The organism is Blautia sp. BIOML-A1 (genome assembly GCF_009883055.1).
Lineage (GTDB): Bacteria > Bacillota > Clostridia > Lachnospirales > Lachnospiraceae > Blautia_A.
The window spans coordinates 1-57671 of the sequence record NZ_WWVR01000006.1; the positions used below are offsets into that span (position 1 = coordinate 1).

At 40.9% G+C, this 57671-nt stretch carries 60 protein-coding genes and 1 pseudogene (1 of these 61 running past the window's edge); 48 read left to right on the top strand and 13 right to left on the bottom strand.

What is annotated here, in order from left to right; translation table 11 throughout:
- A partial coding sequence (locus GT674_RS04325) for a zinc ribbon domain-containing protein (protein ID WP_161284601.1) occupies nucleotides 1-273 on the top strand: 273 nt, incomplete at its 5' end.
- A gap of 106 nt (nucleotides 274-379) precedes the next feature.
- Here the strand turns inward: GT674_RS04325 and GT674_RS04330 are convergent.
- Nucleotides 380-1408 (bottom strand): hypothetical protein, encoded by a 1029-nt coding sequence (locus GT674_RS04330; RefSeq protein WP_161284602.1) that lies wholly within the window; start codon nucleotides 1406-1408, stop codon nucleotides 380-382.
- 240 nt (nucleotides 1409-1648) lie between these two features.
- Here GT674_RS04330 and GT674_RS04335 point away from each other — a divergent pair, with 240 nt between their 5' ends.
- The 4 genes from GT674_RS04335 to GT674_RS04350 all read left to right on the top strand — a co-directional run bounded on the left by GT674_RS04335 (nucleotide 1649) and on the right by GT674_RS04350 (nucleotide 5479).
- Complete coding sequence (locus tag GT674_RS04335; RefSeq protein WP_161284603.1) at nucleotides 1649-2215, top strand: hypothetical protein; 567 nt, start codon at nucleotides 1649-1651, stop codon at nucleotides 2213-2215.
- Between the two features lie 242 nt (nucleotides 2216-2457).
- A complete protein-coding gene (locus GT674_RS04340) occupies nucleotides 2458-2763 on the top strand; it encodes a hypothetical protein (RefSeq protein WP_161284604.1) in 306 nt (101 codons plus the stop codon).
- 157 nt (nucleotides 2764-2920) lie between these two features.
- On the top strand, nucleotides 2921-4000 hold the full coding sequence (locus GT674_RS04345) for a DnaJ C-terminal domain-containing protein (RefSeq protein WP_161284605.1): 1080 nt from the start codon (nucleotides 2921-2923) through the stop codon (nucleotides 3998-4000).
- 288 nt (nucleotides 4001-4288) lie between these two features.
- On the top strand, nucleotides 4289-5479 hold the full coding sequence (locus GT674_RS04350) for a CDP-alcohol phosphatidyltransferase family protein (protein WP_161284606.1): 1191 nt from the start codon (nucleotides 4289-4291) through the stop codon (nucleotides 5477-5479).
- Between the two features lie 62 nt (nucleotides 5480-5541).
- Here the strand turns inward: GT674_RS04350 and GT674_RS04355 are convergent, their stop codons facing one another.
- The 3 genes from GT674_RS04355 to GT674_RS04365 all read right to left on the bottom strand — a co-directional run bounded on the left by GT674_RS04355 (nucleotide 5542) and on the right by GT674_RS04365 (nucleotide 8699).
- Nucleotides 5542-7047, bottom strand: coding sequence for an ATP-binding protein (locus tag GT674_RS04355; RefSeq protein ID WP_161284607.1), 1506 nt, complete (start codon nucleotides 7045-7047; stop codon nucleotides 5542-5544).
- A gap of 23 nt (nucleotides 7048-7070) precedes the next feature.
- Nucleotides 7071-8297 (bottom strand): vWA domain-containing protein, encoded by a 1227-nt coding sequence (locus GT674_RS04360; RefSeq protein WP_161284608.1) that lies wholly within the window; start codon nucleotides 8295-8297, stop codon nucleotides 7071-7073.
- 66 nt (nucleotides 8298-8363) lie between these two features.
- Entirely contained in the window at nucleotides 8364-8699 is a 336-nt protein-coding gene (locus GT674_RS04365; RefSeq protein ID WP_161284609.1) for a hypothetical protein, read from the bottom strand.
- 185 nt (nucleotides 8700-8884) lie between these two features.
- On the opposite strand from GT674_RS04365, the gene upp reads away from it, so the two are divergent.
- The 23 genes from upp (at nucleotide 8885) to GT674_RS04480 (ending at nucleotide 29776) form a co-directional block, all read left to right on the top strand.
- Nucleotides 8885-9514 (top strand): uracil phosphoribosyltransferase, encoded by a 630-nt coding sequence (gene upp, locus GT674_RS04370; RefSeq protein WP_161284610.1) that lies wholly within the window; start codon nucleotides 8885-8887, stop codon nucleotides 9512-9514.
- 15 nt (nucleotides 9515-9529) lie between these two features.
- Nucleotides 9530-10162: an endonuclease III domain-containing protein gene (locus GT674_RS04375; RefSeq protein WP_161284611.1), complete on the top strand. Its 633-nt coding sequence runs from the start codon at nucleotides 9530-9532 to the stop codon at nucleotides 10160-10162.
- Between the two features lie 105 nt (nucleotides 10163-10267).
- Nucleotides 10268-11185 (top strand): ketopantoate reductase family protein, encoded by a 918-nt coding sequence (locus tag GT674_RS04380; protein ID WP_161284612.1) that lies wholly within the window; start codon nucleotides 10268-10270, stop codon nucleotides 11183-11185.
- 21 nt (nucleotides 11186-11206) lie between these two features.
- Nucleotides 11207-11680, top strand: a complete 474-nt coding sequence (locus GT674_RS04385; RefSeq protein ID WP_161284613.1) for an acyl-CoA thioesterase — start codon at nucleotides 11207-11209, stop codon at nucleotides 11678-11680.
- A 63-nt stretch (nucleotides 11681-11743) separates the two neighbouring features.
- Nucleotides 11744-12202 (top strand): metallophosphoesterase family protein, encoded by a 459-nt coding sequence (locus tag GT674_RS04390; protein WP_161284614.1) that lies wholly within the window; start codon nucleotides 11744-11746, stop codon nucleotides 12200-12202.
- 149 nt (nucleotides 12203-12351) lie between these two features.
- Entirely contained in the window at nucleotides 12352-12594 is a 243-nt protein-coding gene (locus GT674_RS04395) for a hypothetical protein (protein ID WP_161284615.1), read from the top strand.
- 28 nt (nucleotides 12595-12622) lie between these two features.
- A complete protein-coding gene (locus GT674_RS04400) occupies nucleotides 12623-13633 on the top strand; it encodes a helix-turn-helix transcriptional regulator (protein ID WP_161284616.1) in 1011 nt (336 codons plus the stop codon).
- Nucleotides 13617-14585: a biotin--[acetyl-CoA-carboxylase] ligase gene (locus GT674_RS04405; protein WP_161284617.1), complete on the top strand. Its 969-nt coding sequence runs from the start codon at nucleotides 13617-13619 to the stop codon at nucleotides 14583-14585. Before GT674_RS04400 ends, GT674_RS04405 begins: the two co-directional genes overlap by 17 nt.
- Nucleotides 14586-14775: 190 nt before the next feature.
- Entirely contained in the window at nucleotides 14776-15441 is a 666-nt protein-coding gene (locus GT674_RS04410) for a F0F1 ATP synthase subunit A (RefSeq protein ID WP_022213956.1), read from the top strand.
- Between the two features lie 40 nt (nucleotides 15442-15481).
- On the top strand, nucleotides 15482-15706 hold the full coding sequence (gene atpE / locus GT674_RS04415; RefSeq protein ID WP_015540752.1) for an ATP synthase F0 subunit C: 225 nt from the start codon (nucleotides 15482-15484) through the stop codon (nucleotides 15704-15706).
- Nucleotides 15707-15746: 40 nt separating this feature from the next.
- Complete coding sequence (atpF, locus tag GT674_RS04420) at nucleotides 15747-16247, top strand: F0F1 ATP synthase subunit B (RefSeq protein WP_022213957.1); 501 nt, start codon at nucleotides 15747-15749, stop codon at nucleotides 16245-16247.
- Nucleotides 16228-16731 carry an ATP synthase F1 subunit delta gene (atpH, locus tag GT674_RS04425; RefSeq protein WP_161284618.1) on the top strand — a complete coding sequence of 168 codons (504 nt, stop codon included), beginning with the start codon at nucleotides 16228-16230 and terminating at the stop codon, nucleotides 16729-16731. The genes atpF and atpH overlap by 20 nt, the downstream gene beginning before the upstream one ends.
- A 5-nt stretch (nucleotides 16732-16736) precedes the next feature.
- The gene (atpA, locus tag GT674_RS04430) at nucleotides 16737-18251 is read left to right on the top strand and encodes a F0F1 ATP synthase subunit alpha (protein WP_173902431.1); all 1515 of its coding nucleotides are present in this window, start codon (nucleotides 16737-16739) and stop codon (nucleotides 18249-18251) included.
- A gap of 27 nt (nucleotides 18252-18278) precedes the next feature.
- The gene (gene atpG / locus GT674_RS04435) at nucleotides 18279-19175 is read left to right on the top strand and encodes an ATP synthase F1 subunit gamma (protein ID WP_161284620.1); all 897 of its coding nucleotides are present in this window, start codon (nucleotides 18279-18281) and stop codon (nucleotides 19173-19175) included.
- Complete coding sequence (atpD, locus tag GT674_RS04440; protein WP_161284621.1) at nucleotides 19175-20569, top strand: F0F1 ATP synthase subunit beta; 1395 nt, start codon at nucleotides 19175-19177, stop codon at nucleotides 20567-20569. The genes atpG and atpD overlap by 1 nt, the downstream gene beginning before the upstream one ends.
- 12 nt (nucleotides 20570-20581) lie before the next feature.
- Nucleotides 20582-20989 (top strand): ATP synthase F1 subunit epsilon, encoded by a 408-nt coding sequence (atpC, locus tag GT674_RS04445; protein ID WP_022213962.1) that lies wholly within the window; start codon nucleotides 20582-20584, stop codon nucleotides 20987-20989.
- A 422-nt stretch (nucleotides 20990-21411) separates the two neighbouring features.
- Nucleotides 21412-22413, top strand: a complete 1002-nt coding sequence (locus GT674_RS04450) for a LacI family DNA-binding transcriptional regulator (protein WP_161284622.1) — start codon at nucleotides 21412-21414, stop codon at nucleotides 22411-22413.
- Between the two features lie 410 nt (nucleotides 22414-22823).
- Complete coding sequence (locus GT674_RS04455) at nucleotides 22824-24137, top strand: ABC transporter substrate-binding protein (RefSeq protein WP_227239553.1); 1314 nt, start codon at nucleotides 22824-22826, stop codon at nucleotides 24135-24137.
- Nucleotides 24138-24223: 86 nt separating this feature from the next.
- A complete protein-coding gene (locus tag GT674_RS04460) occupies nucleotides 24224-25129 on the top strand; it encodes a carbohydrate ABC transporter permease (RefSeq protein WP_118252160.1) in 906 nt (301 codons plus the stop codon).
- A gap of 17 nt (nucleotides 25130-25146) precedes the next feature.
- A complete protein-coding gene (locus GT674_RS04465) occupies nucleotides 25147-25995 on the top strand; it encodes a carbohydrate ABC transporter permease (RefSeq protein WP_192925980.1) in 849 nt (282 codons plus the stop codon).
- A 122-nt stretch (nucleotides 25996-26117) separates the two neighbouring features.
- Entirely contained in the window at nucleotides 26118-27605 is a 1488-nt protein-coding gene (locus tag GT674_RS04470; RefSeq protein ID WP_161284623.1) for a glycoside hydrolase family 32 protein, read from the top strand.
- Between the two features lie 137 nt (nucleotides 27606-27742).
- Nucleotides 27743-28894, top strand: coding sequence for an alanyl-tRNA editing protein (locus GT674_RS04475; protein WP_161284624.1), 1152 nt, complete (start codon nucleotides 27743-27745; stop codon nucleotides 28892-28894).
- A gap of 12 nt (nucleotides 28895-28906) precedes the next feature.
- Complete coding sequence (locus tag GT674_RS04480) at nucleotides 28907-29776, top strand: amidohydrolase family protein (protein ID WP_161284625.1); 870 nt, start codon at nucleotides 28907-28909, stop codon at nucleotides 29774-29776.
- A 72-nt stretch (nucleotides 29777-29848) separates the two neighbouring features.
- Here GT674_RS04480 and GT674_RS04485 read toward each other — a convergent pair whose 3' ends face one another.
- Both GT674_RS04485 and GT674_RS04490 read right to left on the bottom strand, forming a co-directional pair.
- The gene (locus GT674_RS04485; RefSeq protein WP_161284626.1) at nucleotides 29849-30988 is read right to left on the bottom strand and encodes a hypothetical protein; all 1140 of its coding nucleotides are present in this window, start codon (nucleotides 30986-30988) and stop codon (nucleotides 29849-29851) included.
- The gene (locus GT674_RS04490) at nucleotides 30985-31746 is read right to left on the bottom strand and encodes a GNAT family N-acetyltransferase (protein WP_161284627.1); all 762 of its coding nucleotides are present in this window, start codon (nucleotides 31744-31746) and stop codon (nucleotides 30985-30987) included. The genes GT674_RS04485 and GT674_RS04490 overlap by 4 nt, the downstream gene beginning before the upstream one ends.
- Before the next feature lie 354 nt (nucleotides 31747-32100).
- On the opposite strand from GT674_RS04490, the gene GT674_RS04495 reads away from it, so the two are divergent.
- From GT674_RS04495 to GT674_RS04505, 3 genes are read left to right on the top strand one after another with little or no spacing between them, the layout of a single operon-like run.
- A complete protein-coding gene (locus GT674_RS04495) occupies nucleotides 32101-32595 on the top strand; it encodes a prepilin peptidase (RefSeq protein ID WP_227239558.1) in 495 nt (164 codons plus the stop codon).
- Nucleotides 32592-33611: a hypothetical protein gene (locus tag GT674_RS04500; RefSeq protein WP_243149054.1), complete on the top strand. Its 1020-nt coding sequence runs from the start codon at nucleotides 32592-32594 to the stop codon at nucleotides 33609-33611. The genes GT674_RS04495 and GT674_RS04500 overlap by 4 nt, the downstream gene beginning before the upstream one ends.
- A complete protein-coding gene (locus GT674_RS04505; protein ID WP_330585467.1) occupies nucleotides 33601-34476 on the top strand; it encodes an ATPase, T2SS/T4P/T4SS family in 876 nt (291 codons plus the stop codon). Before GT674_RS04500 ends, GT674_RS04505 begins: the two co-directional genes overlap by 11 nt.
- 460 nt (nucleotides 34477-34936) lie before the next feature.
- Here the strand turns inward: GT674_RS04505 and GT674_RS04510 are convergent, their stop codons facing one another.
- The 6 genes from GT674_RS04510 to GT674_RS04535 all read right to left on the bottom strand — a co-directional run bounded on the left by GT674_RS04510 (nucleotide 34937) and on the right by GT674_RS04535 (nucleotide 40294).
- Nucleotides 34937-35851 (bottom strand): DUF6551 family protein, encoded by a 915-nt coding sequence (locus GT674_RS04510; protein WP_055155695.1) that lies wholly within the window; start codon nucleotides 35849-35851, stop codon nucleotides 34937-34939.
- Between the two features lie 2 nt (nucleotides 35852-35853).
- On the bottom strand, nucleotides 35854-36774 hold the full coding sequence (locus GT674_RS04515; protein WP_055196442.1) for a hypothetical protein: 921 nt from the start codon (nucleotides 36772-36774) through the stop codon (nucleotides 35854-35856).
- Complete coding sequence (locus GT674_RS04520) at nucleotides 36761-37177, bottom strand: hypothetical protein (RefSeq protein ID WP_044999283.1); 417 nt, start codon at nucleotides 37175-37177, stop codon at nucleotides 36761-36763. Before GT674_RS04520 ends, GT674_RS04515 begins: the two co-directional genes overlap by 14 nt.
- Entirely contained in the window at nucleotides 37137-37925 is a 789-nt protein-coding gene (locus GT674_RS04525) for a hypothetical protein (RefSeq protein WP_055177523.1), read from the bottom strand. The genes GT674_RS04520 and GT674_RS04525 overlap by 41 nt, the downstream gene beginning before the upstream one ends.
- Nucleotides 37922-39775, bottom strand: coding sequence for a recombinase family protein (locus GT674_RS04530; protein ID WP_161284629.1), 1854 nt, complete (start codon nucleotides 39773-39775; stop codon nucleotides 37922-37924). The genes GT674_RS04525 and GT674_RS04530 overlap by 4 nt, the downstream gene beginning before the upstream one ends.
- A gap of 129 nt (nucleotides 39776-39904) precedes the next feature.
- Nucleotides 39905-40294, bottom strand: coding sequence for a helix-turn-helix domain-containing protein (locus GT674_RS04535; protein WP_015513588.1), 390 nt, complete (start codon nucleotides 40292-40294; stop codon nucleotides 39905-39907).
- A 225-nt stretch (nucleotides 40295-40519) separates the two neighbouring features.
- Here GT674_RS04535 and GT674_RS04540 point away from each other — a divergent pair, with 225 nt between their 5' ends.
- The 5 genes from GT674_RS04540 (at nucleotide 40520) to GT674_RS04560 (ending at nucleotide 45315) form a co-directional block, all read left to right on the top strand.
- Nucleotides 40520-40735: a hypothetical protein gene (locus GT674_RS04540; RefSeq protein WP_055057201.1), complete on the top strand. Its 216-nt coding sequence runs from the start codon at nucleotides 40520-40522 to the stop codon at nucleotides 40733-40735.
- 124 nt (nucleotides 40736-40859) lie between these two features.
- Entirely contained in the window at nucleotides 40860-41180 is a 321-nt protein-coding gene (locus GT674_RS04545) for a helix-turn-helix domain-containing protein (RefSeq protein WP_013976760.1), read from the top strand.
- 57 nt (nucleotides 41181-41237) lie between these two features.
- Nucleotides 41238-41726, top strand: coding sequence for a hypothetical protein (locus GT674_RS04550; RefSeq protein WP_055297401.1), 489 nt, complete (start codon nucleotides 41238-41240; stop codon nucleotides 41724-41726).
- Between the two features lie 109 nt (nucleotides 41727-41835).
- The gene (locus GT674_RS04555) at nucleotides 41836-44661 is read left to right on the top strand and encodes a DNA methyltransferase (protein ID WP_161143471.1); all 2826 of its coding nucleotides are present in this window, start codon (nucleotides 41836-41838) and stop codon (nucleotides 44659-44661) included.
- Nucleotides 44662-44754: 93 nt separating this feature from the next.
- Nucleotides 44755-45315, top strand: a complete 561-nt coding sequence (locus GT674_RS04560) for an HNH endonuclease family protein (protein ID WP_055057189.1) — start codon at nucleotides 44755-44757, stop codon at nucleotides 45313-45315.
- A 1062-nt stretch (nucleotides 45316-46377) separates the two neighbouring features.
- Here the strand turns inward: GT674_RS04560 and GT674_RS04565 are convergent.
- On the bottom strand, nucleotides 46378-47175 hold the full coding sequence (locus GT674_RS04565) for a helix-turn-helix domain-containing protein (RefSeq protein ID WP_015513596.1): 798 nt from the start codon (nucleotides 47173-47175) through the stop codon (nucleotides 46378-46380).
- A 207-nt stretch (nucleotides 47176-47382) separates the two neighbouring features.
- Between GT674_RS04565 and GT674_RS04570 the strand changes: the two genes are divergently transcribed.
- From GT674_RS04570 to GT674_RS04625, 12 genes and pseudogenes are all read left to right on the top strand, one after another.
- Nucleotides 47383-48519, top strand: coding sequence for a tyrosine-type recombinase/integrase (locus GT674_RS04570; RefSeq protein WP_243149055.1), 1137 nt, complete (start codon nucleotides 47383-47385; stop codon nucleotides 48517-48519).
- A gap of 18 nt (nucleotides 48520-48537) precedes the next feature.
- Nucleotides 48538-50268, top strand: a complete 1731-nt coding sequence (locus tag GT674_RS04575) for a tyrosine-type recombinase/integrase (RefSeq protein WP_161284630.1) — start codon at nucleotides 48538-48540, stop codon at nucleotides 50266-50268.
- Complete coding sequence (locus GT674_RS04580; protein ID WP_237985075.1) at nucleotides 50255-51763, top strand: tyrosine-type recombinase/integrase; 1509 nt, start codon at nucleotides 50255-50257, stop codon at nucleotides 51761-51763. Before GT674_RS04575 ends, GT674_RS04580 begins: the two co-directional genes overlap by 14 nt.
- Nucleotides 51747-52154, top strand: a complete 408-nt coding sequence (locus GT674_RS04585) for a DUF6262 family protein (RefSeq protein ID WP_008374214.1) — start codon at nucleotides 51747-51749, stop codon at nucleotides 52152-52154. The genes GT674_RS04580 and GT674_RS04585 overlap by 17 nt, the downstream gene beginning before the upstream one ends.
- 20 nt (nucleotides 52155-52174) lie before the next feature.
- A complete protein-coding gene (locus GT674_RS04590) occupies nucleotides 52175-52555 on the top strand; it encodes a TnpV protein (protein ID WP_055151993.1) in 381 nt (126 codons plus the stop codon).
- Nucleotides 52556-52686: 131 nt separating this feature from the next.
- Entirely contained in the window at nucleotides 52687-52983 is a 297-nt protein-coding gene (locus tag GT674_RS04595) for a hypothetical protein (protein ID WP_055151996.1), read from the top strand.
- Between the two features lie 139 nt (nucleotides 52984-53122).
- Nucleotides 53123-53464 (top strand): annotated as a pseudogene (locus tag GT674_RS04600) (ATPase, T2SS/T4P/T4SS family); the annotation flags it as partial.
- Nucleotides 53461-54204 (top strand): type II secretion system F family protein, encoded by a 744-nt coding sequence (locus tag GT674_RS04605; protein WP_161284631.1) that lies wholly within the window; start codon nucleotides 53461-53463, stop codon nucleotides 54202-54204. The pseudogene GT674_RS04600 and the gene GT674_RS04605, both read left to right, overlap by 4 nt.
- 1 nt (nucleotide 54205) lies before the next feature.
- Entirely contained in the window at nucleotides 54206-55240 is a 1035-nt protein-coding gene (locus tag GT674_RS04610; protein ID WP_161284632.1) for a type II secretion system F family protein, read from the top strand.
- 87 nt (nucleotides 55241-55327) lie between these two features.
- The gene (locus GT674_RS04615; RefSeq protein ID WP_173902420.1) at nucleotides 55328-55507 is read left to right on the top strand and encodes a Flp1 family type IVb pilin; all 180 of its coding nucleotides are present in this window, start codon (nucleotides 55328-55330) and stop codon (nucleotides 55505-55507) included.
- 15 nt (nucleotides 55508-55522) lie between these two features.
- Complete coding sequence (locus tag GT674_RS04620; protein WP_161284633.1) at nucleotides 55523-57031, top strand: DUF5702 domain-containing protein; 1509 nt, start codon at nucleotides 55523-55525, stop codon at nucleotides 57029-57031.
- A 54-nt stretch (nucleotides 57032-57085) separates the two neighbouring features.
- Nucleotides 57086-57671, top strand: the 5' portion of a protein-coding gene (locus tag GT674_RS04625) for a TadE/TadG family type IV pilus assembly protein (protein ID WP_161284634.1). Its footprint extends 212 nt past the window's final position; only the first 586 of its 798 coding nucleotides appear in the window; its start codon is at nucleotides 57086-57088; its stop codon lies off the right edge, out of view.

Sequence of the window (57671 nt, forward strand, 5' to 3'; positions counted from 1 at the left end):
CTTCATTTTGGAAAAGGCGTACATGATAATGGATATGGCCTGTTCCTGTCTATGCTGGAATATAAACTGGAGGAACGCGGAAAATATCTGATCAAAGTAAATCGTTATTTCGCATCCAGTAAGATATGCAGTGTATGCGGAAAGAAAAAAGCAGGATTGTCTTTATCTGAAAGGATGTATTACTGTGAATGTGGAAACAGAATGGATCGTGATGTAAATGCAGCAGTGAACCTCATGAATGAGGGAAAAAGAATCTTTGCAGAATGTGCATGACAGCACAATAAAAAGTCCGTATCTGGACTTATAAAAATCGCGGGGTACGCGAGGATAGCTTGTAGATACTTGGCTCAATAGAGCCATTGAGCAAGAAGCCCCCACTTCAAAATCTATGATTTAAGTGGTAGGAGCATATCACGATTCGATAGGAACCGTTATGACAGCACTGTGCGATTTCACGAAGAATTCGGATGCACTGCTCGATATTTAACGGATGATAGAATGTTGGTGGAATCTCTTCAAACAAACCTTCTTGCAGAAAACGGGTCATTCCATATTCTGTAAAATAGATAATAAATTTTCCATCATTGACTAGCTGTATATTATTGCTGAACAAAGCGTCTGCCATAGCTATAACAGAATCTGCCCCAGGAATGTCATAATTAAAAATATCTTTCAGCAAATCCAGACGTAAAAACGGGAGAATGCATGCTTCAGGCTGAGTAGAAATAATCAGATCGGCAGAAGCTCTTGTATTAGCAACAAATTGAAAAAGGGATGGCAGATCATCTGCAATAATCGGAAAAGTTTGAAAGGCAGGCTGACAAAGATCCCGATGCGAATGAAAAAGATTCCACAATGCCTGCAGAATATCCGGATCCTGGTATAGAATTCCCGTCTGGTAATCAGAAGAACATGTGATGGCAAATTCCGAGGTCAAAATCATATATGGCAGAGCAGAGAGATTCTGCAAATGTGAAATTTCATTTGTATAAAAACAATGAATATGATAATCCAGCTTATTCATATAAATCGGAAACAGATTTCGCAGGTAATAAAGTTCATAAAGCTCATGTGCGTCTGTAAACTGTGCGGTACGGTTCAGACTGAAAATATGATCGCTCTGTAATGAACCGGCAGGCTGGATCGTAGACAGCAGATGCAGCAGAAACGGATAGTCAGGTTGAAGGAAAAGAGCAATCTGTCCATTTGGTTTGGCTGCCTCTGATAATAAAATCTGGTGAACAGAAGAATCTATTGCCTGTCTGGAATTCAGCAGAAGACAGTTCTGGCTAGGAGAAAAATCCTCCTTTAAATCAGGCGCAGAAGTCGCCAGATTATAGGATGGCTGAGAGGATCTGTTTGGAAAATCAGACAAAAACTGGTAAAAAGTAACAGAAAATTCGTCCACAAATTGTGCCCCATCTTGTGATATGGTTGGAATTTTCTTGAAATTATTTATTATATTAATAATTTTGTGATTTTACATAAACGAGATATAAAAAAGAACAAAGAGAGGGAAAAAATATTTATGAAGGAGATGGAACGGAGTATGAAGATCAAAAACAAATTTAAAAACAGCTTTAAAAAACAAATTTGCAATATGCTATGATAAACTAAAAGTACCATAAAATAAGGAGGAGCAATGAGGATGAAAACCACAAAACAGACAGTGCTGAAAAAGAAAGCAAAACAGTTGTGCTGTATTTTGCTGGCGGCTATTTTGTGCATTGGAATGACAGTACCGGTCATGGCTGCGTCATCAAAGTATAATGCAGCAGTATCAAGCTACAAGAAGTACATGAGAGGCAAACGCGGCAGTTATAAGATTGTAGATGTCGATGGAAATGGAATCCCGGAACTGCTCATGCATAACAGTTCAGCAGGAATCAATGAAGTCCGAACCTACAATCCCAAAACAAGAAAAAATGTACGGGTAGGTTCTATCGGATATGGAAAGGGATACAACCTGCCGATCAAGTATTCCAGAAGCTGCCATACTGTAATGGTCTGCAATGCGAATACAGGTGGAAGTGAGTATTACATCTACAAGATTAAAGGCACCAAAGCTACGAGAGTAGTAAGGGCCGAACGTTTTAATGGTAAATTTAAGAGTGGATATGCGATCAATGGAAGGAAAGTAGGCTATTCTACTTATAATAGGACCATTAACAGATACATGAAGAATGCGAAGACAGTTCGTTCAAGCGGATATTGATGCGGCGCGATTATGAAAAAGGAAAAAGAAGAAGTATTTTAAAAGAAAAATATTATAAAGCAGGAAGATAAAATGTATTTTTTTAAGATGACGATATTGAAAATCTCTTTCAAAAATAAAAAACTATCCATAAAAAAACTGTCCACTAATTATGCCACATCTTGTAACACGGACAGGAATTTTCTAAAATAGATAAGATAGTACAAAATATTAGAGATTTTGTAAAAAAGGAGTAGTCATCTATGAATATATTTATAATATTACTGATTGCCGTAGTTATTATTATGGTAATATTTTATTTAATAAAGAGAGGCTGTGGTCGAAGAAAATTAATTACAAAGCGCATAAAGATAAAAAGAAAAGTAGTAAAGAGTAAAAATGTTGAATGGTATATTGCCGAATGCCAAAACGGAGAAAGATTGAAACTTAAGAATCCACGGGCATCAACATTGCTGATTTCAATAGGCGATATAGGCATTGTTTCATATAGAGGAAAAGTAATTCAATCATTTATGCGACAGTCGATATATGGCAAAGTGTCTGGATAAAGAGATTCTTATGTTTTTAAAATTGTTTGGCGGAGGCGCTTGACATACTGCAAAACAAGTGTTATATTACAAATAGAACAAAAAGATAAGGGCAGGGGATGCGGGAGTTTACGACCGCATCTTCTTTTCTATACAAATATAACCGGAGGTGGCAGTTATGGCTAAGAGAGATTATTATGAAGTTCTTGGAATCGGTAAGAATGCCGATGCGAAGGAAATCAAAAAAGCATACAGAAAACTTGCAAAGAAATATCATCCGGATATGAACCCGGGGGATAAGAATGCGGAACAGAAGTTTAAAGAGATCACAGAGGCATATAATATCTTAAGTGATGATGAGAAGAAGAAACTGTACGATCAGTATGGCTTCGCAGCCTTTGAGGAAGGTGCAGGTGCCGGCGGTGCTTATGGCGGAGGTCAGGGCTTTCATGGCCAGGGCGGTTTTGATGGCAGTGGTTTTGGTGGTTTTAACTTTCATCAGGATGGTAATGGCGGCTATCGTGAATACCATTTCGAAAATGGAAACATGGACGATATGGGAGATATTTTCGGAGACATTTTTGGAAATATGTTCCACGGTAAGGGCAGCAGTCAGAGCAGTGGCTTCGGAGGTCAGAGTTTCCACAGACAGAGCGGTTTTGGAGGTGGCTTCGGCGGGAGAAGTGCTCAGGCGAAAGGCAGTGATCTGCGGTCTGAAGTAAGTGTCAGCTTCGAGGAGGCAGCATTTGGCTGTGACAGAATGCTGAGACTGTCTGATCCATCCGGAAATGGTGCGGTTCAGACACTTAAGGTACATGTCCCGGCGGGCATCGAGGATGGCAAGAGCATCCGGCTGAAAGGAAAAGGAAATCCGGGATTCAATGGCGGTCCGGCAGGGGATCTTCTTCTGAAGGTCAATGTAACATCGAAACCTGGCTTTGAGCGTAAAGGAATGGATATTTACACAACAGCAAATATTCCATTTACAACAGCCGTATTTGGCGGTGAGGCGAAGGTGTCTACTCTGTACGGTGATGTAATCTGTAAGATTCCGGAGGGAACACAGTCCGGACGCAAGATCCGTTTGAGAGGTAAAGGTATTGTGTCTATGAAAGATTCCGCCATACATGGAGATCAGTACGTGACCGTACAGATTCAGGTACCGCAGAATTTAAGTCCTGAGGCAAAGGAGAAGCTGAGAGAATTCCAGCAGGTCTTGTGTAAGGATACACAGAGGAAGAGAGGAAGTGCAGCATAAAAGCACTTCCTCTTTTGCGTCCGAAGAAAACAAAAGAATTTCTTATTTTTATCTTATCTTTATGCAAAGAGATGGTGAATTTTTTGTAAAATCATTTATTTTGGGTATTTTGTGGATTGATTAAATCTTGTGAATGGGTATATTATTACCTACAGATAAATGAAACGAGAACTAAGTGACTGAAAATTATCTCCTGGCACAGGCCAGCGTTTTTGGAAAGGTGATATTTTGGATTATCTGAAGAAATCAAAACATTTATGGATGATTCCGTTGTATGGAGTTTTTTATATGTTGTCCTTTACGCTTGTAGAGAAAAGTGAAGCGAGGATACATATCATCCATTCCCTGGCAGATGACAGGATTCCATTCTGCCCGTATTTTATTATTCCATATGTGCTGTGGTATTTTTTCCTGATTGGCACAATCGCTTATTTTGCACTGTTCTGTTCGAGCAAGAAGGAATATTATCAGTATATTGGCACTCTGGCAGTGGGAATGACTCTTTTTATCCTTGTCTCCTACGTGTATCCGAACGGACAGAATCTTCGTCCGGATCTGAGCGGGGAGAGCGGAGTTTTTGTTTCGGCAGTGCGATATCTGTACAAAATAGATACACCGACGAATATTTTTCCAAGCATCCATGTATTTAACTCTGTGGCAAGCTGCATAGCACTTTTTCAGAATGAGCGATGCAGGAAAAACAGGCTGTTTACTGCAGCTCAGACGGTCCTGACAGTTTCGATTGTTCTGGCAACGATGTTTTTGAAACAGCACTGTGTCTCAGATGTAATGACTGCACTGATCCTGAATATTCTGTGTTATCAGCTTTTCTATCGTGTGATTCCGGCTCGACAAGAGAAACTGGCGGAGATTTTTACGCGTAAGGAAATCCTTACAGTACCGAATCTTCTGAGTTTTATCAGACTTGGGCTTGCAGTACTTTTCCTTGGTATCTGTGAGAGACATGGAATGAGAGGAAACAGGCCGGTTCTGACTATGATCATTATGGTAGCTGCAGCGACCGATTTTCTGGATGGAAGAATCGCGAGAGCCTTTCATCAGGTCAGCAAGATCGGCAGGATCCTTGATCCGCTGGCAGACAAGGCGATGCAGGCAGTGATGCTGGCGTGTCTGATGTCGCGTTATCCGCTGGTAAAGCTGGTTCTGATCCTGTTTGCGGTGAAGGAAACCTATATGCTTGTGATGGGCTGGAAGGTCATGATGGAGACAGAAGCGACAGGAGAAGCACAGTGGCATGGAAAGCTGAATACTGCGGTTTCTTATGTGGTTGTCATGGTTCTGACGGCGGGAGTGAGACTTCCGTACTCGACGGCAAACGTACTGATCGGAGCATGTGCGGTATGTATGGCAATGTCCTTTGCGATGTATGCATCTGAATTTCGTCAGATACTGGAGCGCAAAAATGGTCTGATGGGACCGAAGATTCGCAGAAATTCTGATGGCAGAGACTGGATATGATTTATAAATGATAAACGGGCAAATCCCTGGATATAACAAGGGGATCTGCCCGTTTTTTGGCTTTAAGAATGGTTTTCGATTTCGCGAAGCAGAGACTTTCGTTTTTCCTGGAACATCAGCTGCTCACTGTAATGAAAATAGGGTTCGCATCCGAAGATGCTGATAAACTGTACTGCTTTTGGATTATGACCGAGATCAGAAGTAAGGAAAAGCAGTTCCGGTCCATCCTCGAAGGCTTCGCTTGCAAAACGATAGCCATGCTCCAGCGCAAGCGAAGTGCGGGCGGCAGCGGTTTTGCGGCTGTCAACGGCGTCGCTTAAGGCATCCCGGAGAATATCAAGAACAGCGTCAGTGGATGCAGCCCGTTCTCTGCGTGTCTCGATCAGGCAGTTTTCCAGGATTTCTGTGATCTGATCGGCCTGATCGTATTCTTCAGATGAGATAAGATGATTTTCCGCTCTGACTTTCAGTGCCTGTTTTCGCTGTAAAATGATCTCATCCAGAGTCTCTCCTCGAAGCAGGGAAGTGCGGATCTGTTTCAGTGTTTCATGAAGTGTAGTTGTGAACTGGTCTTCTTTCTGGAATTTCTGGAAAAAACTGTTCCATCCATCAAGAAGGAGACCTGCGACAGAGATTTTTTCATCGGTGGAGGCCTGCTGCACGAGATTGCAGCGATTTTGGAATTCCTCTTCGGACAGGCGACCGGAGAGGAGCTGTGGAATCTGGTAATCCTGACGGTATTTTGCATAGAGTGCATAATAGCCGGCAAAGTCTCTGGCAGCTTCCGGTTCCTGGAGATACTGCAGGATCAGAGAGGCATCCGGCGAAAACCCAAGATCTTCATAGCCATATAGGATAGAAGACAGATCTTCCCAGCCTCGTGCTGTGACAAAATGTACGCCGGAAGCAGTATTTTCTACATGGTAGAATCTGTCGTTATGTAAACTTAAATAAGACAGAATTGCCGGATGGATCCCTTTTGCCCAGGCATATTCCTTCCATACGGCAAGATCCGGTTCCACATCGATCCGCTTTACACGGTCGAGAGTGACAATATCAAACTCTCTGGCTGATTTGTTGTATTCTATTGGATTTCCGGCGGCAACGATGATCCATCCCGCAGGAACAGGATGCGTACCGAAGGTTTTATTCTGAAGAAACTGGAGCATGGTAGGAACCAGGGTTTCTGAAACGCAGTTGATCTCATCGATAAACAGGATGCCTTCTTTACAGCTGGTTTTTTCTATGGTTTCATAGACGGAGGCAATGATTTCACTCATAGTGTATTCCGTGATGGAATATTCATGTCCCTGATAATTTCTTTTGACAATGACGGGAAGTCCTACGGCACTCTGGCGGGTGTGATGCGTGATGGTATAGGCGGTGAGGCCGATGCCGCATTCACGGGCAATCTGCTCCATGATGGCAGTTTTTCCGATTCCGGGAGGACCAATCAGAAGGACGGGACGCTGGCGGACGGAGGGCATGAGATACTGTCCGTGGGCATCCTTTCGGGTGTAGATCTGTATGGTATGCAGAATTTCTTCTTTGGCTTCTTTGATATTCATAACATGACCCTTTCAGCGGAGATTCAGGATTTTTCGGTATCAAGGTATAATCTTACAGCCCATGCGGGAACCTTCTGGTGCAGGGCTTTTTCTTTGTAAAAAACAAAAGCAGTCTCATAATCGGTGGGCTTTTCCGGGTAGATTCCGTCGCCGTCTGTGAAGTAGAGAAGACCTTTGAGGTTTTTCAGTTTCCTCTCGCTGCGAAGCTTTTCTATATAGTCAAAAACAGGTCGGAAATCGGTTCCGCTGCGTCCGTGGATTCTGAGATTTTTGAGATAATCCTTCCAGTCTTTTTCGCAGATAATGTGTGCCACGTCCTGTACAAAGCAGTCACATTGTATGATATAGAGGTTCATTTTGCAGAAAAAATTCTCCTGGTCACTGAGGATTCCATAGGTTTCTTCCATGAAACGTCGAACCGTGTCAGATGAGCAGGAACCGGAGGTATCGATCGCGATGACAAGTTCTTCCAGACGGGTCACCTCCTGATATTCCAGATATTCGATCAGGGGGATGTTTCCATAGTGTTCCAGTCCGTATATATAGGGAATATAGTCGAAACTCTGGGTGTCTGTATGGATTTCTTCCCGGTGGACGGCAAAGCGTCTGAGAAAACGATGAAAATCGTATTTACCTTTTTCTTCGACAGAAAGCTCCTCGGTTCGATTTCCGGGCGAACTGCCCCGGCCGCCATTTCCGTACAGACCCAGACTGGAGGCGCCTGACATGCCGGCGAGAGTCTTGTGGATTTTTTCCAGAAACTGATCCCGGTGGACATATTTCCAGAAAGCATGGTCATCCAGTGGGATGACTGGGTCTGATTCGGGAGCGGAGGCGGAAGAATCTGTCTGTTCGGAGATTTCTGACGCAGAAAATTCCTGATAGATTTTCATTGGATCCCATTCCTTTTTTTCATTATGTAAAATTCTTTGGACCGCAGTATCGCAGGCGAGGTTCCAGAGTACAGGATCTGCCGGTACATCCATGACAGGATGAAGGAACAGACAGTGATACAGCATATGCAGAAAAAACTCCTCCAGTTCCGTGGCGGAGTTCTGAAAGCTTCGTATCACAAAATCAGGATTAAAATAGATAATGCTGCCGTCTGTTCCGGCGGTCCGGGTATCCTCAGATTCCTGAAAGGAAAAATCCCACAGGAGTTTCCGGAAAAATGGATATTTTACAGAGAGCTGTTCGCGTGTCAGCTCCCAGATTTTCTGATAGAGAGAATGTTTATCAAAGGACTCCATATGATATCACCGGGCATGGGAGTCAATCCTGGATGACTGATTCCTGTGCTGTCTCCTTATTATTTTTTATAGAGAAAACTCCCTGTCATGAAAGCCGAAGGAGTCTTTTTTTAACCGGAGCAGAAAGGTAAGGATTTCTGTCTGACCGGAGACGGAAGCCTCCTGAATAAACTGTTCCAGTGTGGGGGCAGTCAGTGAAGCGAAGCTGCATAATCTCCGGATCCGTTCGAGGTCACCGCTGTGGATCAGTTCTGTCATGGCAGGACGAAATCTTGTCCGCAGATAACTCTGGTAACGGTTCTGCCAGTCAGGTTCGCTGACTTCTGCAAAACGTTTCAGGGCAATGGCAAGCTTCTGTTTCTCCTGCCCGGAAGATAGAAAAACCTGTTCATAATCCGTCATAAAATTCTCCTTGTCTGCGATAAATATAAGTTAAGTGTAACACTTTTGAGATGGTTGTCAATGATTGAGAAATAGAGTATAATCACGATAGAAAACAAGTTGCTGTGAACGGAGTGAACAGTAACAACTTAAGCCATTGCCTCGGTAAGTAAGTGGCGAACAAAAAAACGTATTTGGAGGTAACTATGGAGAATGTATTTATTATGGATCATCCTCTGATCCAGCACAAAATATCCATGCTTCGAAACAAAAACACAGGGACAAATGAATTTCGTAAGCTGATTGAGGAAATCGCGGTGCTAATGGGATATGAGGCACTGAGAGATCTTCCGCTGGAGGATGTAGAGGTTGAGACACCGATCGAAACCTGTATGTCACCTATGATCGCAGGTGAGAAGCTGGCGATCGTACCGGTACTTCGTGCAGGTCTTGGTATGGTGAATGGCATTACCACACTGGTTCCTTTTGCAAAGATCGGTCATATCGGGCTTTATAGAGATCCGGAGACCCATGAACCGCATGAATATTTCTGTAAGCTGCCGGATCGGATCGAACAGAGACAGATCATTGTGACGGATCCGATGCTCGCAACTGGAGGATCTGCGGTAGATGCTGTCAGAATGATCAAGCAGCATGGCGGCAAAAAAATCAAATGTATGTTTGTTATTGCAGCACCGGAAGGATTGGAGCGTCTTCACAGAGAACATCCGGATGTACAGATCTATGTGGGACATCTGGACCGTGAGCTGAATGATCACGCATATATCTGTCCGGGTCTTGGAGATGCCGGCGACCGTATTTTCGGTACTTTTTAGGCTGAGGTGTGAGAAATGACAAAGGAAGAACTGGCACTGGAAGTGATCGACAGACTTAAGAAAGAATATCCGGATGCAGGATGTACGCTGGACTATGACCAGGCATGGAAACTGCTTGTGAGTGTGAGACTGGCTGCCCAGTGTACGGATGCAAGAGTGAATGTGGTTGTGGAGGATCTTTATGCAAAGTATCCGGATGTGGCATCTCTGGCAAAGGCAGAACCGGAGGAGATTGAGGCGATCGTCCGTCCGTGTGGCCTTGGCAGGAGCAAAGCAAGGGACATCAGTGCATGCATGAGGATTCTTCACGAGAACTACAATGACAATATCCCGACAACCTTTGAGGAGCTTCTGAAGCTTCCGGGGGTGGGACGCAAAAGTGCGAATCTGATCATGGGGGATGTTTTTGGCAAGCCGGCAATTGTGACGGATACACATTGCATTCGTCTGTGTAACAGAATCGGTCTGGTTGACGGAATCAAGGATCCGAAGAAGGTGGAAATGGCGTTATGGAAGATTATTCCTCCGGAAGAGGGAAGTGACTTTTGCCATCGCCTTGTCTATCATGGGCGTGAAGTCTGTACGGCACGGACGAAGCCATATTGTGACAAATGTTGTCTGGAGGATATCTGCCAGAAAAATATTTGATATTAGAAGAAGCGCGGAAGTGCTTCATGAATACTTCAGGCTCCTCATATGACGAGGGGCCTGTTTTGAAAGTAAATACGACAGAATTTAAAGGAGGAATCTGGTGTGAAATACGCAATCATCGGGGCAGGAGGAACCGGAGGGACTCTTGGATTTTATCTTACAGAAGCAGGAAAGGATGTAACTCTGATCGCGAGAGGCTACCATCTTGAGGCGATGCAGAAACAGGGGCTTACCATGAGACAGCTCTGGGATGGAAAAGAAGAGACCATTCCTGTCAAAGCATGCCGGATGGAAGAATACACAGAGCAGCCGGACGTGATCCTGGTGTGTGTCAAGGGCTATTCCCTGACGGATCTGATCCCGGATATCCGCAGGATTGCCGGTCCGGAGACAGTAGTTCTTCCAATCCTGAATATTTATGGAACCGGCGGCAGATTACAGAAAGAATTTCCAGATCTCACCGTACCGGATGGATGCATCTATGTATCAGCGGCAATCGAGGAGCCGGGAGTGATCCTTCGCCATGGCAGGATCCTTCGGGTTGTTTTTGGTGCGCGGACTCCTTCTGAAGAAACCGAAAGCATGAGAGCGATTGCACGGGATATGTTATCCGAAAATCTGGAAGTGATTCTCTCACCGGATATCCGCAGAGATGCGATGGTGAAGTTTTCCTATGTATCACCGATCGGAACAGCAGGTTTATATTACAATGCCACGGCAGTTGATTTTCAGCAGGAAGGCGAGAAACGTGAGATGATCTGCGAACTGATGCGTGAAATCGTTAATTTGTCCCATGCAATGGGAATTGAATTTGAAGAAGACCTTGTGGAACGAAACCTCAAGATTCTTTCAAATCTCGCACCGGAATCCACAACATCCATGCAGAGAGATGTTATGGCCGGAAAGCAGTCTGAGATTGATGGACTTGTATATGAAGTCGTGCGCATGGGCAGAGAATATGGCGTGCCGATGTCGGAATATGAAAAAGCAGCTGTACAGTTTCAGAAACAGGGATTATAGTTATAAGAAAAGAGAAAAATTATGAGAAAGATGAAGCACATGGAGGATTCCCGCACGGAGAATACCTATCTCATCATGAATAAGCATATCAACGGTTACGGCAGACTTTTTGGCGGCGTTCTGATGCAGTGGATCGATGAGATGGCGGGGATCGTAGCGTACAGACATGCAGGGACGATCGTGACGACTGCCTGCGTGGATAATCTGAATTTTAAGGCAGGAGCCTATCTGGGAGATACCGTGGTTCTGATCGGGAAGCTGACTTATGTCGGCCGAACCTCCATGGAAGTACGGATCGATACCTATGTAGAAAGCCCTGACGGAACGCGTAAGGTCATCAACCGTGCCTATGAGGTTATGGTTGCATTGGATCAAAATGACAATAAGGTAGAAGTTCCCGGTCTGATCGTCGAGACAGAATCTGAAAAAGCCGAGTGGCTCGGAGCTCAGAAGCGCAATGCACTCCGAAAGGAAAGACGCATAGAAGGTTACTGATAGATCGTTACTTTGAACAGTTACATAAGATCATCAGCTCTGACAGAAAGGGAGAGGCATCCTATGGCAAAAAAAATCGGGATTATTTCAGACACGCATGGACTGTTAAGGCCGGAGATTCTGGAAATCCTCAAAACATGTGACTGCATTCTTCATGCGGGTGATGTGACCAGGCCGGAACTTCTTGATGAACTTCGCTGTCTTGCTTCTATTTATGTTGTACGGGGCAATAATGACGGAGAATGGGCGGCCGGGATCGCAAAGACCCTTCGTTTCAGGATTGAAGGAGTGGAGTTCTTTATGACACATAACAAAAAAGATGTGGCATGGGAGCTTGGCAGCACGCAGGTCGTGATTTTTGGTCATACCCATAGTTATTTTGAAAAAACGATCGATGGCAGACTATGGCTGAATCCGGGAAGCTGCGGAAGAAGCCGTTTCGGGCAGGACATCTCAATGGCAGTTATGACAGTCGAAAATGGCACATATCAGGTAGATAAAATTGTGTTCGCAGATAAATAGCAAACATATATTCGGAAATTTAAGTTCATCCCGTTTTATTGGACATTTAATATGAGATACTCTTTATATCGAAAAGATGTTCGGAAAATATGTTCAGAACAAATATTCGGAACTCTCGGACCATAATACGATATAAAGGGGATTTTACTATGATGAACACAGCAGAAACAGCAAAGAGACACTATGAGACAGAGAACAGAGAGAATCATACGGAGAGGAAGAAATTTTCCAATGCTATGGCGATGATACTCGGAATACTGGTAACGGTGGAGATCATGATCCTGGGTGCCATGGTCATGAAGATTGATGTGCATTCTGCTGACTGGATTGCGATGGCACTGGCTTTTGTGGTAGTATATTCCGGTGTAGTGGCAGCACTGACCGATAAATAAAAGCAGAATTAAAAGGATATTATATTACATGCCGAAATCATTTAACCAGAAACTCAAAATATTATACCTGATGGATGTATTGCTGGAGCGGACAGATGAGGAGCATCCCATAACTGCGAAGGACATGGCACAGTATCTCAGAGGGTACGGGATCAGTGTGGAGCGCAAGACGATCTACGATGATATCGAGGCACTGAGAATCTACGGACTTGATATCCGCAACCGCCGTGGGAAGGTTGGTGGATTTTATATAGCAAACCGTAAATTTCAGCTTCCGGAAGTGAAGTTTCTTATGGATGCAGTGCAGTCTTCGAGATTTGTAACACAGAAGAAATCCAGAGAACTGCTGCGCAAACTGGAGAGTCTTGTTGTCCCGGAAGCGGCCAAGAAGCTTCGGGAGCAGCTTTTTATCGAGCCAGGCAATAAGACAGTCAACGAGGAGATTTACAGCAATATCCAGACCATCTATGAGGGGATATCGAATAATCGGCAGATTCGGTTCCACTACTATGAATGGACTCTGTCCAGGGAGCTGAAGCCCAGGAAGAACGGTGAATGGTATCAGGTAAGCCCGTGGAAGATGATCTGGAAGAATGAGAATTATTATCTTCTCTGTCTGGATGAGAACAGTGGAGTGTTGAAGCATTACCGGGTGGATAAGATGATGCATGTGGAGGTCATTGAGAAACAGAAGAGAAACGGCGGTAATATTTTCAGAGATTTTGATCTTGGGAAATTTTCTTCCGGTACCTTTGGAATGTTCGGAGGCATGGAGAGAAGTGTGCGGATGGAGTTTGAGAATCAGTTTGTAGGGACTGTGCTGGATCATTTCGGACGGGATGTTATGCTGATCCCCAAGGATGAGAAGCATTTTTCCATGCAGGCACAGATCAAGGTTGGTACACAGTTTTTTGGCTGGCTTGCAGGACTTGGCAGCGGAGCTGTGATCGTATCACCGGATAATATCCGCAGGGAATATGTCGCATTTCTTAAAAAAACTCTTAGAAATTATGGAGAAAAATATGACGGTAAAATCTAAACTTTTAGGAATATTAGAACAGCAGAAAGGAGAAACTCTCTCTGGCGAGAAACTTGCTGAGGAACTTCACTGTACCAGAGCGGCCATCTGGAAGGCAGTGAAGGCTCTCAGGGAAGAAGGATATACAATAGAAGCAGGACAGAATAAGGGCTATATGCTGGTGAAGGACAGTCATCGTCTTTCCGTTGAGGCAATACGGCCTTTTTTAGTTTCACCAGAAGTTTATTTGAAGGTATATCGGGAAACAGATTCTACGAATCGTGCGGCGAAAGAAGCGGCAGTGACAGGAACTGCCGGTCATGGAGGCTGTGTGGTAGCAGGAAAGCAGACTGCAGGGCGGGGAAGGAGAGGCAGAAGCTTTTATTCTCCGGAGGAGGCAGGGCTGTATCTGAGTGTGATCCTTAAACCACAGGGAAGTTTAAGGGAGAGCCTTCTTCTCACCGCAGAGGCAGCTGTGGCGGTCTACAAGGCGGTTCTCAGGGTAACGGGAATCTCTCTTGATATTAAATGGGTCAACGATCTTTATTATCATGATAGGAAGGTCTGTGGCATTCTGACAGAGGCTGTCACAGATTTTGAGAGTGGGGAGATTGATTTTGCAGTGGTGGGGATCGGTCTGAACCTGTATGAAGCAGCTGAGGGATATCCATCTGAACTAAAGGGGATTGCAGGAGCACTTTATAAGGACAGGGAGGCAGCAGCAGAACTGGACCGCAACCGGCTGGCAGCAGAGATCATCAATTCTCTGCTTGAAGAGACCAGGGAACTACGGCTTCCGCCTGAATATATACAGCAAAATCTTGTCCCCGGAAGAGAGGTCCGGATCGTGGACGGGCAGGAAATACGTGAGGCGAAGGCCCTGGAAATCTGTCCGGATGGAAGGCTCAGAGTACAGGAAGCAGACGGCTCATTTTCGGTCTTATCTTATGGAGAAATATCACTTATAATATGAAGTTATATTTAATATAATTATGCAAAATGTATAAAATACGAAAAACTTCTTGTACAAAACAGTTAGAATGGATATTGACTTTTTTTTGACAAAGCGTAAAATAAAGGCATCAAATGACAGACCGGTATGACCAATATGTTGGTTCGGTCGGAGAAAAGGAGGGAGAAAGACGGGGAATTTATCAGCCACATTGGCAGAAGAGCTTGAGAGCAAGACATTGTTTACGATACCAGTGTTCGGCGGAATACCGATTGCAGAGAGCGTCGCGGTTACCTGGGTCATTATGGCCGTTCTGGTAATACTTTCTCTGATACTGGTTCGAAACCTTAAAGTCGAGAATCCAGGCAAAAAACAGCTTCTTCTGGAATCAGGAGTAAGTTTCCTCCAGGATTTCTTTGTGGGAATTCTGGGAGAAGAGGGAAAACGGTATGTCCCTTATCTGATGTCAACCGTAATTTTCATTGGAATAGCCAATATAGCAGGTGTGTTTGGGTTTACACCACCGACGAAGGACATGAATGTTACCATAGCATTGTCGCTTATGAGCATTATTCTGATTGAATATGCAGGATTTCATAAGAGAGGACTTAAGGGATTCCTTAAGAGCTTTGCAGAGCCTGTGCCAATCATGCTTCCAATCAATATTCTGGAGCTTGCGATCAGACCAACATCTCTGTGTATGCGATTATTTGGTAATGTCCTGGGAAGCTTTGTTGTAATGAAATTGCTTGAATTTATATGTCCGGCAATTCTTCCCATACCGTTCAGTCTGTATTTTGATTTCTTTGACGGATTCATACAGGCTTATGTATTTGTATTTTTAACATCCTTGTTCATCAAGGAAGCAATCGAGTAAGGCAAAAGAAAATTTGATATCTATTCAGGAGGAAAAAAGTATGTCAACATTAGTAGCAATCGGAGCAGCTATCGCAGTTCTTACAGGTATTGGAGCAGGTATTGGTATTGGTATCGCAACTTCCAAGGCAGTTGAAGCTATCGCAAGACAGCCGGAAGCAGAGAGCAAGATCAGTAAGAACCTGCTGTTAGGTTGTGCCCTTGCCGAGGCAACAGCTATTTACGGTTTCGTAATCGGACTTCTGATCATCATCATGCTGGGCTAATGATAAAGAACCGAAAAATACAGAGAGGCAGGTGGACCAGGTGATAAAAATTGACATCAACCTTGTCTTTACGATCATCAACCTGTTAGTTCTTTATTTATTGATGAAGAAGTTTTTATTCGGACCGATCATCAAAGTGATGGACGTAAGAAAGGCTATGATCGATCAGCAGTTTGCAGGAGCAAAGGAGCAGGAGGATCAGGCGAAGGCACTTAAGGAACAGTATGAGGGTGCGTTGAAATCCGCCAGAGAAGAATCCTTCCAGATTATGGAGCAGGCCAGAAAAGAAGCCAAAGCACAGGCAGACAAAACTGTGGAAGATACACAGGCAAAGGTATCTGCAATGCTTGCCAAAGCGCAGGAGGACATCAACACAGAGCGCGAGAATGCTATGCGTCAGATGAAAGATGATGTTGCCTCTCTTGCTATGGAAGCTGCCGGTAAAATTATTGGTAAAAACAGTGGAGCAGACCAGGATTTATCCTTGTATGACCAATTTATAGAAAAAGCAGGTGATCCAGATGACAGTGACCGCCGTTAATTATGCAAAAACTCTGTATGACCTTTCTGTTTCCAGAAAGGTCATACAGAATACAAAAGAAATATTCCGGGAGGTTCCTGAACTCGCACAGAGTCTGAAGAACCCATTGGTACCATTTGAGATCAAGGAAAAAGTGATCGACAGAGTGATCCCTGAGGAAATGAAGAGTTTCATCAAGGTCGTCTGCAAGCATCACAGAATTGATCTGATCGAGGAAATTTTTGAAGATTACGAAGAACTGTGCCGACAGCATGAGAAGACCATACACGCAGTCATGCGTTATGTAACAGCACCGAAGGATGCACAGCTTGATGGTATCAGAGCATTTTTATGCCGGGAATTTGGGGCGCAGAAAGCCGAAATAGAAATGATAGAAGATAAAAGCCTGATCGGAGGATTTGTCCTTCTGGCGGGCGGAAGCGAATATGACTGGAGCCTGCGGGGACGTTACCGCAAGCTGGAACAGAAATTGACCCGGAGGTGAACACGTTGAGTGCAATCAATCCAGATGAGATTATTTCCATTCTGAAAGAAGAAATAGAGAATTATGATGAAATCAGCCAGAACCAGGAAGTAGGAACGGTCATTTCCGTAGGAGATGGAATTGCAACTGTTTATGGAATTGATCACGCTATGTATGGCGAGGTTGTAGTATTTGAAAATGGACTCAAGGGAATGGTTCAGGATATCCGTACAAACAGCATGGGATGTATTCTGTTTGGTAAGGATACCGGAATCAAGGAGGGAACCAAAGTAACCAGAACTGGTAAACAGGCAGGTATACCTGTAGGTGATGGTTTCGTTGGACGAATCGTTAATGCTCTTGGAGCCCCGATTGACGGAAAAGGTGATATCAAAGAACAGGATTATCGCCCGGTAGAGAATCCGGCACCTGGAATTATTGACCGTAAATCCGTAAATGTACCGCTGGAAACAGGAATCCTTTCACTTGATTCCATGTTCCCAATCGGACGAGGACAGCGAGAACTTATCATTGGTGACAGACAGACCGGTAAGACTTCCCTTGCAATCGATACCATCCTGAACCAGAAGGGTAAGGATGTGATCTGTATTTATGTGGCAATCGGTCAGAAGGCATCTACGGTAGCCAAAGTTGTATCCAACCTTGAGAAATATGGAGCTATGGAATATACAACCGTATTTTCTTCAACTGCAAGTGACTGTGCACCGCTTCAGTATATCGCTCCTTATGCGGGAACCGCTCTTGCTGAGTACTTTATGTACAAAGGAAAAGATGTCCTTATTGTTTATGATGATTTAAGTAAGCATGCAGTTGCATATCGTGCACTGTCACTGCTTCTGGAGCGTTCTCCGGGACGTGAGGCATATCCTGGTGACGTATTCTATCTTCATTCAAGACTTCTGGAGCGTTCCAGCCGTCTGAGTGACAAACTGGGCGGAGGTTCTATCACAGCACTTCCAATCATCGAGACACAGGCGGGTGATGTATCTGCCTATATTCCTACCAACGTAATTTCCATTACAGACGGACAGATTTTCCTCGAGAGTGATCTGTTTTTCTCAGGTATGAGACCGGCTGTCAATGTAGGTCTTTCTGTATCCCGAGTAGGTGGTGCAGCACAGACCAAGGCAATGAAGAAAGCATCCGGAAGTATCCGTATCGATCTGGCACAGTATCGTGAGATGGAAGTCTTTACTCAGTTCAGTTCTGATCTGGATGATGCTACCAAGGCACAGCTTGCCTACGGTGGATGTCTGATGGAACTTCTGAAACAGCCGCTGTGTAATCCACTTTCTCTCCACCAGCAGGTTATCACACTGTGGACAGCGACTCACAAAAAGCTGGTTCATGTGGATAAGAAGCATTTGAAGAAATATCAGATGGATATGCTTGAATATTTTGATAATGTATATCCTGAAATCGGCAAAGAGATTGATGAGAAGAAAGTCTTAAGCGATGAACTTGGAGAGAAGATCCTTCAGGCTGCAGATGAGTTTAAGGATCGCGCAGCCGCAAAATAATAAGCAGATATTGCATAGGAGGAACTTATGGCAAATGCAAGAGAAATAAAAAGCAGGATAAGCAGTGTCCAGGACACAATGAAGATTACCAATGCCATGTATATGATTTCCTCTTCCAAGATGAAAAAAGCCAAGAAGATACTGTCTGATACAGAGCCTTACTTCTATAATATGCAGGGTGCGATCGCCAGAATCCTTCGTCATATTCCGGATATCCAGCATCCGTTCTTCAGCGTGCGTCATCTGATCCCGCAGGAAGAGCGTAAGATAGCAACCATAGTGATAACTGGTGACAAGGGTATGGCAGGTGCTTATAACCATAATATTACCAGAATGACAGAAGAATTTATAGCATCTACACCTGGATATCATAAGCTGTATGTTCTTGGTATGGTCGGTCGTCAGTATTTTGGCAAGAAAGATGTGGACATGGATGGAAGCTTCCGCTATACCGTACAGAAGCCGACCATGCATCGTGCAAGATTGATCAGTGAGGAAGTTGTAAGAAGCTTTCTGGAAAGAGAAGTGGATGAGGTGCATATCATCTATACACAGATGCAGAATGCAGTTGTGATGGAGCCAGTAAATATGCAGCTTCTTCCTTTAAAGAAAACGAACTTTTCGCCACTTGAGGTTCCGGTGAGCGTTCATCAGGAGGAGATAGAGATGTTTCCTTCGGCAGACGGCGTACTGGACATTATGATCCCTAATTACCTGACAGGTGTGATCTACGGCTGTCTTGTAGAAGCATATGCAAGTGAGAACAATGCGAGAATGACAGCCATGCAGTCTTCTACAGACAGTGCAAAGAAAATGCTTCAGGATCTTTCGATTCAGTATAACCGTGCACGTCAGGCAGCAATCACACAGGAGATCACAGAAGTTTGCAGTGGTGCGAAGGCCCAGAAAAGGAAGGGACGATAATGAGTAAAGGTAAGATTGTACAGGTCATGGGACCTGTTGTAGATGTTGTTTTTGAGAATGGCGATCTTCCGGATATCAAGGACGCCCTTGAAGTCGAAAACAATGGTAAGAAATGCGTTATGGAAGTTTCTCAGCATCTGGGAAATGATGTGGTTCGCTGCATTATGCTGAGCGCCAGTGAGGGACTTCAGAGAGACAGAGAAGTAGTTGCCACAGGAAGTGGAATCAAGGTTCCGGTAGGAGACTGCACTCTTGGAAGACTTTTTAATGTTCTTGGAGAGACAGTTGACGGTGGAGAAGCTCTGGATGATGCAGAGCATTGGGTGATCCACAGGGATCCGCCAAGCTTCGAAGATCAGAAACCGGCCGTAGAGATCCTGGAGACAGGTATCAAGGTCATCGACCTTCTTGCTCCTTATGCAAAGGGTGGTAAGATTGGTCTGTTCGGTGGTGCCGGCGTTGGTAAAACCGTTCTGATCCAGGAACTTATCCAGAATATCGCTACAGAGCATGGCGGATATTCTATTTTTACAGGTGTTGGAGAACGTTCCCGTGAAGGTAACGACCTCTGGTCAGAAATGAAGGAATCCGGTGTTCTTGAGAAAACAGCCTTAGTGTTCGGACAGATGAATGAGCCACCGGGATCCCGTATGCGTGTTGCGGAAACAGGTCTTACAATGGCTGAATATTTCCGTGATACAGAGCACAGAGATGTACTTTTGTTTATTGATAATATTTTCCGTTTTGTACAGGCCGGTTCTGAGGTATCTGCACTTCTCGGACGTATGCCGTCTGCCGTAGGTTATCAACCTACACTGGCAACGGAGATGGGTGAACTTCAGGAGCGTATCGCTTCTACAACTTCTGGTTCTGTAACTTCTGTACAGGCCGTATATGTACCTGCCGATGACCTGACTGATCCGGCTCCGGCAACAACGTTTGCACATCTGGATGCGACTACCGTACTTTCCCGTAAGATCGTAGAGCAGGGTATTTATCCGGCTGTTGATCCGCTGGAATCTACTTCCCGTATTCTGGAAGCTGATGTAGTCGGCGAGGAGCATTATGAAGTTGCACGTAGAGTACAGGAAATCCTTCAGAAATACAAAGAACTCCAGGATATCATTGCAATCCTTGGTATGGAAGAGCTTTCTGATGAGGATAAGAATACGGTATTCCGTGCAAGAAAGATTCAGAAATTCCTGTCCCAGCCATTCCATGTAGCTGAGAACTTTACAGGTATTCCTGGTAAATATGTTCCGCTCAAAGAAACGATTCGTGGATTCAAGATGATCATTGATGGTGAGATGGATCAGTATCCGGAAAATGCGTTCTTCAATGTAGGAACCATTGACGAAGTAATCGAAAAAGCCAAAACTTTATCAGAAGAATAAGGGGTGAGGCTTATGGAAAGTACATTCGGACTTGAAATTTATGCTGCCAACAGACAGTTTTTTGCAGGAAGAGCCAAATCACTGATCATCCCGGCCGAGGATGGACAGAAGGAATTTCTGGCACATCATGCCAATATGATCTGTGCGATCGTTCCGGGTGAGATGCGCTTTGAGGATTCTGAAGGGAACTGGCTGACAGTTGCGGTAAGTTCAGGTTTTGTTGAGATGATCAACAACCGTGCAAAGCTGTTCTGCCTGACTGTGGAACGTCCGGAAGAAATTGATATCCGCAGAGCAGAAGAGGCAAGAGACCGTGCGGAAGAGCAGCTGCGTCAGAAACAGAGCATTGTGGAATATCACAGAAGCCAGGCTGCACTCGCAAGAGCGATGACAAGACTTCGTGTCAGCAAAAATATATAAAAGTAACTGCTAAGACATGAACCGGTTACGGGATGTGAACAGAGAACAGTTACAAACCAAAGTCAGCAAAACAGGACTGCGATTCAGAAATGAATGTGGTCCTGCTTTTTTAGCTTCCAAGTTACTGCGAACGGAGTTAACAGTAACGTTGCTGAAAAATGTCTGTTTTTTCCTACAGGATGATAATTGTAAAGAAAATGCTGCTATGCTATAATTGTCACATTACTTATAATTGCAGAGTCACTCTGCGTGATAATAATTCATATTGCTGTTGATGAATGAACAGTAATGATCTACCGCGAAAAAGATTGGAAATGTTTTGAACTCGTTGTCTGAAGTGGAAAAACTGTAAGGAGACAGAACAATTACAATAAACTATCGTAACCAGACAACAGAGTATAAGAAAGGTTAACTTAAAAAGTATGGCAAGTATTAAAGATGTGGCACAGAAGGCCGGAGTAGGGGTCGGTACTGTGTCCAGAGTAATAAACGGCAGTGGTTATGTTGCCGCTGATACCCGCAAAAAAATTGAACAGGCGATCAGTGATCTGGAATACACGCCGAATGAACTGGCAAGAAATCTGTTTCGCAATCGAACCGGTATCATAGGCGTTCTGATCCCTGACCTGGATCATCCGTTTTTCTCCTCATTTGCACGAGAGACAGAGGTGGCTCTATATAAAAGAGGCTACAAGGCGATGATCTGCAATACAGTAGGAAGCAGCAACAGAGAACGCGACTATCTGAATATGTTGGACCGCAATATGGTGGATGGAATCATTACCGGTGCACATACATTGCATTGGAAGGAATATGTGAACCGGAAGCGTACAATTGTCGCACTGGATCAGGATTTCGGTCCGGAGATTCCTATGCTAGGGTCTGACCATGCTTATGGTGGTAAGCTGGCAGCAGAGATCATGCTGAAAAATAACTGTAAGAGGGTCGTCCACATCACTGGTATTGCTCCGAATGTAGCGGCAAATGACAGACATATCATATTTGAAGAGACGTTGAAGAAGCATGGAGTGGAAGTCCTGGATCTGACCATGGAATGGAATCTGTTTGATCACCAGTCTTACTGGGATGCAGCAGCCGAGGCAATGGAGAAATATCCGGATGCAGATGGTGTATTTGCAGCTGACCAGCCGGCACTCTGCTATATGCACCTTGCCCTCAAAGCAGGGAAAAGAGTCCCGGAGGATCTCAAGGTGATCACTTATGATGGCATGGATGTCAGCAGAATCTGCTATCCGGAGGTAACGGCTATTTGTCAGAATGTGAAATTTCTGGCAGAAACCTGTGCCAAAAGTGTCATAAATCTGATAGAAGACAAGGAACCCGTTCCACACAGACAGATTTTATCCGTGGAATTAAGGCAGGGACAAAGTACCTATCCGGTTGAAATTGATGGTAAATTATAAGATATAAACAAAAAACATAAAAAATATAGCATAAAAAGAAAAATATATCAGCATTTAAACAAAAAAATCTGACAAAATATTAAAACATGCAAGGCTCTAAAATGGCTTTGCATGTTTTTTGTATGCTAAATAGACTATGTTAAAAAAATAACATATACACATATACAATATGCACAAAATTAAAATGCTAAAATTATAAAAATGCACGGAATTGTGCTTGGAAACGAGTTTTTAATCAAATTCTGTTGACAAATACACTTCATGGAAGTATGATAAAGACACGATATGGAACGGCTTCCACAAAAACCTCTCGAACAAACTTATAAGAATCGGCTGTTTGAGAATATGGAACGAGTTCTAAAATATTTCCTTTCGCGCGGTGGAAATAAACATTAAAGGAGGATTAAGAAATGAAAAAAACCATTAGTCTGGCAATGGCAGCAGCACTTGCAGTTTCAGGAGCAGCAACAACTGTACCGGTATTCGCAGATGACGTGACAAACATCACAATCTGGAGTCCAACAGACAGAGAATCAATTGAAGCATGGTGGAAAGAAAAAATTTCCGAATGGAACGAAGAACATCCTGAGATTCAGGTAAGTCGTGAAGCAATTGACCGTTCAGACTCTTACGCGTATGATAACAAGATTGCTACAGCAGTTACATCCAACGATCTTCCGGATATCTTCTATGTAGACGGACCGCAGGTTTCCTATTATGCAGCTAATGGAATCACAGTTCCGCTGGATGACTATTTTACAGATGAAGACAAAGCAGATTTCGTAAAGTCTTCAATGACGCAGAATACATATGATGGCAAATTATATGCTGTAGGTGCAACAGAATCTTCCGTAGCATTCTATTACAACAAAGATTACCTCAAAGAATGTGGTGTAGATACAGATGATCTGGATTCCCGTACACTCGAAAATCCTCTGACAACAGATGAAGTTGCTGAGATTGCTGAAAAATGTACAACAGATGATTATGTAGGAACACACATCATCATGGACCACGGCGAAGGACTTCCATATGCTCTTGAACCGCTGTATCTTTCTGCTGGAAAAGATTATATCAGCGAAGATGGAAAAGAAGCCGATGGATATGTGAACAGTGAAGAAGCAGTAAACACAACAGCATGGCTTGCAGATCTGATCGCTAAAGGATATGCAAACGTTGAACCGATCACAGATGAATTCCTCAATGGTGCATGTGCAACAATGATCGGTGGTTCATGGGAAATCGCAACACTTGAACAGAATGCTGATTTTGACTGGGGTGTAACTTATTATCCGGTTAATGCTGAAACTAAAAAAGCAGTTTCCCCATGTGGTGACTGGGCAGCAGCAATCTCCAAAGACTGCGAGAACGCAGATGCAGCAGGTGAATTCCTGGCATGGCTGATGAATACTGATAACGTAGCATCTTATGCAGCAGCAATTGCAAAACCTGCAACACGTTCTTCTGCTTATGAAACAGAAGCAATGGCTGAGTACAAAGAAGGTGCAAGAGCTCTTATCGTAGATCAGCTTGAAAACACAGCAGTTCCGCGTCCAAGAACTCCTTCCTATGCTACTTTCTCCGCAGCATATGCAGAAGCAATGACAAACATCTTCTCTGATGCGGCAAGTAATGAAGAAGCAGATACAGATTATATTCAGTCTGAATTTGATACAGTGGTAGATACATTTACAGAAGACTACGAAACATATTACGCTGAATAAGAAAACAAATAAATGAAAACGAAGCCGCATCGGCAAAAAAGCGGTGCGGCTTCGCTTTTTCTGGATAAGAAAAAGGGGGAAAGGCAATGGCAAAGGCAGAAAAAAAGAAGCTTTCCGGCCGTAAACGTGATGAAAGAGTGGCTGCATATATTTTTGTAGCACCGGCAGTGATTCTTCTGATTGCATTTCTTGTTGTACCTATGATCTATACCGTATATTTTTCAGGATTTAAATATCAGATCATGAGACCTGATGCCATGAAATTTATTGGTTTAGAAAACTATCAGAAGCTTTTCAGTGACAAAAACTTCTGGCTTGCATTAAAAAATACAGTGTACTTTACTGTAATTGTTGTTCCGTGTCAGTGTGTACTCGCACTCGCACTTGCACTTCTGGTTTCAAAGAAGTTCCGTGGAGTGGCTGTTTTCCGTACCATGTACTTTGCACCACAGCTTACTTCTATGGTAGTTATCTCCGTACTGTGGTCTGTACTTTACAATGCAAACCCGAACACAGGTCTTATCAACTCCATTCTGGTATCTCTGGGAATGAGCCCGATCAAGTTCCTGAGTGATGCAAGCACAGCGATGAATTCTATCATCTTTATGTCTGCATGGCAGGGCGCCGGTTATCAGATGATGATCTTCCTGGCAGGTCTTCAGGGAATCCCGAGAGACCAGTACGAAGCAGCATCCGTAGACGGTGCTACAAAATTTAAACAGTTCCTTTATATCACTATTCCTGGGCTGAAGGGAACAATTAAATATGTAATCATGATCACTATGATCCAGGCAATGAAACTCTTTACACAGCCATATATCATGACACAGGGTGGACCGAAAAACTCCACAAAGACTCTTGTATACTATATTTATACACAGGGCTTCCAGAAGGGTAACTTTGGCTATGCCTGCTCGATCGCGGCTGTATTCTTTGTAATCGTAGTATGTATGTCTATGGCTATGAAGAAAGTAACTGCGGCAACAGACTGAGAAAGGAGGATATAAATATGAAAAAATCAATGAGGTTTTCTAATACATTTGGAAAATTTATGTTCTATTTTGGAAATATTATCATCGGTATCATCTTTGTATCTCCTCTGATCTGGATGATTTCCGCATCACTGAAGCCAGAGGCTAAGATTTTTGCAAATATGGATTCACTGACTACTTTTTTACCAGTTCAGGCGTCCTTGAGTAACTATGCAGAGGTATTTTCACGATTGAATATGCCACTGGTATTTAAGAATACACTTCTGTATATTGCATTGATCCTGGTTCTTGATCTTCTTGTAAACTCCATGTGCGGTTATGCACTGGCTAAATTTGAGTTCAAAGGTAAAGGTGCAGTTCTGAATCTCGTAATTGCACTGATGGTATTGCCGATGGAAGCTATCATGCTCCCGCTTTATATTGAAATGTCTCAGCTTGGCTGGGTAAACACACTGGCTGCACTTGTTATTCCTTTTGTTGCAAAATGCTTCTCAATTTATATGTTCCGGCAGTTCTTCTGTGATGTTCCGGATGACCTGATTGAAGCAGCGGCAATTGATGGCTGCAGTCCGATCAGAACTTTCTTCCAGATTGTTATGCCAATTTCCAAAACTGTGTATGCTACAGTATTTATTCTTGATTTCGTAGCACACTGGAATGACTTTATGTGGCCATTCCTCGTTATGACAGGTGAGGATAAACGTACGATCCAGCTTGCAGTTCAGTCATTTTTTGGTACCCAGCCGGTGCACTACAGTGCCATCATGGCAGCCCTGGTTGTCTCTGCGATCCCGATGATCATTATGTTTATCTTCATGCAGAAATACTATGTAGAAGGTATTGCATCTTCTGGTATCAAAGGCTAAGTTTTAACTCGGATCAGAAACAGGAAACCATGATGTCAGGGTCTTTTGTTACCATGCAAAAAACCTCGCGGGATACTATCCTCTGAATAGTTACAGAATATTACCATAAGGAGAACGAATGTATGATTAGTGAGAAATTACAGAAGGCCAGAGAATTTGAACAGGAACAGTTGAGCAAAATTTCTCCGGAAGAACGTCCTTCTTTTCATGTGACTGGTGGTACAGGCTGGATCAATGATCCAAACGGATTTTCTTATTACAATGGAGAATACCATCTGTTTTATCAGTACCATCCATATTCTAATGAATGGGGTCCGATGCACTGGGGACATCTCAGCAGCAAAGATATGCTTGCATGGAAAAGACTTCCGGTAGTTATGGCACCGGAAGAATCCTATGATAACTTTGGATGCTTTTCCGGAAGTGCTCTGGAGCTTTCTGATGGACGACATCTTCTGATGTACACTGGAGTTGGCTTCGTAGGCGATACTCCGATGGCAAACGGAGAGCTTCCGACTCATCAGACACAGTGTATCGCTGTGGGTGATGGTATCAATTATGAGAAATATGAAAACAATCCGGTCATTACCGGAGATGATATTCCGGAAGGCGGAAGTAAAGTAGATTTCCGTGATCCTAAGATCTGGAAGGAAGACGATGGCTATTTTTATGCTGTGATCTCCAATATGACAGGTGATGGAAACAGCAGAATTCTTCTTTACAGAAGTCCGGATGCTTTCAAATGGGAATATGTAACGGTTCTGGATCACAGCGATGCCAGACTTGGCAAGATGTGGGAATGTCCGGACTTCTATGAAGTTGACGGTAAACATGTCCTTGTGGTCAGTCCGATGGCAATGCTTCCGGAAGACCTCAAATTCCATGTGGGACACAGCGTTATCTATCTGACGGGAACCTACAACAAAGAAACCCATGAATTTGTAAGAGAGGATGTACAGCCTCTCGACAGCGGAATTGATTTCTATGCTCCTCAGAGTATGCTCACTCCGGATGGACGTCGTGTCATGATCGCATGGATGCAGGCATGGCCGAATTCCAAGTTTGTTCCGGATGGAGTGAAATATTTCGGACAGATGACAGTTCCGAGAGAAATCAATTATCGTGATGGAAAACTGATCCAGCAGCCGGTAAGAGAAATCGAAAATTATCGTGGCGAACTGGTTGAGCATCACAATGTTGAAATCACAGAAGAAACAGCTCTGGATGGAATCAGCGGACGCGTTATTGATATGACCGTAAAACTGAAGGTGACAGATGATCTCCATAAGTTTACAATTAAACTTGCAGCAGATGATACCTATTCTTCATATATTACCTATGATCCGGCAGAAGAAATTCTGAATATTGACAGAAGCAGAAGCGGATATCTCTACGACATCCTCCACAGCAGAGATATTCGGGTGAAACCGGTAGATGGAGAAGTGACATTGAGAATCCTTATGGACAAATTCAGTGTGGAAATCTTTATCAACGATGGAAGCCAGACTGCAACAATGGTTCTGTTTACCCCGCAGGACGCAAATCAGATCACTTTTGCAGCAGAAGGTAAAGCAGAGATCAGTATTGACAAGTATAACCTTGTTTTCTGATAAAACCTCCCAAAAGACAGGCGTAAGCATTAAGCGCGCCTGTCTTTTTTCTGTTCATAAAGGAGAAGCTGTGCTATACTGAAAGGCAGACAAACGGGGATTTTCCCGGATAAATTTACAGAAAGAAGGACAGCAGAATGAGTGAGACAAGAAAGCTGTATTATGAGGATGTATATCAGAAGGAATTTACTGCAGAGGTTCTGGAATGCAGGGAGACTGACAGAGGATATGAGGTTGTTCTGGATCAGACAGCCTTTTATCCGGAAGGCGGCGGCCAGCCATGTGACCTTGGTACCATAAATGGAATTTCCGTTGTGGATGTACAGGAAAAGGGAAGTGAGATTGTTCATTATACAGAGAAACCGCTGGAAACCGGAAGCAAGGTAACAGGAAAAATTGACTGGGCCAGAAGGTTTGATCTGATGCAGCAGCATTCCGGAGAGCATATTGTCAGTGGACTGGTGCATGAGGCATATGGATATGACAATGTGGGATTTCATATGAGCAGTGATGTGATCACAGTAGATTTCAGCGGGGTTCTGACAGAGACACAGCTTGCTGAGATTGAGGCGGAGACAAATCAGAAAATATGGGAGAACACTCCGGTAGAAATTTTTTATCCGCCAAAAGAAGAACTGGAAAAACTGTCCTACAGAAGCAAAAAGGAACTTACCGGTCAGGTGCGTCTTGTGCGTTTCCCGGGTTCTGATCTCTGTGCATGTTGTGGAACGCATGTCACACATACAGGAGAGATCGGTGCGGTCAAGATCCTTTCCGTAGAAAATTTCCATGAAGGAATCCGCATGACCATGATCTGTGGAAAACGTGTCATGGATTACCTGAATATGATAGATGACCAGAATCATCAGATTTCCGTGAAGCTTTCTGCAAAAACAGGCGAGACAGCGGCAGCGGTAGCCCGGCTGCAGGATGAAAATTTCCGGCTCAAAGGTAAAGTCAGTCATATGGTAGATGAACTTTGTGCGACAGAGGCAAAGAGATGGGAAGATGAGGGAAGTGTCCTTCTATTCCATGACGGACTGGAGTCAGATCAGGTTCGCAGAATGGCAGACGCTGTTATGCAGACATGCTCCGGCTGCTGTGCGGTATTCTCAAAGGGGGAAGACGGCAGCTATAAGTATGCCATGGGAGAACTAAATGGTGATCTTCGTCAGTTCACAAAAGAAATGAATGCAGCGCTGAATGGAAGAGGTGGCGGAAAACCATTCTTTGTACAGGGTTCAGTGAAGGCATCTGAGGAAGAAATCCGCGGATTTTTCCGCCAGTAAGAGGTAGGATAAATGTTTGGTGAATGTCATGCACATATGTTGATGGATGGAATCGATTACCGTGAGGCGGTTAAGCTGCACAGAGAATATGTATGTGAGTCAAAAATCCGGGAGTATTTTGAGGCTTACAGAAGAGCAGGGGTTTCTTTTGTACGTGACGGAGGAGATAACTGCGGAGTTTCCAGAAGAGCCGCACAGATTGCCGGAGAATATGGGATCGATTATAGGACACCGGTTTTTGCTATCCATAAAGAAGGACATTATGGCAGGATTGTCGGACGAAGCTTTGGCAATATGAGAGAATTCCACCAGAGAGTCCGGGAAGCGGCAGCGGAAGGCGCAGATTTTATCAAGATCATGACGACGGGACTGCTGGATTTCCGAAAACATGGTGAGATCACAGGTACACCTCTGGATAAGACAGAGGTCAAAGAGATGGTGCATATCGCCCATGAAGAGGGATTTGCCGTGATGAGTCATACAAATGGAATTTATGGCACGCAGGCGGCGATCGAGGCGGGAGTAGATACACTGGAGCACGGTAACTATATGGATGAAGAAACGCTGACCATGCTGGCTGACAGTCATACGGTGTGGGTTCCGACTCTGGTGACGGTCCGTAATCTTCTGGGATGCGGAAGATATGAGGATGAAACTCTGCTTCCGATTATCCATCGGGCAGAAGAAATGGTCAGAACAGCTTTCAGAAAGGGCGTCAAAACAGCTCTTGGGAGTGATGCGGGAGCCTATTGCGTACTTCATGGAGATGGAATCTGTCAGGAATATCAGTCCTTCAGAGAAATACTGGGAGATTCAAAGAAAGTGCAGGACTGGCTGAGAAACGGAGAGGAGATCATCCGAAAGAAATTCAGAAGAAGTTAATAGTTATAAAAACAGAAGATGCCATAATTCTCAGAAGTGCTGAGAGTTATGGCATTTTTTCAATATTTATATCTATGCATCTTCGATGTTGAGTGCACAGAGAATATTGGATTTGCGTGATTTGGCAGGATTGAAAGTAATCTTAACGGAACTTCCGCTGAGCAGTCCGCCTGTAGAGGAATTGGAAGCATTGTCTATATTGCAGGTAACATACACATTATCATAAGTCAAAAGAGTGAGCGTATTGGAGGTTGAAGCGATAATGTCGCCGGATACAGCAAAGGAAATCCTTTGCTCACTGAGTGATTCGGGAACATCTCCTGTGACTTCGAGGATGGAAATATTCTCTGTAGTGCTGCCGTCAAAATCACCGGTATAAGTGATGGTGACATGAGATCCCGGAGTCGGGCCTCCACTGAAATAAGATGGAAATCGGGACAGATCCAGTTTTATGGTGGTATTTGTACTTTCAATAGTTATCTGCAGGATGTTGGTTTGGATACTCTGGATCACAGCACGCAGTTGGTTCTCCTTTTTACGCTCCTGATCTTTGGAAGGGGCAGGAGTTGGCGTCGGGTCAGGAACCTTAAGAGGATCAATATCAGAGATACTGAGCACTTTGACATGAGAACCGTATAATCTGGAGGGATTTTCCGGATCGGGGGTCTCCAATTCGCCTTTGTAGTGAATATAAACCCAGGTACCTGCCTTGAGGCCGTTTTGATAATACTGTTCTGCACCGGTGCTGGGGAAAGTGGCAGTTTTGCCGCCGCGGGATTTTATGGTGACAGAATTTGCAGTGAGCTGCTGGATCTGTCCATGAGAAGTTTTATCCCTCAGAGTATCGGTTGTATGATAATCATCAACCACCTTAAGTGCACGGACTGTAGAGGTGTCGGTATCGGTAAGCTGTCCCTCATAGATTACACTGACAGAGTCTCCGCGGATAATACCATCCTCCGATTCCAGGGTGGCCTGAGAAACATCAAACGTATACGGTTGAGAAGAACTGACAAGAGTGAGTTTGTTTCCGGTGAAACTCTGGACAGTTCCCGGCAGTTCATCCATATAGATGCGCGTGCTGTCAGGATGGATATCCTGGATTTCCTGATTATCAGAAGACATGATCCTGTTGAGGAGATTCTCAGGGCTGCAGCCTGACAACAAAGGAATAAATACACTGCAGAATGACAAAAGAAGCCATTTTTTCATTCTGTTCCTCCCTGTGGCTGAACTCGGAACCAGTATGTATAGAAATCTGTGAATCCGAGAGATGCATAAAGTCTTTTGGCAGGGGTATTTCCCTGTACTACCTGTAAGTAAGCATTCTGTGCACCCTGGTGCACTCCCTCTTTGAGAAGCGCAGTACATATCTGGCGGGCAAATCCCTGCCCGCGATAATTTTCTTTAACATGGATCGCATAGATACCGATGTAGTCACGATCCAGGATGCCGAGGCCAGTGGCAATGATCTTGCCGTTTCTCCAGACAGAAGCACAGATGGTATCCTTTGGGATTGCACGGTACATAGAAGGAACCACTGCACGGTGGATCGGATTTGTCATTTTTTTGAGATCAAACAGGCTGGTGATCCAGATATCCGGAATCTCATCGGTAAGTGTTACGTCTGAACATTCGGCACTGAGATTGGCATTTTCCAGATGTAGAGTCATGACTTCTGTTGTATGCTGGATCTCATATCCACGGTTCTCCAGAGTATAGTCAAAATCCGGTGAGACCAGAGGACTGATCTTGAAGATTGCAGGTGAGCCAAGGCGTTTGTAAACGTCTTCGCAGTAGGAGACCTTTTCTCTCCATGGCAAGGTTGAACTGCCAAATTGTTCAACGCTGTTGGTTCTGTGTGTATAAAAATAAGAAAACCGAAGAATCCAGCCGTCATAAAGTTCCATTTTATGTGAAGGCCAGGCATTTAATGACATATCTTCGATTTTTTTGATGTTTTTTTCCATGAAAATGCCTCCCGTTTCAAAACTATGTATTATTATACTGTGCGGCAAGTACTCTGTAAATACAGGATAAATATTACCTGTGAACAGTTACACATATTATACAAAAGCCCTCAAAAAACTGCAATAAGCCTGAGGCGAAGACAGGAAGAAATTTGACAAAAAAGCAGAAACAGGCAGAATCTGGCTGTCTGGATTTGGTGAACGAATTTTCTTTACAAACAGCAGAAGCCAAGACTATAATAAGACTCACCAGAAATCTTCTGGTATTCCCACCGTCGGTTCTGACGGAATAACCCCAATTTTTTTATAATCAAATATCAGGAACAAGGAGGCGGATTATTTATTGCTGATCAAATGCTGCTTCTGACGATTGCCGGTGTATCTGTAATTATGGATCTTTACAGTATGAAGGTTAAGAACAACTGGATTTTATGTTCTCTTCTGGCAGGAGCAGGGTATTGCTTCTGGAAGAGTGGTTTTGCCGGTCTTATAAGATTTGTGCCGGGAGCTCTGGTGCCACTGGCAATCCTCGGGTGGATGTTTTATTTTCGAATGCTTGGTCCAGGTGATATTAAAGTATTCTGTGCACTGGGAGGAATCATGGGTCCTGCGAAGATTCTGTGGTGTATCTGGTTTTCCTTTCTGTGCGGTGCAGGAATTTCGCTTGCACTTCTGATCTGTTATACCGATATCAGAAAGAGAATGAGTTATCTGGCAGCATATCTTGCTGAATGCATCAGGACGGGAAGGCCAAAGCCTTATTATCAGACGGGAAATACACTGGAAAATATTCATTTTACAGTACCTATTTTTATGAGTGTGATGCTTTATACAGGAGGTTTATATTGAAAAAACAAATTTTTGCAGTCTGTGACCTTGAAGCGGATTATGCCCGGAATTTCATGGAATATCTGAATCGAAGAAATAATCTTCCGTTCGAAGTCCAGGCATTTACAAGTGTGGAAAGTCTGGTAGCTTATGCACAGAAAACACACGTAGAATTGCTGTTGATCTCAGTGGATGCCATGTGCAGGGAAGTTCGTGAACTGGACATTGGAAAGGTTGTGATTCTTACAGAAGGAAGCAGACCGGAAGAGTTGGATATGTATGCAGAGGTCTATAAATATCAGTCTTCGGCAGAGATCATCCGTGAGGTGATGGCGTGCTATGGGGAAGAAAGAGATGTTTTTCCCATACAGAGCCCTGCATTGAAAAAGAAGACAGAATTTCTGGGTGTGTATTCTCCTCTTGGCAGATGTCTGCAAACTTCTTTTGCATGGACACTGGCACAGATATTAAGCGAAGAACGTGCAGTGCTTTATCTGAATATGGAAGAATATTCCGGATTTGAAGAACTGATGCATCAAAAATTTTCCTGTACACTCAGCGACCTGCTTTATTATGTAAGACAGAAAAGTCCAGGCATCATTCTGAAGCTGAACAGTATGATTCAAAATGTAGGAAAACTCGATTTTGTCCCACCGGTACAGCTGCCGGAGGACATCAGAGAAACCGCCTGGAAGGACTGGGAATATCTTTTTCAGGAACTGCTTCTTCATGGCAGCTATGATGTGATCGTAGTGGATATGGGGAATGGAACAGAAGAACTCTTTCAATTGCTGGAGTTATGTAAGTTTATTTATATGCCTGTATGTACAGATCTCATTTCCCAAAGTAAACTTCAGCAGTTTGAAAATCTTCTTGATACGAGAGGATATTCCCATCTGCTTGAAAAGACTGTAAAAATGAGTCTTCCCTTCTGTGAGACATCAGGAAATGCAGATTATCCGGAATCCCTGATATGGAGTCCGCTTGGAAACTATGTGAGAGAACTTCTTGGAAAGGAGACTTCACATGAACAGTGACTGCTTCAGAGTACTCCGACAGCGTCTGATGGAAAAGCTGGATCTGGCGAGAGAGTTATCAGATGAAGAGATTCTGGAAGAGATTGATGATCTGCTCCTGAATGGAACACAGGAAGAGGCACTTTCACTCAGAGAAAAAATAGCACTTCGGCAGGAACTCTTTTATTCTGTACGAAAACTGGATGTTTTGCAGGAGCTTATTGACGATAATACTGTGACAGAGATCATGGTGAATGGACCGGATCATATTTTTGTGGAGCGTGCCGGGAAACTGAGAAAATGGGAAAAAGGATTTACTTCCAGAGAAAAACTGGAAGATGTTATACAGCAGATTGTAGGAAGATGCAACCGGGTTATTAATGAATCCATGCCTATCTGTGATGCACGTCTGGAGAATGGTGCCAGAGTAAATGCAGTGATTCGTCCGGTTGCCCTGGAAGGACCGATTCTTACAATACGAAGGTTCCCGGATACACCGATCACAATGGAGAAGCTGATCGCTCTTGGCAGTCTTCCGCCGGAATGTGCACAGTTTCTGGCAACACTTGTAAAAGCAAGATATTCGATGGTTATCGGCGGAGGAACCGGCAGTGGGAAAACTACATTTCTGGGAGCATTGTCCAATTACATTCCAAAAGATGAGAGACTGATCACGATTGAGGATAATGCAGAACTTAAAATCCAGGGAGTGCAGAACCTGGTTCGTCTGGAAGCCAAGATGGCAAACGTGGACGGAGGTACTTCGATCACAATACGCGACCTGATAAAAACAGCACTTCGAATGCGTCCTGACAGAATTGTAGTAGGAGAAGTCCGCGGAGGTGAGGCGGTTGATATGCTTCAGGCACTTATATGTACTATATAATAATTATATATATAACGTATATAAGGATGGAAAATATAGATTAGAGGGAGAGACATAGGAACGATATGAACATTAAGTATAGGTTATTGTGTAAAAGGTTAATAGAGGAAAGGAAGAGAGTAGGTGTCATTCAATATTATAATGTACTGTTCATAATGGAGTTAGTGTCAGATAAAGACATATGGTCTTTAGAACAGTGGGTGAATGGTATAAATAACATATATATGAAAGATATACATAATTGGTGTAGAATACATTTTGTTAAATATCACACTGTATTTGTTTACAGGAAAGAGTATCCGGTAAAAGCAAATATTTGGAATGGGTATTCATATATAAGGTGGCGGATGGAGCGGATGATGAATTTGGGATAAGATAAAATAGTGATTGCATGTAAGAGAGCCTTAAAGCAGGGTGTTCTTTTGAAAGTATGGATAGAATAAAGGCTGAAGGCTCTGCGCTATTCGTTTGGCAGAGCCTGAGTATTCTCCTGATCCGTAGAAAATAAATCTAACTGACCTTCTGGAGTGGAACTTTGACCGGATTCATCTTCAGTTGATGGTTCTCTTTTTTTGGGTGTTTTATGAGTGTATAATTTCTCAAAAGGAAGTGAATACTTGGATTTTTTATTGTATTCTAGTAAAAGAGCTTCTGCGAATCCTAATGAACCGGCACGACGTTCTCTGGCAGTACGACTGATTTCTCTGACAGAGACACGCCCAACTTTTTCTTTAAAGGTGTCATCTTTCATTGTTTCTCCATAAGCATTATCCAGACGGGCAATAGCATTAAGCATATTGGAACTAAAGGACATAGGCGCACCTTCCCATGTGGCAACACAAAGGCGTAAAACACGATCAAGAGTGTGAAAACCATATTTTTCATAGATATTAATTAAAGTGGATACAGCACATATACCTCCGGGGCGAGAGGAAGAAGTAATAGTGAGATCATATGATTCAACAAGGTCACGAATAATAAGTTCTCTATCATTACCAGCTTCAATATTAGCCATGAATATTTCATAAGGTAATAACGATTTGACATATTTCATCTGATTTGCAAAAATATCTGCTTCTTGGGTGTAAACAAGATCATCATAAACCATACACCAGACAGGAGTTTCTCTTGATCCAGAGACGAGAGCAACAATCTCTATAGTGTGTTGTCCGTTGAACACATAATTTATCCCATCACGTCTACTTACTTTTACAGGGTTTATCTGATAAAGGTCAAAATTAGCTGCAGCACGCTGAACGTGTTTGATGGAAAGATTACGTTGATAATCTTGATTTGAACATAAATTTTTAATAGGTATTTGCTCAAAATGCACTTGGGGAACAAACTTTTGTAAATCTTCGGTATTTCCATCCATAATTATATTTCCTCCAATTTTTTTAAAATATTATTTGTGGTTGATATTAGGCACATAAGCTGATATTTAAGCTTATATTTTGCTGTATCAGATGCAATTTTAAAATCTGAAACTTTTAATACCCTTTCGATAGAACTGTTCCACGAGGGAATCGTCAATGTAAGACTTGCAATTTCCGCATCTGGATCAAATTGTGGCAGGTTGCGTATTGAAGGAATAGAAACGGAAGATTCTTTCCTTAACATCGGTTTGGCGTAATTATTCCATAGTAATTCCCTTTTCATATCATGATAACTGAGATGTTCTATCTTTTCGGCAAGAAGGTAGTTATTTAGGCTTAAAAGCTGCTCTTTTGATAATCCTGAAAGCTCAATAATATTAGCTTGGGAAATCCAGAGCTGACCAGAACGAACTCGTTTGACAAAATCGGGAACTTTTTCATCAATTATATCTAGTGCACTACTGTAAGCAGAATATTTGTAAACGGTAGCCATTGCTACATTACATTCTTCGGATATTTTTTTCGCTGCGATGCTTGCACCGGAAATATGAGATTTATTCGTAGATGAAAGTTGTCTTGAAACTAAAATTTTTTCAGCATCATATTTTTTCCCAATCAGGTATTTTTTATTGATATTGGTTAAATCCTCTCGTTTAAGTTGGTCAGTACATATCCATGAAATTACATCTTCTTTACTGGAAAAATGGAGTCTTTTTATTCGGAAAGGAATACTGTGTTTACGAAATAATTCATACGCTTCTATACCATTAATGACAATACCATTCCATGTGCAGATTGGGGTGTGATAGGAATGACATAATATCTGTTGTTCAAGTTGTTTATAATCTTTTTCACTGAGATATTGATACAAATTGGTGAATTCTAGTTTTGTTTTTAATGTATATATACTATAATTGCGCATACTCATCTCCCATTATTTCTGATTTGAATTCTGTTTGTGGCAGTTTTGTGATGATGTTATCCATGGAAAATAGAGCTATTTTCTTATCTGGGTAAATATTGCCTTCTAAACGAAAAATGTTAAATTTCTCCCAAGAAAGGTTAAGCTGGGAAAGTGAATATAGTAATTCTCGGCTGTACAATTCATAACTGTTACCATTGATGACAAAATAATCCTTAACTTTATGTGCCAATTTATCCTCTGCACAACTAGCCTTTATACCTATCATTTTTTGATCAGGATTAACAAGAAGTTGAATATATTCTGGGTTACCAATTTGACGGAGTGTATTGCGGTGGATTCGTATACGATTCTTTTTAAAGTCAATACATATTAGTGGATGGGAAGAGTGTTTGTTGTTCATAGGATTTTTCCTCACTTTCTGTTGTTGATGGTTCTTTTGCTTTTTCTATGGATTTATCAGTTGCCTTCTTCTTTTCTTGTATGTCAAATACTGCGTAGCCTTCAAATATATTGACTTGCATTGATTTTTGATGTTCTTCCACTGGAATACCGAACTGATTCTTCCATTCTTCAGGATAAGAAGGTGTCCTAGCAGTGGTTACAGTTCCATTGTCTTTTAGTGTACGAGGAAATATTTCAGGTGAAGTTAAATCGAAAATGAACAGTATTTCATTGCCAGAACGAATTAGTTTGCCGAGAATCTTGTACCGATAATTAGGATTCCAGTCCATGAGAGATATCACTTTAGCAAAGAAAATTCGACAGGTGATTTGTTTTGGCGAACGCTTTTTTCCAGAGGAACACCAACGAAAAGAGTCTTTTTCTTCTTCTCGACAGGGACGGACAGCCAGTTTTTTTTCAATGGGATTGACTAATATTTGCACATATTCGACATCGGGTAGTTTTTTTATGCAGGCGGTATTTACAGATACCTTGTAGTTATTAAACGTAAACGAAGGTTCGTAAATATGAGCGAAGAATTCGCCACGTACAACTTGATAACCGTCATAGCTGAAAGAATCATCGTCAATGACTTCCATTTGATTTGAGGGGCTGGGTGCGACTGTTATTGGCATAGGTGTGTTGATTTTCATCATATCAGAAGGTTCTGTAGTCATATTCCATTGATTTATAGGTTGCTCGCTCATTGGGTGTCTCCTTTAATTTCTGTAATAATATTCTTTATATTTTGTATAATGGTTTCTTTGGGAGTGGTTTGTAGCTCGGGCTCTTTATAAGGTTTACTTTCTGAAGCAGTCTGCCAGTTTTTGTCCGCTGTAAATTCTGTTAATTCTGGCGCTTGAGACTGAGTATAGTAATTATTACCGAAGCTATTCATCCAGTCGGCAGGATAAGCTAACACACTCTTAGAATCAGATATTGTATCAGGCGTGTTATTGTTGAGGGCGGATACGTCGTTGGTATTTGTCGGTATTCGTATTTCTGTATCGTCCATGTTGAAAATAAGGACATTTTCATTGTCTTTTTGGTGGGCAACTCCTAATATTCTATATTTGCATTTTTTGTCCCATTTAAATATCTCGTATAATGTTGGCAAAAATGCAGCGCCGGAAATTGGTTTTGGAATAAGTTGACCATCTTTGAGACGTGACCACTGCACTTTATTTTTTGTTTCAGAGGAACATGGTCGGATAGCAAGTAGTTTTGAGCTTGGGTGTATTAGCAGTTCGACAAATTTTATGTTTGGAAATTTCCGTATAGCATCTTTGTTAAAAGAGATCTGTTTATATGAAAAAGAAACAGAAATCCGACCAACAGAGGAGAAAAATTGTCCTCTGGCAACTTCATAGTCTCTTAAATCGAAGGAACCGGCGGAAGCAGTAATTGTATCAGGTACATTCATATTTGCCGGTTTAAGGACGCTTTGAGATGCTTCAAAGTAGTCTCTGGCTTTAAATCCAGACCATCTTGGATTAATGCTTATAAATCCACTTAGAGAGCCTTCTTGTATCACATGTAATTCTGGTAAAATCTCTTTATTTCCATATTTCGCATTTGTAATTAATTTTTGAACAGCTATGAAATCATCTCGGGAGATAATAGCTTCGTGATGTCCGACTTTTCTGTATTGATTACGGTCTTGATTGTTTTTCCTTGATTTATGGTCAAGATAATTTGGAGTCCATGTTTTTCTCGCCAGAACATCCCCACAATGGCGTTCATTTTGAAGGATTTGTAGTATGGTACTGGATGACCAGACATCATTATTCTTTTTTGTTTTACAACCGAGTTCTGTCAAAGAATCAGCAATTTGTTGAGTACTGCTTCCATTCAGATACATATAAAAAATAAGCTGCACAATTTTAGCTTCATGTGGATTGATTACAAGATCTCCATTTTCGTCTTGGTCATATCCGAGCAGAGGAGGTGTAAGGAATATTCCCCGACGAAAACGCATTTCAATGGAAGAATTCATAATTTCACTTTTGGTATGACTTTCTTCCTGCGCAAGTGTTGACATGAATGACAGAATCATTTCGCTTTTGGGATCAAGAGTATTTAAATGCTCTGTTTCAAAAAATACACCGACGGGTGGACGGAGTGAAGAAAGCTCTCGTACATATCGGATACAGTCAACAACGTTTCTTGCAAATCGGGATACACTTTTTGTTATGATTAAATCAATTTTTCCGGCTTCACAATCTTCAATCATTTTTTTGAATGCATCTCTATGTTGAAGCGAAGTGCCGGAAATGCCTTCGTCGGCATATATTTCTACAAGCATCCAATTCGGATTTTTATTTACTACATCCTGATAATGATTTTTCTGCAATTCATATGAGGATGTTTGGCGTGGATCATCCGTAGATACCCTTGCATATACAGCTACTCGTAGTTTTTTTTCTGTTTTAAAAATATCCTCTGGTGGAAGTGCCGGAATTACTTCCAGTTCTTCTGGATCAATACCTTTGTATCTTTGCCGGATTCTGGCTTTCTGTTCATCAATATTACTGCTTCGTTCTTCACTTTCTTTCATCAATAGCGACATCCTTTATAGTTGATATAACTATCATAGAATTTTTTGATTGAAAAAGACATAAACCATCAGTTAAGTGATTAACGGATGGTTTATGTAGAAATAGATATTTGATTGTTATTGAATGATTTAATAATCATTCGGGTTATCAGCATCGTAATTGTGTCTTGAGGATAGATGCCAATCATTGATTCGTAAAATGTTTTTGATGGCTGAAAGAACCTCGAATATGTAACGTTTTTCAGTGCTGGTACAATCTGCCATTAATAAATCAATGTCAGTTTGATATTCCGTAGGATTGTATAACAAGTTCCCATAGAGTAATTCATCAATAGTAATTTCAAGTGCGTTGCTAATTTTGATTAAAGATTCTAAACTGGGTTTACGCTTGGCATTTTCTATATAGCTTATATAAACAGTAGAAAGATCAGCAATTTCAGCCAGCTCCTCGGCAGATAATCCTCGTTGTTTGCGGGTTTCTCTTATACGTTTGCCTATAAGTGCATAATTTATTTCCATGTCCTCACCTCCTTTCCATCACAACTTGACTTTTTTGTGTTGTAGATAGAAAAAATGGTGAGCTATACAATAGCAATTGGTTGTATAAAGAGAAGTATATCATATGTATATAGCAAAAAGAAGATTGTCGATTGATGCGAGAAAAAGGCGATAAGTTGTAATTGAACAACAGCGAAAAAAGGGTTATCATTTATGTATTAAAAATTATGTCTGGGAGGAAAATACATGGCAGATAAAGAGGAAATCAAAACATTGGAGGAATTAGAGGAAAAAGGAAGAATACTGCGGGAGTACAAAGAAAAATTCCGGCAGATGTGCCAAGAAAATAAAATGATAAAGGGTTCGACAGTGCTGAAACTATATGATAAAATTGAAGAGGTACAAAGAGAATATGAGCATTTAGATAATAAGCTGACATTAATGGAATACAACTTTATATAGTTCTATTTTTTTTGTTTAAATACTACTGTTTCCCTTAGTAAATACTTGTAAGATACATCTCTAATATTTTTGCGGATTTCTAGTTACAATTAAGGTAACTACTATCGGAAAGAGGTGTATTTACTTGCGCACAGAGGATTATATTGCGGACAATATTATAGCTTTATGTAAAAAACGTGATATGAGCAAATATCGGCTGTCACAGTTGACTGGTATATCTCAATCTTCGATTGGAAAAATTATTGCTAAAGAAAGTTTACCAACTATGCCTACTGTAGAAAAGATATGTGATGCACTGGGAGTAACAATGGCACAATTCTTTGCCGGAATGGATGTTCCAGTAAGTTTATCAGAATCACAACAAGAGGTTCTGAATATTTGGAATAATCTTGATGAAAAAGAACAGAATGTAGTGATACAAATGCTCCGGGGACTTCAAAAATAAAGGAAACAGTTGTAACGAAAATGTTGACTGTTTCTTTTTTTATGGAGTTGGGAGATTATGGTGATTGAAAAGAAATATTATGATATTGCACAGCGTGAATTGGAAGAAATGCAAAGAGAAATTAATGAAGAAAAAGCGCAAATGTCAGAAGAAGAGATACTAGAGGATAAAAAATGGCATGATGAACAATTGGAAACAATTATTAAAAAGGCAGAAGCTCATATGCGTCGTTTTAAGAAAGTTCCAGATCCTCAAAAAGTAGTGAAATTCACTTTTTTACAAAAAGATGCATTGGAAATTGCACGAAATATGCAGATGAATATAAAAACTGAGCGTAAAGAAGATGATTTATGGGGGACGATAGAAATGTCATTTAATAATATGTGGTTTTTAGATTCGGCTCCTAGTGAATGGAAAGATATTTGGAATAACTTGATGAAAGAAGCTCAGAGAGTGTATATAGAAGCAAAAGATAACATGATCATGTATCAATATTATTATGATTTGGCGGTAGAAGTTCCTTGTGTGCAGACACAATACAAATAATGATATATGAATGCTGTTCTGTAATAATTTTATGATATACTGTGGATATGATATGTAAAAATAGTCGGAGAAAGATTTGTGAATGCACGATTATTTAGGAGGAAAAAGCATGACAGATGCAGAACAAAGAGAGGCTGCCCGTCAATTTGTAAACCGATGGATGGGAAAAGGGAAAGAAGATGAAGATGGACGTTCTTATTGGATTGATTTATTGACGAATGTTTTGGGAATGGATAATGTGACAGAACGTTTGAACTTTGAAAAGAAAGTTGTAATTGATGGAAATACAAAACGTATTGATGTATATATTCCTGAAACGCGAGTGATTATTGAACAGAAGAGTCTTGGAAAAGCCTTGGATCAGAAAATCAGGAATTCAGGAGATGTTGATCTCACTCCATTTGAACAGGCAGACAGATATAATGGAAAGCTAACTTTTGATGAAAGAGCTCGGTGGATTGTTACGTCAAATTTTGCGGAAATTTGGATTTATGATATGAACCAGAAACAGCCAGAACCGACAAAGATTGCTTTAGATGAATTACAAAGCAAATATCCATTGTTGGATTTCTTGGTGGAAAAAGAAGTAAAGACAATATCGCATGAAATGGAAGTATCAATAAAAGCAGGAGATATTGTTGGGCTTATTTATGATGCGTTTTTAAAACAATATCGTATACCGGATATTAAAGAAAAAGATGAAACGTCCGAACAGAAAGAAAAAAGAGAGCATAAACTAAAGAGCCTGAATGCTTTATGTGTACGGATTGTCTTTTGCTTATATGCAGAAGATGCTGGAATTTTGGGTAAGAGAAATATGTTTCATGATTATTTGGTAACATATGAAGTAAGGGATTGTCGAAGAGCATTAATAGAATTATTTAAAGTATTAGATACGCCGATATCAGATCGGGACGAGTATTTGGAGGAAGATCTTGCTCAGTTCCCATATGTAAATGGCGGGTTATTTGCTGATGAAACTATTGAGATACCACCTTTTACAGAGGAAATTAAAGAATTACTTCTTACAAAAGCGTCAGAAGATTTTGATTGGAGTGATATTTCTCCAACTATATTTGGAGCCGTATTTGAATCTACATTAAATCCTGAGACCAGACGTTCTGGAGGAATGCATTATACATCTATCGAAAATATTCATAAAGTCATTGATCCACTTTTTTTGGAAGATTTACAGAAAGAGTTTAATGCAATAAAACAAATTCAGGTAAAGCGGACTAAAGATAAAAAGCTGGACGAATTTCAGAATAAATTAGCAACACTTACATTCCTAGATCCGGCATGTGGTTCTGGAAATTTCCTCACAGAAACGTATTTATCACTTCGACGTTTGGAGAATGAAGTGATACGTGAAAGAGTTGGAGGACAAATGACTTTAGTAGAAGCTCATAACCCAATTAAAGTCTCAATACAGCAATTTTACGGAATAGAAATTAATGATTTTGCAGTAACCGTTGCAAAGACAGCACTATGGATTGCAGAATCGCAGATGTTAGAAGAAACAAAAAGTATTGTTTATGGATTTAATGATGATTTTCTTCCTTTGAAGACATATGTAAATATTACAGAAGGAAATGCTTTAAGATTGGATTGGAATGAGGTCATTCCAGCAACAGGTCTATCTTATATTATGGGAAATCCACCTTTTGTTGGATATTCGTATCAATCAGAAAGCCAAAAGAAAGACATTGAGAATGTATATGTAGACGAAAATGGAAAATCAACTTCAACGGCAGGTAAAATCGACTATGTCGCGGCATGGTATTTTAAGGCTGCAAAAATGATGGAGGGTTCAGAGGTTAGAACGGCATTTGTTTCTACTAATTCCATTACACAGGGAGAGCAGGTGTCTTATGTTTGGACTGAACTATATAAACAGTTTAATATTCATATAGATTTTGCACACAGGACATTTGTATGGGGAAGTGAGGCAAAATTAAAAGCGGCGGTTCATTGCGTTATTATAGGTTTTAGCACATCAATGTCAAAGGGAAAATGTCGTTTGTATGATAATGGAGCGGTTGAAGAAACGGTACAAATTAGTCCGTACCTAATAGATGCTCCGATTACTTTTATTAACAGTCGTACTAATCCATTATGTAATGTCCCTAAGATAACAAATGGAAATAAACCAGTGGATGGGGGATATTTGTTTTTGTCACCAGACGAAAAAGATGAACTCATACAAAATGAGCCAGAATCTAAAAAGTTCGTTCGCAGGGTTTATGGAGCAGAGGAATTTATAAATTCTAAAGAGAGATATTGCTTATGGCTGAGAGATATTTCTCCAAAAGAATTAAACAAGTTGCCGATGATAAAAAAGCGTGTTCAACAGGTTCGTGAATTTCGATTGAAAAGCACAAAAGCTGTTACTGTAAAAAGTGCGGATTCACCAACATTGTTTCAACAAATTAGACAGCCAGATGAACCATATATAATTGTACCAAGGGTATCATCGGAAAATAGAAGATATATACCGATGGGATATGAATCGCCAGAAACGATTATAACGGATTCTGTCCAGTGTATTCCAAACGCTGATTTGTATACATTTGGAATTATTACCTCTAACGTACACATGGCATGGACGAGAGTAGTGTGTGGTAGATTAAAGAGTGACTATAGATATTCTGCAAAAATCGTATATAACAATTTTCCATGGCCGGAGCCAACAGAACAGCAGAAACAGAAAATCGAAGAAACAGCACATAGAATTTTGGATGCCAGAGCACTTTTCCCAGACAGTAGTCTCGCAGATATGTATGATCCGTTGACCATGCCAACAGAATTACGTAGAGCGCATATCGCAAATGATAAAGCAGTTATGGCAGCATACGGGTTTGGAACAAAGATGACTGAGGCTGAATGTGTAGCTGAGTTGATGAAACTCTATCAGAGAATGGTAAAAGAAAATTAAGGGGCAGTACAAAATGAAAAATTGTTTTTATTACTGACAAGTGTTCTTTTGATAGGTCTGACTGCTTGTGGAAATAAAGAGCCGGAGTATTCATTGGAATTTATTGAAGGGAAAACAGTGACGATTGAGGATAACGAGTATGTTGGAGCATTCTTCAATTTTACGAATAATGGTGATGCAACTACATATTGTCCAAATGATAATGAAATGAAAATTGGCTTTGAAACATCAAAACTGGTTAATCTGCAATCGAAAGGAATTATTTATTTGTTAGAAAGTAAAATTCGTTCAGACAATAGTTCTACAGCATTGCTTGGATTTGACAATTACAGTTTGGAACATTTAATGCCAAAGAAATGGAGAAATAATTGGGGGGCTTGTGCGACAGAAGATGATGCAAAAAAGAGAGATTCTCTATTACTGACATTGGGGAATTTGGCGATTATTCCGCAAACTTTAAATGCATCTATACGTGATGCTGCATGGAATGTAAAAAAGGCGGGAAAGGGACAAAATAAACCAGGTTTACTTTTGTGTGCGAGCGGACTTTATACATTACATGACGTACTTCAAAAAAATGATTGGAACGAACATGAAATAGAAAATCGTGCAGAATGGCTCTTAGCTAATGCACAGAATATTTGGAAAATATAGAATATTTCAAATCCATAAAAGCTGAATGAAAACCAATATGGGAATTTTACAGGTGGTACAAAATTTGTAAAATTTTCATATTGGTTTTTTGTGATTTGTAAAAAATCATAAATTTGGATACTGAGTAAGGTTTTGGATTTTTATTTTTTATGTATTTTTCAATTTTGGATAAGGCTCCGAAATTGGCAATTTTGCGGAAGTGTATCCACACTTCCTGTCCTTGCTGTTTTTAAAATCACATAGTGATTTCACAGGGATATAGAGATATTTAGTCTATTTTATATCCCTGTGTTGTGACCGGAAAAATTCGGGGAACCAAGTGTATATTTATGCTGAATGTGAGGGACTGGGGAGCACAATCCTCAGCAAGAATCCTACGTCCGGAAAATATCATATTGCTAAAATAGCGATATGGTATTACCGGGGTGGATCTTGCTCTAATGTGTACAGTAACCTCGGCATAAATAGAAAGAATGGGTTTGGGGAATCCCCAGCAAGATAAAAACCTGATGAAAGAACATTTGTCGGAAAGACAATATTGTTAAACACAGGTGGATCTTGCTCTGGGGTAAGAAAGAAGTATCTTTATATTATCAAAATGATATTTGGAGTTTATGTTGTTGGAAAGTCGTAAGCAGGAAGATAACTTCCAGTTGTCGGTGCAAATATAATGAATAAAAGTGTCCAGTACATTTTTTGTGATGGGTATTTTGGTGGAATCCACTTTTATTTATTTTTGAATAATAAAATTTTGAATCTGCAGCCGATAGAAGCAGATGGTTATAAAAAGCTTTTGATAACTATGAGTGCAAAAACAGATAGCTGCGAAAACTTATTATGAGCTAATAGCAAAATTTGATATTTTGTGATATTGAGGGTATGGGGAATCGTAATCTCCATTAAGTTCGTCAGAGAATCATAATCCAGAAATGGGATTTTGAGTTACTCTAGGCGATACTTGCTTTAGAAAATGATTTGCCATAATGAGTTAGAACATGGGAGGAGGAAGCGTTAAAAAAAGAGAGAGTCATAAGCAACTCTCTCTGTGATAAAATTAAAAAGTTATAGTATCAGTGATTCGGTAAGATTACAAAAATCCTTAACAGGAATATTTTCTTTAAGTGGTAAAGCTGTCTCTAAAAAGGTTTCGTCTGCAAATCTTTCGAGTTCAGAATCAAAATGTATAATTGAAGCATTTGTATTTAATTGGTATGGTGGAATTGTAACAAAATAATCATAATCTTCGTAAGAAGGAGTGGCGCAAGAAACTTTAATTTTTCCGTCCAATTTCAATTTTGCAAATTCTCCATAAATGGCAGTTAAGGCTTTTTTTCTTTCTTCATCAGAAGTAATTCTATCTACATATCTAATATACCAATAATCTATATTTCCCTCTTTTAATTCAATTAAATAATCGTATGATCTGGGCGTTCCAGATTTTATTGTCCATTCAACTTTATGCAGACTTGTCATCATGGAAAGTCCACGCATTAAAGTAGAAAAAAACTTTTCATGCACCTGAACAGTAGAGAGATCCAGAGAAAATCCATTGTCTGCAATTATCTTTTTTCGTTCCCGTATTTTCTTAGAAGAATATCCCGTTGCATCATATAATTCTTGGATAAGTTCTGGATCATCAATGGCTTTTGCAATTTTATCAATAGTGCTTTTATATGGTCTTCCAGATCGGGCACCGTTGAGCATTCGTGAAATGGTTGCATTATTTAAGCCTGTTTGTTCAGATAATTCTTTTTGTGTTTTTTTCTGTAAAATGATTTGAAGTATATTGATGAATCTTTCCTGATCGTAAACGCTGTCAGGATTTATTAGTGTGCCTGAATTTGATATAAATTCGTTCATTCAAATCTCCTCTTGACTTCTTTGACTTTGTATAAATTGACTTCTTGTATTTTATCTTATCAATTATATCCCTAAAAATCAATTTAAAACATAAAGAAATCAAAAAATGCTTTATTGATATTCTTGCAAAAGTCAAAGAAGTCAAAAACGTAATTGACATTTTGATATCTTTGTGTATAATGTAAATCAAGAAGTCAAAGAAGTCAAATGAATCAAAAAGAAAGGAAGGAGGGCTGTGGATTGAAATATAGGGTTGTTTCGATTTTGAAAGATAATAGACCACGTTTTTTGATTATTTCTGATATTGAAGAAATTGAAATCCTTCCATCAAAGTATTTGAAGCATCTGGATCAGATTAATGCTTCTCCGAATACTGTAAAATCCGCAGCTTTCGCACTTTCATATTATTACAATTATCTGCAGGAGCAAACGATAGGATTGGATGAGATTACATTGCTATCCTATTCAGAGCAGAATAAACATTTTATTGATTTCTTGTATTGGGTTAAGAGTGGAAAGCATACTGAGCATAATACACAGACGAGCAATAAGACCTGCAATATGTATCTTGGTGCAGTCTTCAGATACTACCAGTTTTTGGCACTGGAAGATGTTTTGCCAATGCTTAAAGTCTTACGAGTAAAAAAAGTATCATATTTTGACAGTATGGGAGTAAATCATCAAAATGCAGTGAATTCGTTTAAAGGTTTCTTCAAAGAAGAAGAACCTAATCTGGAAGAAATAACATCCGAAGAAATACAGGAGCTGATAAATGCCTGTACGAATGATAGAGATCGATTGCTGATAGCAATGATGGCAGAAACCGGTCTTAGATTAGGGGAAATTCTGGGAATCCATTATACCGAAGATATTGATTTTGAAAGAAGGACGGTTCGGGTAAGGTATCGTGAATCCAATACCAACTTGGCAAGAGCAAAAAATGCAGAATATAGAATGGCTTTGTTAAGTAATACAACTTTTGAGTTCTTGGTTAAGTACATTTCTGATAACCGAAAAAGTCTGATGAACTCGGAGTATCTATTTACAAAATTAACTGGAAAAAACAAAGGAGAGCCATTAGATGCGGCTTCTGTGTATAGCATGTTGAAAAGGCTATCCAAAAAAACGGATATCAATTCCCATCCGCATCAGCTCCGACACTATTTTGCGGAGGAAAGAAGAAAAGAAGGATGGGATTTGAATGACATTCGTTTTGCCCTGGGGCATAAGAAAGTTGAAACTACCATTAAATACTTGGGTGAAAATAATGAACGATTGATAGAAGCGACAGATCAATACTACTCAAATAATGAAGATTTATACCAAATTGCAGATTTTCTGTAAAAGGAAGGAGGGATTACCTTGGCAGTATTAAAAATTGTTCCGAAGTTATATCAGGAAAAAATATCTGAGAAATTAAAGGAAGAAATATCTTTAGTTACGACTGGAGAAGCAAAATACTATAACCGGTTATACAAATTTTTTCAGTATACAGATATACAGTGTACTGCAGATATTAACTATGAAACGAGAAAAATGTATATGGATTCTCTTGAAAAAGAGGATATTTCAGAAAAATATAAAGAGGAATTACTGAGCTTATTTGATCGTTTAAAAATAGAAAATATGCCAGATGTCTATTCACAAGGAAAGCCCTTCTCTGTAGAACAGGAGTTTTTTAAGCAAGACAAATTGTTTTTGCTGTATGTCCCCAATAAGAAGAAAGCACAATCTTTTCGTCAGGTGGTCGATAAGAATGATTTGTTATGGGACTTAACGGGGATACATTCATCACAGTTGGTGCGACAGACAAAAATATTGCTGTGTGAAATTCTGAATATGGATAAGGTACAAAGACATCGAAGATATTTTTTAGAACCATTAAAAGCACTTATACGGTTTTGCGATAAGTACGGAATAGATGATATTGAAGAAATGGAACAGGCAGACGAAAACAGATTTTATCTGTATTTAAACAAGGAGTCGGAAATTATAAAAAAACAGGCTTCTAAGATTGTTGAGTTTGCGAGAAGAACGTTATTTCTGACAGATTCAGAGACAAATTGGCGAGCGTGTATCTGGTATATGGATAGGTTTCAGTTTGATAAATCGAGAATCAATGCCAGTTCACCTGTTAAAAGCCTTTCATTTATTAATATTTACGAAAAAGAAAATCGTTGGTATTTACAATTATACACAAAATATTTGGTCGGGATATCGGATCTGTCTTTATCAAATATCCGAAATACAATAAGTTTTATTTCACAATTTTTAAAATATCTGGATGGACAGAGTAAGAAAGTAACTGAACTGGAGATACAAGATATAGAGGGTTATGTGTCTGTTTTGGATAAGTCCGATATTAAGTATTCTACTTTTAACCGATATATCACACATATGCATACATTTCTACAGTTTTTGAAAATGAAAAATATTGAAGTGTTGAAGTTTTATCCGGAACGATTTTTAAAAAAAGGTTTTTCAGAACACAATGAAAGAAGTGTTCCAGAAAAAACAATTGCTCATCTGATTAAGGAGCTGCCGGCATTCCCAGAGCATTTACAGTTGATGTATTTGATTTTGTTTTGCACAGGAATTAGGAAAAGCGAGGTTTGTACAATAAAATCGGGAGCCTTTTATTCACAAGGCAATGAGAATTGGATGCGCATATATCAAAGCAAAATGCGGAGAGAAAAAGTCATTCCTGTTCCCAGTTTATTGGTTGGACTGGTGAATGATTATGAAAAAAAGTACGGAATAAAAAATGGGGAGTATTTATTCAAAAATAAAAAGGGTGGTGCATTTAATGGACAGACATTTTCAAATCAGATGATTCGGGAGTGTAAGGTTCGTGGGATTGCCTGCGGAGATTATATCTTTAGAGCACACGATTACAGACATAACCTTGCAACTTCAATGTACGGAAATGGGGTTTCTATACAAGGGGTACGAGATTATCTAGGACATTCAAGTGAGAATATGACAAAACAGTACATTGATTTCATGCCGGAACGTATTGTATCGGCTGAAGATAAATATTTCTCTAAAAATCAGTCATTTAAATTGAAAGGAGCAGAAGATGATGAAAGGTAATATTAATTTGATTTCGTATGACTGTTATCAACAAGCTACAGAAAAACAGTTGGCAGGACTGAAATGGAAGGAAAACAGGGTGTACTACATATCAGAGATTCATAATGAAAAGATGCAGGATGAGATTTATGGGTATATCGATGATAGATGTAGACGTTTGTCATTATCAACAGTAGTAAATGATATTTACAGATTTGATCTGTTGAAAGAATTTCTGAATGAGAAGTGTACAAGTTGTAGCAGCATCACTGATAAAAAATGGGAAGAACTGGAGAGAAGTTATAAAGCATTTTTATATAAAAAAGGATTGGCGCTGTATGTTAGAAGAAATAGACCGGATAGGCGGAATGTTGAGCAACAAAGTAGCGCTCAGATTTCTTTTCTGAAAATGTATTATGAGTATGTTGTGAAGTGTAAAACAGCAGATATTCCAGAAAATGAAAAAGATGTATGGGATATGAGAAAGTTGGATATTGTGCCAAGGAGTAATCCGATTCGTGGAAGATATAGATTAGATTTTCGTGAGATCAGGCAGAAAGAATTTAAAGAGATAATAAAGAAAATATTGTATAGCCACTGCCAGACAAAAGCAATGGGTAGTATAAAAGGTGAATTGCGTGGATTCCGTCGGTTTGCTAGTTTCATGTATGATCGATTCCCAGAAGTAAAGCACTTTACAGAAATTAGCAGGGATATGATAGAAGATTATCTGGTTTATATAAAAACGGATACCGGTCTTACATCAGTCAGTTACACGACAGAGCTGTCGGTTTTGGATAATCTGTTGGATGAAATAGGGCGTGAACTGGAAATAGGAAATATATGCAACCTTTTTCTGTCCAGTGATTGCAGAGCATATGACAACGCTTTACCAGAAGCGTATTCAGATGCAGAAATCAGAAGATTTAATTGTGCATTAACAAAATTAAAGCCCCAGTTAGGCAGATGTTTAATAATACATCAGATGCTCGGTACAAGAATAGAGGATACGTTGACTTTGCGAAGGGATTGCTTATCTGAGAAATCTGGACATTATTTTATAACTATTATCCAGCAGAAAACAAGGAAATACAAAAGACCAGTTAGCGATCAGCTGGCAGAATTGATTAGAAAAGCAATAGAAGTTTCAGAAAAGGAGCATCCAGATTCAGAATATATTTTTCTGCAAGATAATGGAAAATTGTATACAGATTCAATGCTGAAATATCATGTAAATATCATGATTTATGAAAATGATATCAGGGATGATAAGGGAAATTATTTTGAGTTTCGTACACATCGTTTTAGACATACTTTTGGAGTAAAACTTACAGAAATGAAATTAGATGATGATAGCATTGCAAGGCTGTTGGGGCATAAGGATACACGAACCATACCACATTATCGGCGGTTAAGAAACGAAGCATTAGCGGAGGATACAAAGGCTGTACGAGATGAAATGAATGAATTATTAGCACAATACAGGAGGGAAAAGGAAAATGCAGAAACACGATAAAATGGTAGCACTGGCAAAAGAAAAAAGTGCGGAAATGACGGAAACAGCAATAACAGCTATTGAAACAATGTATAGAAAAAATATAAAAATTTCAGTTGCTGAACTTACAAAACTAACAGGACTTTCCAGAGGTTTTTTCTATAATAATCCGAATGTGAAACAGGTCATGATGGAATTGAAGGAAAAACAACAGGGAATGATATTGCGAAATCCTAAAAGTGATGCTATTGCAAAAGCACAGGAAGCACGGATTAAGAGTTTAGAACAGAAATTATCCGATAGTGTTCCGAAAAACGAATATGAAAGTCTTCAGAAAAAATATGAAGAATTACAGGTGAAATATAGTCAAATGAAAAAGGGAACACTGTTGAAGATGTACGACCAATTATAGGAAGAAAAGGAGAATATTTTATGCAGAACGAAATTTATGATGAGAAAAATGGACTTACTTATATGTTATGTGGTGATTATTATTTGCCAGAATTGGCACTTACAGATATCGAACCAACTTATGGGAAATATGGGATGCTTCGTAAAAGCTATTTACAGGAACACAGAAAGGCAAAATATCAAATATTGTTGTTACAAGGAAAACTTGTCGAGCATTTGAATCAGATTGATGCAGAAGCAAGGGATAGAGAAGAACAATTAGTAAAACAGATGATGGAGAAAGAAGGAATTACAGAGGAATTAAAAAGGCAAGACAACATGGAATGGACAAGGAGGATGAATACCCTTTGTCATGATGCAGAAGAGATGATTTTGACGGAAATGATATACACGAAAGGATAATGAACTGTATTGGATAGCAAGAATTTTGCAGCCCGGATAGCAAAAAAGTGGAAGTCCGGATAGCAAAAAAATGGAAGTCCGGATGGCAAGATTCTTGCTGTCCGGAAAGATAAAAAAGGGAGGGATTAAAAATGCTGGTTAAGTACATAATAAAAGTGTTTTTATATTTAATTCTTGCAGTAATGACATTGATTCACTGGTTATTAAAAATTCCGATGATATTGGGAAATATTTTGCTTTACTTTTTATCAATTATATTTATTCTGACAGGTGTTTTGAGTTATGGATTTGCATTGGAATCTGCAAGAGAATGTGGTCGAATGATAATAATTGGGATGGCATTTGGTGCAATACCAGACTTTGTCCCATTTTTGGGAAAAAGTTTAGAGACATTGGTTGCAAAACTGTTGAGTATGACAAATGAATGAGAAAGTCGACATGAAAGAGGGCTGTGAAAGGCGCTCTTTTCTTTTTGCAACTGTGGAATGGCAAGATAATAACGTTATATACAGTGTATATTAAGTAAAGATATTGTATTTCTGCATGATGGGAACATAGGGAGTCCATATAAAGGCACTAAACACCGGGCATGAAGGAAGCTTAAGTACGGCACATGCAAATTCGGCAGAAGATATGCTTTCACGTCTGGAAACAATGACTCTGATGGGAGTAGATCTTCCGCTGGAAGCAATTCGAAGACAGATCGCCTCCGGAGTGGATATTCTGGTCCATCTTGGACGTATGAGAGATAAGAGTCGTAAAGTACTGGAGATAACAGAGGTTTGTGGATTCGAAAATCATGAAATAAAGACCAGGACACTTTACAGATGGCAGGAGGGAAAGGGGCTTGTACAGACAGCACAACTTCTGAACAGAGAAAAACTGGTCCGGGCAGGAGTGGAATTATGAAGCAGGATTACAGAGAATATCATTTTACCGGAAAGGAGATCGTGAAATATCTGATACAGAGCATTCTGCTCTGTGGAACACTGGATTATCTTTTTTATCAAAATAAATGGCTGATGATACTGGCAATACCGGTGTCTGTCATATTTTTAAAGGTACGGAAGAAGCAGCTTATCCGGGAACGGAGGAAAAATCTGAATTATCAGTTTAAGGATGCACTGAATGCGTTGAGTGTGGCAGTACAGGCGGGTTATTCTGTAGAAAATGCAGTCTCAGCGTGTGCCAGAGATCTGGAGCGCATGTATCCGAAGGATGCAGATATAGTAAAAGAATTCCGATATATGGAAAGCCAGCTTAAGGTCAGTGTTCCGGTAGAAGAACTGTTTCGCAGTCTTGGTGAGCGCTGTGGAATTGAAGATATGGAGAATTTTGCGACAGTCTTTTACACAGCGAAGCGGACCGGAGGTGATATGTCAAAAATCATCCAGACATCTGCGAGAATGCTGGGGGATAAGATTGATGTCAAGAAAGAGATCGAGACGACTCTGGCAGCAAAAAAAGCAGAACAGATGGTTATGAGTCTGATGCCGGTGGGAATCATTATTTATTTGAAACTGACCTCTCCGGGATTTCTGGGAGTGCTGTATGGAAATCCCTTTGGTATCTGTGCTATGACGATATGTCTTGGGATATACAGCTTTTCTTACTGGCTCGGAAGAAGAATTGTAGATATAGAGGTGTGATATGTGGGTACATGTTGTAATATTTATGGCCACTGCCGGAATCGGCATCGCCTGGAAAGCAGGATGGCTCCGCCTGGATGGATTTGCAGACAGGGAAAGTATCCGGTTATTTCTGATCGTGGCAGTCTGTGGAAACTGTCTTGGAATGGCTCTGACGATGACCAGCGGTGTAAGAGAAATTTATACAGATGGGTATCGCCTTGAAAAAGAAACGACCGGTGCATATACAGAAGAATTTGAGGTTTCTGTAGACGGACAGGATGCAGAAAAGATTGATGTGCAGATCCCGGAGAAAGAAAGTGAAGAAGGACAGGCAGCAGAAAAGACAGAGAAAGAAGAGAGTCCGGAAGAATCCAGAAAGAAAGAACTAAGAGAAGCGATTGAGAAGTACAATGAAATCAAAAAGGATCCTGATTATTATTACCTTCCAAAAGACTGGAAGGGACAGAAACTGGAATGGCAGAAACCGGGTGATACCACAGGAACACTGATCGCAGCTTTAAGTTTGTTTGCAGCTTTTGTACTTATGCTCAAAAAAACGAGAGAAGAGCAGGAGGCATCAGCGAAGCGTGCGGAGCAGCTTCTGATGGATTATCCGCCTCTGATCCTGAAATTTACACTTCTTATCCAGGCAGGTATGACGGCAAGGCGGGCATTTCAGAAGATGGCATCGGATTATATGAGGTCAAAACCGGTAAAAGGACATTTTGCATATGAAATGATAGTACTGGCCTGTCGGGAGATGGACAGTGGTGTGGCAGAACTGGAGGCTTATCGTCGTTTTGGCGAACGGTGCGGTCAGATGAAATATAAGACTTTTTCAACGATCCTGATCCAGAATCTTCAAAAAGGAAGCAGACATATGGCAGATCTTCTGGAGCAGGAGGCAATGGAAGCGTGGGATGAACGAAAAAGAAAGGCAAGGGTTCTGGGAGAAGCGGCAGCTACGAAACTTTTGATACCAATGATCATGATGCTTATCGTAGTTATGGCGATCATTATGATTCCGGCATTTCTTTCATTTTATGGACAGTAAGTAACTATTCAGAAGGTGCTATAAAAACCTATGGAAATATCCAAAAATAGCAGTTATTGACAGGAAACAGTATCGGGAGGTATGTACATGAGAGATTTTGTGGATACAGTTAAAGCGTTTGCAAGAGAAGAAGAGGCAGTCGGTGTTGTTGAAATCATTCTGATCCTGGTAGTACTGATCAGCCTGGTAATTATTTTTAAGGATCAGCTCACAAGTCTGGTAGAGTCTATTTTAAGTAAGATTACAAAACAGAGTAATTCTATCTGATCCGGAGAAGTGCCTATGGAGAAAAAAGGCAGCATTACGGTTTTTCTGGCTCTGATACTCAGTATTCTATTGTCGCTTGTCAGTGCCAGTCTTCAGTCAGTGCAGGCAGCAGCGACAAGAACTCAGATTCTGAATGGAATGGATATAGGACTGTACTCTTTGTTTGGGCAGTATGACCGTTCTCTTCTTCGGGATTATGATCTGTTTTTTCTGGATGGAACTCAGGGAGGAACGGAATTAAACCTGGCGGCTGTTTATGACAATCTGGAATCCTATATAAAACCTGTATTGAAGCAGAATGGCCGGAAGCTTCGGATCAAACAGGGAGGATTTACGGGATACAGGCTGGCAACGGATCAGAATGGAGAAGTTTTTTATCATCAGGCGGTGTCCTATATGAAGGATACATTGGGAAGCCAGGGTGTACAGGTACTTCTGAAACGCATGAAAGAAAAAGAAGAAAAAACAAAGAAGGCAGAAGAAGACGGAAAATCAACAGAAAATGGCGAAACGCTGAAAAATTATGATTCGGAAATGAATAATGCCTTTAATAAGAGTAAGGAAGCAGAAGAGAATGCAAAAACGGAAGAAACCAAAAAAGATGACGGAAATAATGGAGCAGATTTTGAAAGTGGAGATGCAGAAGATGAATTTTCAGACGGAGAATCTAATGATGCGAAGAATCCGATTCCAGCCATAAAGAAAATTCGAACCATGAGTATTCTGGACCTGGTTGTGCCACCGGCAAAAGGAATATCGGATGTACAGATTTCGACAAAAGATTTTGTATCAAAGAGAAACATCCAGAAGGGAATGTCCATGCCGGGAGATTCGACAGAAGATTCTTCGCAGTCTTCGCAGCTTCTGTTTCAGAAATATCTGACAGACAGACTGGGAAATTATCAGAAACCAGCATCATCAGGACTTCAGTATCAGCAGGAGTACATTCTTGGTGCAGATGACAATGACAGGTCAAATCTCCGCATTGTGGCGAATCGCCTGATCATGATCAGGGAAGGGATCAATGCGGCATATCTGATGTCAGATCCTGCAAAACGAGCACAGATGCATGCACTGGCACTTGGAATAGCATCCGCCTTTCTAGTTCCGCCGGCAGCATTTATTATTGAAGGAGCACTTCTTTTATGCTGGGCTTTTGCAGAGAGTGTTCTGGATGTCAGAGAACTGTTTCATGGCGGTAAAGTGCCGATTGTAAAGAGTGCGGCAACCTGGCAGGTATCATTGGAAAGTATTCCTCATCTTCTTGAAAATCTGGACAGTCAGAGAAAAACCAATGAAAATGGAATGTCCTATGAAGATTATCTTCAGGTGCTTCTTATGACAAAATCAAAAAAAGAAAAACTGGAACGGGGAATGGATATGATCGAAGTCAGCATCCGTGAAAAAAAGGGAAGGGACAGTTTTCGGCTGGACTGCTGTATTGAGGCGATAGAAGCTTCTGTGAATGTCAGTTCCGGCAGAAAGAAAGTATTTAACGTAACACGGCAGTATAGTTATATCTGAAAATAAGGGCGGTTTCGAAGGATAACCGCCCGGCAAAAAAAGAGGTGCAGAAAGATGCTTTTTCAGAAAGTAATAAGTGATGGGTATTTAAAAAAGATAGACAGAAAGAAAAAAGAAAGGAAACGCTCTCTTAAAAAATCAGTTCTCCAGTTTCCCCCGATGAACGGAGAGTATCAGAAGCTTTCTGAAAAGGTATCTTTCTGTGCCTTTTGGGGAAGGCTGCGAAAAGCAAGTCTTGCAGTTGAAACAGCACTGGTACTTCCCCTTTTCTTTCTTGGTATGGTGACGATGATCTCTTTCATGGATATTTATCAGCTTCAGACGGTACATCTTCAGAAACTTTGCGAGAGAACAAAAGAGGCAGGAATGTACGCATATGCATTGGACGAAAAAGGACCGGAGAAGATAACTTTGCCTGATGCATATTCGTATACACCGGTGGGAGGGCTGATTCCACTCTCAAAGGTCTGGATGCAGAATACGATAACGGTTCATGCCTGGACTGGAGCAGAAGAGAAGACGGATGTCGGTTCTGAAGCTTCGCCGGAAGAGATGGTGTATGTAACAGAATCTGGCACGGTTTATCACAGGAATCCAGGGTGCAGATATCTCAGGGTATCACTTCAGCAGGTAGCCGGTT

What these genes read in the sequence shown, in the direction of transcription:
- GT674_RS04610 (WP_161284632.1), top strand. Translation starts at nt 54,206, where the DNA reads ATGTGGGTACATGTTGTAATATTTATGGCCACTGCCGGAATCGGCATC.
- GT674_RS04520 (WP_044999283.1), bottom strand. Translation starts at nt 37,177, where the DNA reads ATGAACAACAAACACTCTTCCCATCCACTAATATGTATTGACTTTAAA.
- GT674_RS04470 (WP_161284623.1), top strand. Translation starts at nt 26,118, where the DNA reads ATGATTAGTGAGAAATTACAGAAGGCCAGAGAATTTGAACAGGAACAG.
- GT674_RS04355 (WP_161284607.1), bottom strand. Translation starts at nt 7,047, where the DNA reads ATGAATATCAAAGAAGCCAAAGAAGAAATTCTGCATACCATACAGATC.
- GT674_RS04595 (WP_055151996.1), top strand. Translation starts at nt 52,687, where the DNA reads ATGCTGGTTAAGTACATAATAAAAGTGTTTTTATATTTAATTCTTGCA.
- GT674_RS04485 (WP_161284626.1), bottom strand. Translation starts at nt 30,988, where the DNA reads ATGAAAAAATGGCTTCTTTTGTCATTCTGCAGTGTATTTATTCCTTTG.
- GT674_RS04585 (WP_008374214.1), top strand. Translation starts at nt 51,747, where the DNA reads ATGCAGAAACACGATAAAATGGTAGCACTGGCAAAAGAAAAAAGTGCG.
- GT674_RS04375 (WP_161284611.1), top strand. Translation starts at nt 9,530, where the DNA reads ATGACAAAGGAAGAACTGGCACTGGAAGTGATCGACAGACTTAAGAAA.
- GT674_RS04455 (WP_227239553.1), top strand. Translation starts at nt 22,824, where the DNA reads ATGAAAAAAACCATTAGTCTGGCAATGGCAGCAGCACTTGCAGTTTCA.
- GT674_RS04360 (WP_161284608.1), bottom strand. Translation starts at nt 8,297, where the DNA reads ATGGAGTCCTTTGATAAACATTCTCTCTATCAGAAAATCTGGGAGCTG.
- GT674_RS04365 (WP_161284609.1), bottom strand. Translation starts at nt 8,699, where the DNA reads ATGACGGATTATGAACAGGTTTTTCTATCTTCCGGGCAGGAGAAACAG.
- upp (WP_161284610.1), top strand. Translation starts at nt 8,885, where the DNA reads ATGGAGAATGTATTTATTATGGATCATCCTCTGATCCAGCACAAAATA.
- GT674_RS04450 (WP_161284622.1), top strand. Translation starts at nt 21,412, where the DNA reads ATGGCAAGTATTAAAGATGTGGCACAGAAGGCCGGAGTAGGGGTCGGT.
- GT674_RS04570 (WP_243149055.1), top strand. Translation starts at nt 47,383, where the DNA reads ATGAATCAAAAAGAAAGGAAGGAGGGCTGTGGATTGAAATATAGGGTT.
- GT674_RS04580 (WP_237985075.1), top strand. Translation starts at nt 50,255, where the DNA reads ATGATGAAAGGTAATATTAATTTGATTTCGTATGACTGTTATCAACAA.
- GT674_RS04400 (WP_161284616.1), top strand. Translation starts at nt 12,623, where the DNA reads ATGCCGAAATCATTTAACCAGAAACTCAAAATATTATACCTGATGGAT.
- GT674_RS04530 (WP_161284629.1), bottom strand. Translation starts at nt 39,775, where the DNA reads ATGAAAGAAAGTGAAGAACGAAGCAGTAATATTGATGAACAGAAAGCC.
- GT674_RS04590 (WP_055151993.1), top strand. Translation starts at nt 52,175, where the DNA reads ATGCAGAACGAAATTTATGATGAGAAAAATGGACTTACTTATATGTTA.
- GT674_RS04340 (WP_161284604.1), top strand. Translation starts at nt 2,458, where the DNA reads ATGAATATATTTATAATATTACTGATTGCCGTAGTTATTATTATGGTA.
- GT674_RS04490 (WP_161284627.1), bottom strand. Translation starts at nt 31,746, where the DNA reads ATGGAAAAAAACATCAAAAAAATCGAAGATATGTCATTAAATGCCTGG.
- atpE (WP_015540752.1), top strand. Translation starts at nt 15,482, where the DNA reads ATGTCAACATTAGTAGCAATCGGAGCAGCTATCGCAGTTCTTACAGGT.
- GT674_RS04480 (WP_161284625.1), top strand. Translation starts at nt 28,907, where the DNA reads ATGTTTGGTGAATGTCATGCACATATGTTGATGGATGGAATCGATTAC.
- atpH (WP_161284618.1), top strand. Translation starts at nt 16,228, where the DNA reads ATGACAGTGACCGCCGTTAATTATGCAAAAACTCTGTATGACCTTTCT.
- GT674_RS04615 (WP_173902420.1), top strand. Translation starts at nt 55,328, where the DNA reads ATGAGAGATTTTGTGGATACAGTTAAAGCGTTTGCAAGAGAAGAAGAG.
- GT674_RS04495 (WP_227239558.1), top strand. Translation starts at nt 32,101, where the DNA reads ATGCTGCTTCTGACGATTGCCGGTGTATCTGTAATTATGGATCTTTAC.
- GT674_RS04540 (WP_055057201.1), top strand. Translation starts at nt 40,520, where the DNA reads ATGGCAGATAAAGAGGAAATCAAAACATTGGAGGAATTAGAGGAAAAA.
- GT674_RS04605 (WP_161284631.1), top strand. Translation starts at nt 53,461, where the DNA reads ATGAAGCAGGATTACAGAGAATATCATTTTACCGGAAAGGAGATCGTG.
- GT674_RS04390 (WP_161284614.1), top strand. Translation starts at nt 11,744, where the DNA reads ATGGCAAAAAAAATCGGGATTATTTCAGACACGCATGGACTGTTAAGG.
- atpD (WP_161284621.1), top strand. Translation starts at nt 19,175, where the DNA reads ATGAGTAAAGGTAAGATTGTACAGGTCATGGGACCTGTTGTAGATGTT.
- GT674_RS04515 (WP_055196442.1), bottom strand. Translation starts at nt 36,774, where the DNA reads ATGCGCAATTATAGTATATATACATTAAAAACAAAACTAGAATTCACC.
- GT674_RS04565 (WP_015513596.1), bottom strand. Translation starts at nt 47,175, where the DNA reads ATGAACGAATTTATATCAAATTCAGGCACACTAATAAATCCTGACAGC.
- GT674_RS04385 (WP_161284613.1), top strand. Translation starts at nt 11,207, where the DNA reads ATGAGAAAGATGAAGCACATGGAGGATTCCCGCACGGAGAATACCTAT.
- GT674_RS04555 (WP_161143471.1), top strand. Translation starts at nt 41,836, where the DNA reads ATGACAGATGCAGAACAAAGAGAGGCTGCCCGTCAATTTGTAAACCGA.
- GT674_RS04525 (WP_055177523.1), bottom strand. Translation starts at nt 37,925, where the DNA reads ATGAGCGAGCAACCTATAAATCAATGGAATATGACTACAGAACCTTCT.
- GT674_RS04550 (WP_055297401.1), top strand. Translation starts at nt 41,238, where the DNA reads ATGGTGATTGAAAAGAAATATTATGATATTGCACAGCGTGAATTGGAA.
- GT674_RS04620 (WP_161284633.1), top strand. Translation starts at nt 55,523, where the DNA reads ATGGAGAAAAAAGGCAGCATTACGGTTTTTCTGGCTCTGATACTCAGT.
- GT674_RS04475 (WP_161284624.1), top strand. Translation starts at nt 27,743, where the DNA reads ATGAGTGAGACAAGAAAGCTGTATTATGAGGATGTATATCAGAAGGAA.
- atpC (WP_022213962.1), top strand. Translation starts at nt 20,582, where the DNA reads ATGGAAAGTACATTCGGACTTGAAATTTATGCTGCCAACAGACAGTTT.
- GT674_RS04510 (WP_055155695.1), bottom strand. Translation starts at nt 35,851, where the DNA reads ATGGATGGAAATACCGAAGATTTACAAAAGTTTGTTCCCCAAGTGCAT.
- GT674_RS04395 (WP_161284615.1), top strand. Translation starts at nt 12,352, where the DNA reads ATGATGAACACAGCAGAAACAGCAAAGAGACACTATGAGACAGAGAAC.
- GT674_RS04505 (WP_330585467.1), top strand. Translation starts at nt 33,601, where the DNA reads ATGAACAGTGACTGCTTCAGAGTACTCCGACAGCGTCTGATGGAAAAG.
- atpG (WP_161284620.1), top strand. Translation starts at nt 18,279, where the DNA reads ATGGCAAATGCAAGAGAAATAAAAAGCAGGATAAGCAGTGTCCAGGAC.
- GT674_RS04465 (WP_192925980.1), top strand. Translation starts at nt 25,147, where the DNA reads ATGAAAAAATCAATGAGGTTTTCTAATACATTTGGAAAATTTATGTTC.
- GT674_RS04535 (WP_015513588.1), bottom strand. Translation starts at nt 40,294, where the DNA reads ATGGAAATAAATTATGCACTTATAGGCAAACGTATAAGAGAAACCCGC.
- GT674_RS04460 (WP_118252160.1), top strand. Translation starts at nt 24,224, where the DNA reads ATGGCAAAGGCAGAAAAAAAGAAGCTTTCCGGCCGTAAACGTGATGAA.
- GT674_RS04350 (WP_161284606.1), top strand. Translation starts at nt 4,289, where the DNA reads ATGTTGTCCTTTACGCTTGTAGAGAAAAGTGAAGCGAGGATACATATC.
- GT674_RS04405 (WP_161284617.1), top strand. Translation starts at nt 13,617, where the DNA reads ATGACGGTAAAATCTAAACTTTTAGGAATATTAGAACAGCAGAAAGGA.
- GT674_RS04345 (WP_161284605.1), top strand. Translation starts at nt 2,921, where the DNA reads ATGGCTAAGAGAGATTATTATGAAGTTCTTGGAATCGGTAAGAATGCC.
- GT674_RS04335 (WP_161284603.1), top strand. Translation starts at nt 1,649, where the DNA reads ATGAAAACCACAAAACAGACAGTGCTGAAAAAGAAAGCAAAACAGTTG.